Source organism: Clostridium mucosae (assembly GCF_024622765.1).
Classification (GTDB): domain Bacteria; phylum Bacillota; class Clostridia; order Clostridiales; family Clostridiaceae; genus Clostridium.
On record NZ_JANKAF010000009.1, the window covers coordinates 57,672 to 115,342 of the forward strand.

A 57,671-nucleotide genomic window follows, 5' to 3' on the forward strand; every position below is an offset into this window, starting at 1 on the left:
AAAAACATATTTATAGAATTAATTTAAATTAACTATTCTTTATATAAATAACTTTGCCTGATCTATCAATATGTGCTTTTAACTCATCATCATTTTAATGTGTATAATCTACTATATCAAATAAATATGGTAATGGACCTTGATCTTCTAATAAGGAATGTAATCTTGAAACAGTATCAAAATTAATATTTTCTCCTATAATAGCTAAATCTATATCTGATCCTGGCTTGTAATTTTCCTTAGCCCTAGAGCCAAAAATAATTGTTTTTTCAATTTCATTAAATTTACTAAGCTTTTCTCTTATATAATTTAAATCAAATTCTTTTAATCAAAACTCCATAATTATTCCTCTAACTTTTCTAATAATTCTTTTATTATAGGATAATATTCTGATTTTATTAATTCTTCTGCTTGCTTAGCAACTTCTTCATCATAAGTATGTGCCATTAAATTTCTTTTTTCTAATGCATCAATCCATATATGTCCTTCTATAATTAACTGTGTTTGAAAAGCTATTTGAATTGTTGATCGTGGACTTTTGACTTCATATCCTTCAAACTCTAGATAATCCTTCATTGTTTTCCATGCTAATTCAAAAGTATATTCAAAACATTGAATTAATCCTTGTACTTCAAATTTATTAAAGGTCACCTTTTTCTATAAATTCGCTTAATTGAGCTGCTGCCTTTTTAAAATTTGAAAATCTTTGTTTCCAGCCTATATCTTGATTCATATTTAACACCTACTTCCTTATGACTTTATTTTAAACTTCTTAATTTTTCTATCTCTTCTTTTTGCTCTTTTATTACTCTTAAATATTCCTCTTCTTTATTAAACCATTCTTTACTTAAATCATTTATCAAAGATGCCATTTCATCAGCGCTTCCTGCAATTCTATTAAATAAAAGAAGATTTGATTTTAGTATTTCTGGTATTTCTACATGGGAATATCTAAGTCTATGATCTATTTCACCATAACCTTCTTCAAATATTGTTCTAACTTGAATTTCAGCTATAACTTTTTCGTTAGTTGGATAAAACTCAACTAAGTAATGAACTGATCTATATCCTGATATTCTTGATCTAACCTCAATATCTAGTTCTTCAAACTTTTTAGTATTATCTCCTTCTCTAACATTTGCAGTAACTTCAATAACCTTCCAAGTCTTAGTGATAAATTCATGAATATCCTGCCACTGATCTTTAAATATATGTATAACTCTAATTCCAATTAAATCATTTATTTCATTTTTATAATTATCTAAAGTAAATTGAAAGTCTTCGCCATATTTTAATTTTCTATCTTCAGTTTTTCTTATGATTTTTTCAATTAATCTATCTGGATCTTTTATCCTTGATTTCACTGAATGAATCATTGGCTGAGAACGTAAAATATTAGATATAAAATCTGCTTGATTCTCATAAGAAACTTCATAATCTACGAAATCATTATAAATATCATTTAAAACTTCGATGTCTATATTATTTTCTTTTATTATCTCTTCTACTTGTGGATATTTTAATATGAATTCATCTATCCTAAAACTCTTTTTCATTTCCTTATTCCCCTTTGGCTATAGGATTATTGTAGTAGTTTAATTTTATCTACCTTTTCTACTATTACTCTTGCTATTTCTTGACTTTGATCCCTTACCTTTAAAATCTCCAAATTTTTCTTTTGCCGCACCTTTGTTATTTGTAGACTTTGAATTTGATTTACTATTCATTTTTGAAGATGACTTTGAAGAAGATTTTGACTTATAGCCTTGTTTACCTCTATTAGAACTTCCCCTTGCTATTGCTTCTTCCTTTTTCATCTTAGCCATATATCTATCAGCTTTTGATTTTATTAAGCATTTAGGACCATTTCCTATTAAGTCTTCTCTTCCTGCTTTGACTAAAGCATCATGAACTAAGTTATAGTTCTTAGGATTTTTAAATTGAAGAAGTGCTCTTTGCATAGCTTTTTCTTCTCTTGTCTTTGGAATATAAACCTCTACACCAGTTATAGGATCTACTCCTGTATAGAACATAGCAGTTGATAATGTTCCTGGTGTTGGATAGAAATCTTGAACTTGCTCTGGCTGATATTTTGTATCTCTTAAATATTCAGCTAATTCTATAGCTTCATTTAATCCACTACCTGGATGACTTGACATTAGGTATGGAATTAAATATTGTTCTTTACCTAATTGCTTGTTAATCTTAAAGAACTTTTCTCTAAATCTATCATAAGTATCACCGGAAGGCTTACCCATATATTTTAAAGTATTAGCTGCAACGTGTTCTGGAGCAACTTTTAATTGTCCACTAACATGGTGTTCAACAAGTTCTCTAAAGAAAGTATCATCTTTATCTGCCATTATGTAGTCATATCTTAATCCTGAACGAACAAATGCCTTCTTTACTTTAGGAAGTTTTCTTATCTTTCTAAGTAATCCTAAGAATTCACTATGATCTACTATTAAGTTTTTACATGGCTTTGGAGTTAAACATTGTTTACTCTTACATGCACCTATAGTAAGCTGTGTTTTACAAGCTGGTTTTCTAAAGTTTGCAGTTGGGCCTCCAACATCATGTATATATCCCTTAAAATCTTTAAGATTAGTTATTTCAACAGCTTCATCTAATATAGATGATTCACTTCTACTTTGAACTGCTCTTCCTTGATGGAAAGTAATTGCACAAAATGAACAGTTACCAAAACATCCTCTTGAGCTTACTATACTAAACTTAACTTCTTCTAAAGCTGCAATTCCACCAAATTCATCATATATAGGATGACATTCTTTAGTGTATGGAAGTGCATAAACTTTGTCTAATTCTTCTCTTGTAAGAGGCATTTCTGGAGTATTACAAACTACATATCTATCTCCATGCTTTTGTACAAGTACTTTCCCTCTTACAGGATCTTGTTCTTCATATTGTATTTTAAAAGCCTCTGCATATTTCATTTTATCTTTTGTAACTTCTTCTCTTGAAGGTAATAACTTATAATCACCATAAATTTCATCTAATGAATCTATAGTATATGTAGTTCCATTTATATGCCTTATGTATTTTGCTTCAAATCCATCATTTAAAGCATTTGCAACTTCTACAATTTGCTTTTCACTCATTCCATATGTTATAAGATCTGCTCCACTATCTATAAGTATTGAATTTCTTACATTATTATCCCAATAATCATAGTGAGCTAGTCTTCTTAAACTTGCTTCAAGTCCACCTATAACAATATTTATATTTTTATAAGCTTCTCTTATTTTATTACAATAAACTATTGTAGCTCTATCTGGTCTTGCTCCCATTTTCCCACCAGGAGTATAAAGATCTTTTTCCCTTCTTCTCTTGCTTACAGTATAATGGTTAACCATAGGATCCATATTCCCACCATTAACTAGGAAAGCAAGCCTTGGTCTTCCAAGCTTCATAAAATCGTCTGTACTATGCCAATCTGGCTGTGGGATTATACCAACTTTATATCCTGCATCTTCTAATACTCTTGAAATAATTGCTGTTCCAAAACTATGATGATCTATATAGGCATCCCCTGTTACTATAATGAAATCACATTGTTCCCATCCACGTTCTTGCATATCTTCTTTACTGATTGGTAAAAATCTGTTATTTGACATTTAAACACCCACTTTTTTAAAATTGACAATTGATACTTGAAATCTTCGTATTAATCCCCTACATATCAATATTAACGTTACGTCTAATGATTATAACATTTTAAATCAATTAAATCATTTATTTTTTGTAAATTGGAATTAAAATTAATGATATGTATTAACTTTCCGATTTTTATATAATTTCTAACATAATTCTAAATTTAAGATATATAAGATGACTAAATTTTTATAACTCACTTCACCCGCCCAATCAAAATTCTTAATGCTATATTACTATCTTAAATAATGGTTATATCTTCTAATTATAATAAAGTACATAATTTAATATATATCATTACTTAAATTAATTTTTTATTTAAAAATTTTAAAACTTATCGCTTTTTGCATATTTAAATAATAGATAAAAAAACTACTTAATAAGCCCTCAAAAGCAGTAAATTCAATACTTTAAAAGGATATAACAAAACGTGATACCCTTTAGAAATCAAAATATGGATAATATTAAATTTATTTCCTCTTACCTTAATGAACTAATAATTTTTATTAATCTCCTAATACTATAAAGGTAATATTATTTTAGGAGGGAAAATTTATGAAAAATGATAACAAAAGAACTCATTCAAAAGAAAATGTACTAAGAAATGGGACAAAAACTCAAAATCAACAAGCAAATAGTTCATATAATTTTACAGTTGAAGAACCTGCTCTTAATGAAAGTGGAGTTGAAGCAAAGAAAAGAGGATTTTAGGTGCTATCGCACAATTAAGAATTAAAAATGTATAATTGATAATTCATGTGAAAATAACTTAAAATAGTAAAAAGTAGTTATTTTTGTTTAAAACAAAAATAACTACTTTTCTATGCAATTTAAAAGTTTATGAATCTTAGGGTGCTTGTAGGTGCTTTATATCCCACTTACTATTTAAATTAATGATTTAATTTTCTTAACTCCTTAACTGTTTCAATATCTAATCCTGTCTTTTCTGAAATAATTTCATCATCTAATATATCAAGTAATTTTATAGCTAACTCTTTTCTTGCCTCTGCTCTTCCTTCTGCTCTTCCTTCTGCTTTTCCCTCTTCTTTTGCCTTGTCTTTCATATCTTCTAATATAAAAGCATTTCTTGCAACCATAAGCTCAACCTCCATTTTATCCGCTTCTAATATCTTTATAGCTGAATCTGCTAACTCTTTAACTACGGTATTCTTAATCCAATTCTTAATTGCTTTAATTTCAGTTTCTGAAAGTGAGTTAAAATATAACGCTATAACTTTTATTCTTTCCAAAAATTCTAAAGCATCTACCTTTTGATCTAATAAAAATATTGCAGATGTAACATTTTGACTTATTACAAGATTTTCCTTATTAAACTTTTCATCATTACTTATATCAAAAACATCATAAGTAAAATTCAAAATATTACTTCCAAAAAGTTCTTCATTGTAAATCATTTTTCTAAACTCTTTTGGAACTTCCCATTTTTCTTCTCCATTATATAAAACAATAGGGATTACAGCTGGTATTTTTATATTTTTATCATACTTTTTATGCTTTGCATTAACAGTATGTTCTCTTAATATTTCACACATATAAAAAAGTAGTCTAAGAGGCATTCTATAATCTACTGTTGATTGAAATTCTAAAAGTATATAAAAATATACTTCGGTATTATTAATATTAGCTTTATAAACAATATCAGACTCTAGTTCTTCATAATCTGCTGTTATATATGATTTATTTACTAAAGTTAGATTTTCAACAACTAAATACTTAGTCCACTCCTTATCTACTAAAGATTTAAATAAATCTACTGCTATCTCCTTTTTCGAATATAAATCTTTATAGCTCTTATCATGTATATGATGAATATCCTTTTTTATATTTTCACTCATTATCTTTTCTTCCTCGTTTATCTTTTGTTTAATTTATTACCTTTATTATATTAAATTATTCATTTCTCATCAACAATTACTGCACTTGTTAAGTATTATATCATATTTTATAATGCCAAACCTGCCCTTATTTTAATTAGTAAATTAACGCTAATTATCACTATTTTTAATATATTTATATAAAAATATATCAAAAAAAGTTGTAGTTTTCACTACAACCTTCAACAAACTAAAATTATCTTACATTTTTCTTCTTTTATCTATTGCTACAGCTAAATTTCAATAGATTTCATTTTTTTAAAATAATAAATTCCAAGTGGAATTGATGCTGAAAGCCATGCAACTGGGTCAGCTAAACATATTCCTGTATATCCTATAAAACTAGGTAATGCAAAAGCAACCACTGCTCTTGCTATAAGCTCGAAAGCCCCTGCCATCATTGGAACAAAGGATTCCCCCATACCTTGAAGTGCATTTCTATATATAAATATTAGCCCTAATGGTATAAAGAATATAGCAGAATAGTTAAGACATTCTTGAGCATATGCTAAAATACTTGCATCTGGATTTTCAATGAATAATCCTACGAAGAATTTACCTCCAAATACTAATATTATACCTGCAATAATACTTGTAATTACAGATATCTCAGTACATTTTTTTACACCTTGTTTTATACGTGCATAGTTCTTAGCACCTAGGTTTTGTCCACAATATGTTGCCATAGTAACACCAAAAGTTATAGCTGGTTGCATTACTATTTGTAATACCTTTGATGCTGCTGTATAAGCTGCAATAGCTGAAGAACCAAAGACATTTAAAGCTCCTTGAACTGTCATAATACCAATAGCTGTTATAGAAAATTGTAGAGCCATAGGAGTTCCAATTTTTAAATGTTTTTTATAAACCCTACTCTTAACTTTAAAATCTTCCTTTTTTAATCTTAAAATCTTATATTTTTTGTATGTATAAATTATACATAGTAATCCAGAAACTCCTTGAGAAATAATTGTTGCCCACGCTGCTCCAGCTACTCCCATTGAAAAGTTAACTATAAATACTATGTCTAGAACTATATTTAATATAGAAGCAACTATTAAAAAGTACAATGGAGTTTTACTATCTCCTAAAGCTCTTAATATACCTGCTATAATATTGTAAACTACTGTAGCTATAGTTCCTCCATAAATTATTATTATGTATGAATTTGCATCATCTATTATATTCTCTGGAGTATTCATTAAATGAAGCAAAGGTTTTGCTAGTACAACACTTACTAAAGTAATTATAATTGTTGCTATTACAGATAATACTAATGCACTTGCCACTGCTTTTTTCAAGCCTTCTTCATCTTTAGCTCCAAACTTTTGAGATACTAAAACAGCAAATCCACTTGTTAAGCCAACAACAAAACCGTTTATTAAAAATGACATAGAACCTGTAGATCCAACTGCTGCTAGTGCATCTACACCTATAAATCTACCAACTATGATAGTATCCACCATGCTATAAAACTGCTGAAATATATTTCCTATAAGTAGTGGTATTGAAAATAATAGTATTAATTTAACTGGATTTCCAGTCGTCATATCTTTTGTCATATTTCTTGCCATAACTCTACTAATCTCCTATAAATTTATTCTCGATTATATAGAATACCATCTTTCTTAAGAATTATAAAGTCTTTTAATTTTTCCATGTAAAATATTTCTTTTATAAACTTTTATATTATGTTAAGTAATTTAAAATAAGTATTAACTCAGTTGAGCTAATACTTACTTTAATGCTTAAATATTAAATTATCTTCTACTTCTATGGTGTTTACTATGTGAAGAACGTCTTCTACGATTATTTGAATTTAAATTAACATTATTATTCATACCGCCACCATTCATAGCATTAAAAAGCATAGCTAATGGATCCATTTGTTGGTTTCCATTATTATTCATATTATTAGCATTATTATTTGAAGTAGGATTATTTTGACTGCCTCCACCCATTAACATACTCATTAACTGGTTCATATCTACGCTACCATTACCTGAACTTCTTTGCTGATTTCCTGCTCCTGCAGAATTCATACCGCCTAATCCATTCATGAGCATTGATAAGGGATTATTTGCATTAGGATTTTGAGAACCAGCATTTCCTCTATTGTTAGTATTTCCTCCATTTTGATTTGGCATATTCATACCATTTCCGCCCATAAGCATACTTAACAATTGGTTCATACCATTTCCCTGACCATTCATTCCATTACCTGCTCCATTCATTCCTCCCATTCCATTCATTAACATAGATAAAGGATTATTATTTGCACCGTTCATTTGATTTTGTCCACCCATAGGTCCACCCATCATAGAACCTAATAGCATATTAATAAGTGGGTTTCCTCCTCCACCTAATCCGCCTAGTGGATTTCCGCCTCCACCCATATTAGGCATTCCGCCTCCCATAAGGCCCCTAAAAAGCATATCCATCATTTGCATATGGTTTTCTCCTATTAAATTATTGTTACTATATAAGTATTTCACTATAATTCATTTTGCTACAACTATTTTAAAGTTAATATACTATTTAATTAAAATATTCTATAAAAATAAACACCTTCTAATTAGCCTACTAATTATACAAGGTGTTTATTTCACTAATGTTTTTACTATATTACTACGAATCAAGAGTAATCTTGCTTCTTTTATTTGTGTTTATTTTCATTAATACTTTTACTACATCTACTGAAGCTTAAATCCATTAATTAGCTTATTATAATCAAGTTCATTCCCATTACTCATATTTATATAACAATCATATATATTATTTACAAACATTTTTCTATTTTCAAGAAACTCCTTGGCTCCTAGAAATTCCTTTTGGAACATAGTGATTTTCATTTTATCTTCTATAAATCCAGTTATTAAGTATAAGTTTCTTATACTATAATCACTATGAACTTTTGATAAATCTTCTATCATTTGCTTTATTATTGAATCATAGGTTTCAACTAAATATTTATTAGCATCTTTAATTTTATATGGAAGAATATATTTATCTGCAAATATTGTTAATACTGCTCCAACAATTACAAATATTATTCTATATAAAGCAAGCTTAATTGTACCGCCTGTAATAGCAGCAGATGCAATTGCAGATATAGTAACAAGAACAATAGTATTTCTATATCCATTTGCAAATGGGTTTAAATATCCTACTACTAGCAATATAGCTCCTCTTGCTGCCTGATTTTTTATTAAACTAAAAGCAATTAATACAATTACTACTCCAATTAAAGTACCTTCAACTCTTTCCTTAATTCTTGTTTTTGATATTTCTGAATAAGGTTGAATTAGCGAAAAAATTGTAAATGCCATCCATCGCCCTTCTGACAAATTAAAATATTGTGTTAAAAATACTGTTATTGAACCAATTATTCCAAGTCTTATTGAATATCTTACTTTTGCAGAATCTATATTAAAGTTCTTTTTGTGAATATATATATTATGAAAATGATGTGGAATTTCATAATCTCTTTTTATAGAATCCTTTTCTCTCCTATTTAAATCACTAATATGCTCAAATTCATCATTTAGACATCTAATTAAATTAGTGAACTCTTCTACATAATAATTATCTATTTCTTTATCATACATTTTATTTTTAAATATATTTATATTGCTTGAAGTAAAATCTCTATTTTTTATAATTTCAACTTCCCTATAAATATCATCTAATAGTGAACCGTATATTTCCTTATTAGTTAAATTATTTATTGAATCTAATAATATATTTATACGCTCTAAAGCCCACAAAATATCAGTTGATATACTGGCATCATTAGTTAAATAGTAATCCTGAACTCTCTTATCATATATTATTCTTTTTAAGGAATTTATAGATTCACCTATTTTAATATTTTCTTCTTGAAAATTTTTATTTTCTTTTATTAGTCTAATTTTAGATAAAGTCATTCCACTAATTCCATCTAATATTTTCCCACCAGTAGTAAATATTCTATCCCTATTTACTACAAACTGTACGATCATTACAAATACAGCACCAAAAATCAATGATAAAAATCTATTAAATAAAACTTCTCCGTAGGCTGGATAAAACAACATAAAGAAATATTGAAGTCCAAATGGAACAACAATAGATTTTTTTAAATTATAGCTAAATAAATATCCAATTATAAATAGTGCTATAAAATTTATAAATATTCCAATCCATATATTTTGAATTGCTAAAACTGAAAAAAGTAAACTAAATAAATTTACAAGTAATACTTTAATAAAATTTTTAAATGGTGCTATAGTTAAATCTCTTTCCATCAAAGTTAGTGCTGCAGTTATTACTGTAACTCCAACTAAAGTATTTTCTTGCCCAAACATAACCTTAAAAAGACTAATAAAGGAAATAATAAATATAAATATTATTGTATTTGATATTATCTTCTTTTTATCCATTATCCTCTCTCCTTTTTTACATACAAGAAAAAATACTATCATAACAAAATAGCAAATTCAATAACGTAAAAATTTTAAACTTTTCTTTAATATTATCAACAATATAAAAAAATATATTATTTTTTATTTGTAAAACTATTTAATTAATATATCTTAAAATAATAAAGATGACTTTCTAATTCTTTTATAGTTACTAGTAAAAAAATAAAGGATATATGATTTAAATACAAAAATCATATATCCTTTATAACTATATCTTCTTTCTATCGCTCTTTTTCTTAAGAAGAGCACTTGTATCTAACGATTCTTTCTTTGGAGCTTCTTTATCTAACTTTTTCTTTGATTTTTTATTATCTTTTTCTTTATCTTTTTTATCTTTACTTTCATTTTCCTTAGTTGAATCTTGCTCCAAAGCTTCAACATTCATTCTAACATTAACCTTATTTTTTGACTTACTATTTTCTGATGATATAGTATTTTCTTTAATAATTTTCTTTTCTTCTTTTATATTAATCTCATTATTTTTTATAGAATTAGTATTTTTAGCTACTTTTTCTTTTTTAACTTTATCTTTTCTCTTCTTAAAAAATCTAACTAAATCTATATTTAATCTTCTATAAGCTATATCAAGCATAAATAATAAAATACTTATTACTATTAATGGAGTTGTTAAATTTATCTTTTTATATTCTCTTTGAAGCTTTCCTTCAAAAACTTCTTCTGGCTTGTTTATAAAACTTCCCTTTGTTTCTTTAACTACTACATCTAACTTTTCTCCATTAGTATTAAATTTATATTCATCTGAATATTGAAGAGCAAATGCTCCTTTATAATTATTTTTTACCTCTCCACTTTCCTCTTCTCTTATACTAAAATTATAAAATCCTAATGAGTCTAGTGGAATATTAGCTTCAAATTTTCCTGGCTCAACTTGACTTAATTCGAATTCCCCTTCTTCGCCATTTTCACCATTGTATATCCCTTTAACCTTTGCATCTTTAGATATCTTATCATTATAAAATTCTACTTTTGCTTCATTTCCTTCTTGGCTAATATTAAGTTTTCCTTCTTCTCCATACTTTGGAATAGTAAAGTAAACCATATTTTTTATAAGCTGTGGACCATACTCCCAAGCTAAATAGTTTTTACTCCACTCACCACTAACGTCTGATGTAAAGCTTACTGTTTTTCCTATTCCATATTGCATAGCTGCAAGTATTGGCTCATCATGATTAGAGCTTAATATTTCAACTGCATTTTCTTTTATAGAGGTTCCTATATATCCAAGTAAACTTGGAATTCCATCTGATGTTTTAACTCCTGCTAATATTTCATGGTTACTTAATATCTTAGGGGTAAATTCTTCATTTATTATATATGTCCCTGCTGATAAAAGAACTTCCTTTGCAAATATTCTAGGAATATCAGTATATATATCTGTATAATAACTTCTTCCTTTTCCTATTGAAGCAAGCTGATTCAGAAGATCAGTATTAGCACCTTCACCAACTGCAACTGTTGATAAAGTAATATTATTATCATTAAAGTTTTGAAGAAGATTAGCATAATTATCAAATCCATATCCATCTTGCCCATCAGTTAATAATATTGTGTGCTTTATCTTTGCACTACTTTGCATTTGCATATTATAACCTTGTTCAAGTGCTGGATAAATTGATGTTCCTCCTCTTATTTGAATTCCAGATATAAGTTCCTTTATAGCTTCTTTATCGCCAACCTTTTGCAGAGGCACAACCTCATCATAAGTATCATCAAATGCTATTACTGATATCTCATCTACTTCTCTTAAGTTTTCTAATGCCTTCATTGCAGCTTCCTTAGCTAAAGTTAATTTACTAACTCCACCACCTTCAGCACTCATACTACCTGATTTATCTATTATTAAATTGATACTTATTGCAGGCACTTCATTTTTTCCTCTCTTATCCATATAAACAGGCAATACTTTTTCAAGTGAAGTATCTTTATATCCTCCAAGAGCATAAGAATCTTCACCACCAAAGGTTATTAATCCACCACCATAGTCTTTTACATAAGCTTCTATATTATCCATAAAGCCATTGCTCAAATCATCTCTATGAACATCATTTAAAACTATTGATTTGTATTCCAATAATTCATTTAAAGTACTTGGTGATCCACTTGGAGCTATTTTCTTAATATTAGCACCTGAATTTGATAATATTCCTTCTAAAGCTTCAGAATCACCTTTAACTCCATTAATAAGAAGAATATTAGGCTTATCCATTACGTTTGTAAAAGTACTAAATTCATTATTAACTTTGTTTGTGTCTCCATCTGCTTCTATTAAAACTCTATATCCTTTAAATCCACCAGAACTTTGCTTATCTTTAAATACAAAAGAATTCTTTCCTTTTTGTATTTGTACCTGCTGTTCTCCTACTTTATTTCTTCCTGAAAATAATGTTAGCTTAGCCTTTGTTGCATAATTTGATTTTATATCAATAGAAACTGAAAACTCCTCGCCTACTGATATATTATCTGGTACTTTAACATTATCAACGTAGATTTCTTCTCCCTTTTCTCCAGTAATCTTATAAATTTTAAAATCTATTTTTTGTTCATTAATTAACGGTATAGATTTTAATATATCGCCTTGATTTTCTTCTCCATCAGTTATTAAAACTATTCTTTTAGAGCCACCTCTTTCAAATAATCCTAAAGCACTTTCTACTGCTTCTTGAATATTTGTTGCTGTTACAACTGGCTTTTCGTCTATAGATTTATATTCTTTTTTCTTATTTAACACTTTATCAATTTTTGAATCATCTCCAAATAAAACTACTCCAGCTTTATTTCCTTTAGGCATTGACTCTATAGCTGTAGATATAAAATCCTTCCCTGATTCTTCAAAGTCACTTGTACTTTCTGATACATCTAGTAAAAATACAGTTGATATATTTCTTCCCTTTAAATTTATAGTTATATTTCCAAATGCAAATATTAAAAGTGTAAAAATCACTATTCTACTTATAAATATTGCAATTTCATTTTTACTCCATGGTTTATATTTTTTAAAGCTATAATACATAAAGGCAAAAATAATTGGAATCAATATTAAAAAGTACAAATTTCCTATTTCTATCTTCATCTCTTCTTTGCCTCCTAATATCCTCTCTTATACATAATCCACTCGAAAGCTACTACTGAAATAGCTAATATTATAAGTAATGGAGAAATATTTAAGCCTCGTTTTAAATCAGCTTTTGCATCACTTATATTTTCACTTTCACCAATATTATTTATATTAGTGTTACTTTCCTTTTCTGATGGAAAGTTAACTGAAAATAATTCTTTTTCTTCTAAGACATTTAGCTTATAAATCCCAAGTTCACTATCTTCTTTTATTTCATCACCTGATTTTATTTCTAATGTATTTCCACTTGGATATGTTAAAGTAATATTATTATCTAATGACACGCCTTTAGCTATTATCTTTTCTCCAGCTTTAAAGTTACTTTTATATACCATTCCACTTGATATTAAATTTTCTCCAAGCTCATACATTAATACAGGAAATTCCTTTTTAAGTGCAAAATCACTATTGTGAAGATCAAAAGATAAAGCAGCTATTTTTCTTCCATCAACTTCTCCTTTAAATCCTATATAACTTTCATCTATATTTAAGAAGCCTCTTCCGTAATAAGGAATTTCTATTGCATTATACTTAGCAGCAGTAAATGTTGTATCTTCTAAGTACTTTGAAAGTTCTCCTATAACAGCTTTAGCCTCTCCCCCTTCTCCCCCTGAAACAACATTAAAGAATTCATTTGAAGCTGGATTAATAAATAGTATGCTTCCTTTCGATGGCATTATATCAGGAGTAACATTATCAAATACATATAAATCATATGCATCTGCACTTGTTAAGTTTGATGCATCATTAGTCTTATATACTTCTGTATTTTCAATGCTGCCAAAGGCTCTTTCTAAAAATAGATTTTGTTCTGTAACTATAAGAACCTTATTTACTTTTTTCTTTCCTACAACATGGTTATAAGTGTTGTCACCAAGAATCATATCTTTTCTAGATAATTCTCCCTTTAAAACTTCACCATTTATTTTAGGCAAGTCAAAAGTTAATGTTTTATTTTCTCCTTCTTGTAATTGCAAGCTTTCAACAGCAGCAAGTTCTTCCCCATCATAAAGAGAAAAATCACCTTCATAAACCCCTGTACCCCTATTTGTTATAGTTGCTATAACTCTTACTTTATCTTCTAAAAACTTATGAGATACATTGTCTACAGATGCATTTACCCCTGAATTTGCTAATGATACAACCTTTCCATTTACATCACCTAACGAAAGTTCTTTATCTGTAAAAGCTATAACTTCATATTCTTCTTCAATTCCTTGGCCTATTGCCTTTATAAATGATAAAGTATCATTTATATCTCCAGTATTATAACTTTGAGGTATTGATTCAATTATTTCATTAGAAACTTCTTTATTAAAATCTCCATTTTGTAGTAAGTTACTACTTCCATCAAAGCTTATTATAAAAGTATTAGTATCATCCTTTGTTGATTGTAAAAACTCCTTAGCAAGGGCTTTACTTTCATCTAGCCTAGTATTATTACCATATTCAGCACTCATGCTTGCAGTATTATCTAGTACTAAAATAATATTTTTATAAGTCTTACCTCCAAAGTTTAAAAAAGGTTTCATTAAACTTAAAATAAATAAAAGTAATATTATTATTTGCAAAAGTAACATAATATTTTTTCTTAGCTTTTCCCATGGAGTGTTTGCTCTAGTATTTTTATAAACTTCATTCCACAAAAGTGTTGAAGATATAACCTCTTCTTTATACTTTCTTTTTAATATATAAAGCATTATTAAAAGAGGAATTGTTATTAATAAAAATAAGGGCCATAAATTTGTGAATCCCATAACATAATCCTCCTAATACAATACTCTTTTCTTGCTAAACTCACCTAATATTATTTCTTCTATTTCCATAGATGAATTTACACTTATAAATTTACCACCATATTTTCTTGTAATATCCTCAATAGACTTTTTATAAGACTTTAAAGTATTTTTATACTCTTTTATCAAACTTGGAGTTAAACTCATTTTTACATTTTCACCTGTCTCACTATCTATAAAGGTAATTTCATTATTAAACTCTGGATCAATTTCTTCATTTGATAATATTTGAACTAGTATTATATCTTGCTTTTTAAAAGCTAAATACTTAAGAGCATCTTCTAAATCTTTTAATCCATCATTATTTAAAAAATCAGATACCACTACAGATACACCTCTAGGAGTTAATGGTCTCTTTTTTATACTACTTGTAAGATCTGTTTTACCATCAAATTCAATATTTTCTAACTCTTTTAATATCCTTTGAAAGGCTTTGTTTCCAGCTGCTGATTTTATACTTTGTATATCACCATTATCCATAGTACTTATATTTACTCTATCTAAATTATTTAAGGCAATATAGCTTAAAGCAGCAACAACTTTTAATGCTGTATCTTTTTTGTTTTCATTTCCATAATCCATTGATTTACTTTTATCAACAAAGAAATTAAAAACACCTTCTCTTTCTTCCATAAAAACCTTTATAAAAAACTTATCAAATCTACCATATGCATTCCAATCTATTCGCCTAAAATCATCACCTGGAGCATATTCTCTATAATCAGAAAACTCTACAGAAACTCCTTTTGCTTTTGACTTTCTTCCTCCTTGTGTTCCTGAGGAAAGCTTAAAATTTATATGCATATTTATTTTATTTAGCTTTTTAAAAAAGTCCTCATTAAATATCCTTTCACTCATTTTTTACACAACCTTTAAATCTTCTAGTATCTTATCTATAATACTTTCTTCTGTTAAACCTTCTGTTATAGCATCAAAATTTAATATTATTCTGTGCCTTAAAACTGGATAAGCTAAAGCCTTAATATCCTCAAATGATACATTTAATCTACCTTCCATAACTGCTCTTACTTTTGCCCCACTAATAATACCTTGTGCAGCTCTTGGACTTGCCCCTGCTTCTACATATCTCTTAACAAACTCTGAAGCTTCTGGAATTTCTGGATGAGTTGCTAATATAAGCTTTAATGCAAATTCTTTAACTGCTTCTGCAAGTTTTATTTCTCTAATTGCTTCTCTTATCTTTAATATTTCATCGCCTTCAAGAACAGCATCAAATTCAACTTTGTTATTAGTTAATGTTAAATCCATAATAGCCTTAAGCTCTTCTAGATTTGGAAAATCTACATTTAACTTAAATAGAAATCTATCTAATTGTGCTTCTGGAAGTGGATATGTTCCTTCTTGTTCTATTGGGTTTTGAGTTGCAAGCACCATAAATGGTTTTGACATTTCATATGTTGTCTTACCAACTGTTACTGTTTTTTCTCCCATAGCTTCAAGTAATGCAGATTGAGTTTTAGGAGTTGCTCTATTTATTTCATCTGCTAACAGTAAATTTGTAAATACAGGTCCCTTTTCAAATTTAAATAAAGTTTTATCATTTTCTTTAACTACTATATTTGTTCCAACTACGTCTGCTGGCATTAAATCTGGTGTAAACTGTATTCTTGAAAAGCTTAAATTTAGTACCTTCCCAATTGTTTTTACTAACTGAGTTTTTCCCATTCCAGGCATACCCTCTAAAAGTACATTACCATCTGCAAAAATAGCAATTAAAACATTTCTAATTATATCCTTTTGTCCTATTATTCCTTTAGATATTTCTTCTTCACATCTTCTTATTTTCTCTGAAACTTCTATTATTTCTTTTTCACTTATTTCCATACTTTTCACCTCTTAGTTTAATCCTTCAAAATAATCCTTTATAAGATCTTTTAAACTTTCTGGAAGATTACTATTATTTGCACCTTCTAATGCACTGTTAGTATAATCTCCTATTACCTTATCGTAATTTATTTTATTTCCATCTAAATTAAATCCATTTTCAGTTTCTATAGTTTGGGAATTTCCATCTTGATTTTTATTTCCAGTTAGATTTTCATCATTTCCAACGTCTCTTCCTGGAATATATATTTGCTCTCCCTCTTTATTTTCTAAATCATTTTCTTTGCCTTCATCACTTCCTGTATTCCAACCTGTTCCACTTCCATTTCCACTTTCATTCCCGTTTCCACTTCCTGATCCACTACCTGATCCATTTCCTTCACCTTCGCCTTCGCCCTCTCCTTGACCTTCGCCTTCTCCTTCGCCTTCTTTATCTCCATGCTTCTTTCCACTACTATTACTTTGTGAATTTTGAATAGCATCCTTTAGACTTTCTGCATCAAGCTTTCCATCTAGAACTGAGTTTGAAGCTTCACTTAAGGCTTCTGAAAGATTTTCATCACTTACGCTATTAGAGGCATTTGCAAGAGCTTTTGATAAATTATTTAGCTCACTACTACTCATATTTCCCAGGGATTTTTTTAAGTTTCCTAAAGCCTTTTCTAATTTTTCCTTATCCTTAGACAATATTGCATCTGCAAGCTCTTTACCTTCCTTCTTTTTCATAAGCTCATTAGTCAATTTATTTAAGTCTTTCTTTGCGCCTTCTTCTTTATCTTTATTAAACTCATCTAATAAATTCTTTTGAGTCTTTTCTATAGCAGATTTACTTTTATCATTCTTTACTTCATTCTTTTTATCTTCTAGCTTCTTTTCCATTCTTTCTAAAGTTTTATTTACATCAAGCTTCTTTTCGCTTTCCTTTAACTCCTTCTTTGCATCTTCTAATATCTTTTTTATAGCCTCTTTTTCTTCTTCAGTTAATTCTTCTGATTTTTCAACTAACTTCTTTTCTTCTTCGATTTTTTTAATAAATTCCTGTTGATATTTATTAAATTCTCTAATTGAATTAGCTTCTTTTTTAGCTGAAGTATCTATAAATGAAGTCATAAAACACATTATTATTAATCCTAAAACTATAAGTATTTGCTTTTTATCTACAGTTATTTTCAAATTATCTTTTATGCTAAAACTTTTAATAAATGATACAGTATCTTTCTTTTGAGCAATTGAAATATTATCTTCTTCATTTATTAATTCTAAAGAAGTAGTAACTCTTTCATTTAATCCTTTTGAATCAACTATTAAAGAAACACTTTTTTTATCAGGTGATTTTATAAATCCATATATTATTATTGAAATTAATCCTAAAGCTAAACCACTAAGAGAAACTTCTTCTACATATGGAAATGTTATAAATAAAGATATTAATAATAAGCATAAGATTGAGCATAGTAGGTATTTTAAACCTACTATGCTCAAGTTTATTATGAAGTTCGCCCTAATTCTTTTTGATGCCTTTTTTATAAAGGTTAATATTTCATTATTTAAAGAATTCATAGCTTTACTCCTTTACTTTTTTCTTTGTCTTAATCTTTACCTTCTTATTTCTTTTTCTATTTAGTGGATTTAATCTTCTAGCTGCAAATCCTATAAATATGCAACTTAATACTATTTGAATTCCTACAGAAATATATTCAGTGTACTTAGCCATTCCAATTTGTCCTATGAAATAAAAAGAATTTCCTCCAAATCCTACTTGATTAGATAACATTACAAAAAATCCAGTAGCTGGGCTTAAATATGCAATTGGTGATATAGATGGAGGTGTTGTTACTCCACTATATATTCCTCTTGATGCATTAATCAACAAGATAATATATGCTATAACTACAGTTCCAACAAAAATGAATAATACTAATGCATAACATAAAGCTGTTGCTGCTTTAGATGTCTTTGAATAGGTTGAAATAAACACTCCAATAGAACCAACAAATATTGTATTAATAATAAAGGAGCCAATTAAAACCAATATATTACTTAATTTTATCCCTCCGACTAACCCACATATCGCATATAATGGTATTGTACAAATTATAAGCATTATTACCTTTAATGAAGATGCTGAAAGCTTTCCTAATATAATTTGAAGTGGTTTTAATCTTGTTGATAATAATATATCTAATGTTTGCTTTTCTCTTTCTGAACATATTGAAGTTGCTGTTAATGATGGCACAATAAACATCAATAATATTGCCTGAATTACTGCCATAATAATATAAAGAGAAACTGCATTTTGTGGATTTATTCCTGAAGCATAAACTTCACTACTATAGCTATTATAAAAAATCAATGTCCCTACAGATAATACAGCTATATATATTAATAACATTAGTGAAAATCTAGCTGTTCTAACAGATAGCTTGCTTTCATTTCTTAAAACTGGATTTAATCTCATCTTTTCATCCCCCTTCTAATTATCTTCCTCTGTTATTTGTATAAATACATCTTCTAAATTTCCTACAGCTTTAGCAAATCCGATTACAGATACCTCTTGTGTAACTAAAGCTTTTAATATTTCCTTAGCTTCCTTATCGCCTCCTGCGACATTTGCTGTAATTTTATTCCCGTCTAATGAAATTTCCTTAACATCTGGTATTTCTTTTAGAACCTTTATTGCTTTTTCAGGATCTTCAATTACAGTTATATTAATAGGCGCACTACCTGATGCTCGAAGCATAACATCCTCAACAGTTCCTCCACATACAATAGCTCCATTTTTAATTATTCCAATTCTAGTACATATTTCACCAAGTTCAGAAAGTATATGAGAGGATACTATAATTGTCTTTCCCATTTCTTTAAGATTTTTTAATATCCCCTTCATTTCAAATCTTGCTCTTGGATCCATACCTGAAGCTGGCTCATCTAATATTAATAACTCTGGATTATGAACTAAACACCTTGCTAAACATAACCTTTGCTTCATTCCCCTTGATAACCCATCTACATTTGCATCCCACTTATCTTGTAAGTTAACTAATTCTAACAAGTCCATAGATAATTTCCTTGCTTCTTCTCCAACAATTCCATAAATAGAAGCATAAAACTCTAGGTATTCTATTGCTCTTAAATTATCATAAACCCCAAAGAAATCTGGCATATATCCTATTTTATCTTTTAATGCTTTATTATTTTTTATTGCATCTATTCCATCTACATAAACTTCACCACTATCTGGGGAAAGTAAGCCTGATACAATTTTCATTGTAGTACTTTTCCCAGCTCCATTTGGACCTATAAATCCAAATATCTCGCCTTTCTCAATTTCTAAGTTTAATCCATTCAATGCCTTAAACTTACCATAAGATTTTTCAAGATTTTTTATAACTAGCATTATCTTTCCCTCCCCTTAACAGTAATTCTTGGAATCATTGATTGGCCTTTTGAATCATCAACTATAAACTTAATTTTTACTGTGTTGTCTTTTATATAGTTATCTAAGTCTTTAATCTTTTCGTAACCTTGAGACATTTTGATTTCATCGTAGCTTTCAGTCTTATAATTATAAATATATTTTTCTGAGTTATCTGGTATATTGTTTCCATATCTATCTACACCTTGTTTTACGATTAAATCTAATACTTCAAAGTTTTTATCTATTTCATAACTAAATTTAACTTCCCCTTGACCATAAATATATCCACCATATTCATCTATGTGTACATTAGCTGCAGATGACTCTATAACACCTTCAAAGTATCCATCAGGAAAATTATAATTTCCATCCTTATCTTTGAAATCTAATACTGCATCTTGAATTATTACAGTAGTGTCAAATTTAGAAACTGATTTCTTTCCAAAGTCTACATCATATTCTACTGGCATATCAGTTATTGCAACTAATTTAATATCTTTATTAATTGATATCTCACTAGAAACTGTTGAAATAATAGCTGAAGTTCTAAGTATTCCATTAAACTCTTCTGTTTTTATATTCTTATTTTTATCATACTTTGCATTGTAATACTTTTGATTTAATGTATCTCCATACGCTTCTAGTCCCCCTGAACTAGCAATCACTAATTTAGAAATTTCCTTTTCTTGCCCCTTTTCAAGTGAGCCCATATCCCAAATATTTCTTCCAGCTACCAATAACAATTTTTTTATATCATAATCTAAATTATTTTTTACTTTACCATTTAAATTTCCATCATCTAAATTAAATGAAGAGTCAATAGTTGTAATTACTTGTTCCTTACCAATAACTTCAAATGATTTCATATCTAATGCATTACTATCTTTAAAAGTAAAATAGGAGTTATTCCCACTATAAGTAGTTTTTACTCTAAGCATATCAGCTACATCTTGTTCTTGATTACCATAAAAATAATTGTCTTGAGTAGAATAATTCATAGTTAAATCTTCTGTTTTTTTTATAATTACATCATCTTTATATTTTGTTCCTATTCCTAAATATCCCTTTGCTATTCCCTTACCATCTTTATCTAATGAAATAATATTATTTTGATTTAATATAATATCATTTACTCTTGTTAAGCTTCCCATAAAATAAATAACTAAAGTAAATACTATTGATATAACTGGAACTGCTATCCAAGTTAAATCTCTCTTATTAATCTTCTTTAATATAATATAAAGTAATACTCCAACTACTAATGCATATAATCCAAGTACAACTGCTAAAGACTTAACCCCTACAATTTCATTTATAGGAATATTTCTAGTTAGCTCATGCATTCTATAATATCCTGGCATATATTTACCGTTCATTCCATTATTAAATAGGCTTGAATATGAATCTGATAATATAGTACTTAAAAACTTTCCAGCATCCTTTGATGATATTAATGGCTCTAATCCTAAATCAAAAGTTGATACTAATATTTCTCCCTTACCTCTTTCTACTGAATATATTAATGGATTCTCATCACTTCCATTATTAATCTTAGCATCTTTAATTTCTAAGTTAGAAAATATAAGTTTTAAATTATCATCTACTAATTTTATAGCTTTCTCTGAATTCCCATTAGATTTTATATTTAAAAAGTCTTTATCTATACTGCTGATAGTTTTACTTTCATTAGCTCCAGCACCAATTATTAATGTTCCGCCTTTATTTATCCAAGAGTTCAAAGATTGATACTGCTCTTTTTTCAAATTAGACATATTGTAATTATTAATAAGTATTACATCTAATCCCTCTATATTTAAGTTACTTTCACCTATAATATCTTTGTCTAATTGAACCCTTTCAATTACACCTTTAATCTCTTTAGATTCAAGAGAAATTGATCCTATATAATTTAAAGATGACGCATCATCAGTTAATATACCTATAAATAAATTAGAATCATTTACTCTACCATTTGATATTAAACTCTTTTTTTCAAATAATACTTTCCCATTTTCAATAAGGTTAACAGTTATTTTACTTGATCCTTCTAAAAGCTTAATTGGGATAACTACTTTAGTAGTTTCTCCTTTAGCTATTGAAACCTCTTTACTATAAGCATCATAAGTTGATGAATAAGAACCAGTTGTTCTAATTTCTACCTCACCATTGAAATCCTTTTCCAAACTAGTAAATTCTACTGTCACAGGTATATATTTTAAAGCCCTAAACTTTCCTTCAATACCTGATGTAATTTTCAATTCATATGGATCTGTTTTTGTATCTTCAGCCTTTGTTATTAAACTTATACTAGGTAACGCAATAATCATTAAAACTAAACTAATAATTACTGCAACCTTTCTAAAAAGCGACTTCATTATTCTTCCCCCTAAGTTACATATTTTTAATCATATATTTTAATTGTATCCTAATTACTATAATTTTCCCTTAACAAATTCTTAAAAATTTCTTATTTTTAACAAATTTAGCAATAATATAACTATAATATAGACTTATTATTTAAGATTTCAAAAATAACTGTAAATTGAAAAAGTAACTTCCGTTTTTTTACTTAAACAGAAGTTAGTCTTGCAAAGTATCTGATATAATTAATTTGATATTTATCCTTAGCATATTAGGAGGATTAATTATGTCAAACAATAATTTATGCAAGGGAAAACACCTTAGGATTGAAGATCGAATTATAATTGAATATGGATTAGATCAAAATTACCCATTAAAAGAAATTGCCGAAAGATTAAAAAAGGATCCAACTACTATATCTAAGGAAATTAAAAGAAATAGATTTCTTAAAGTAAGTAAGAAAAAGGAAAATGATATACAACCGTGCCAACATCGAAGAAGTTGCACTAAGACAAACTTATGTAATAGTAGTTGTGGTAAGCAATGTAAGAAATGTAGGTTTATAAATTGTTATAGATCTTGTAGTGAATATTCAACTAAGAAGTGTTCTAAACTTAATCGTTATCCTTATGTTTGCAACAGTTGCAGCAAAGTCACTACGTGTACCGGTGAAAAGAACTATTATAAAGCTAAAGTTGCGGATACAAAATATAAGGAACTATTAGTATCTTCTAGAGAAGGACTTAATATAACTTCAGATCAGCTAAAAAATATAGATGAAATAATCTCACCACTCGTTTTAAAAGGACAATCATTATCACATATTTTTACTCATCATAAAAATGAGATAAACTGTTGTGAAAGAACTTTATATTATTATTTTGATAAAAATGTTTTTACAGCTAGAAATATTGATTTACCTAGAAAAGTCAAATATAAGCCTAGAAAAAAATCTAAACTTCCTATAGTTAAAAAGTCTATTAATAGAATAGGAAGAACTTTTGATAACTTTGTTAAGTTTATTGAGGATAATCCTAATACCAACATAGTAGAGATGGATACTGTCCACGGCACACGAAGTGGCAAAGTACTTCTCACTTTTATGTTTAGAAATTGCTCATTAATGTTAGCTTTTATTATAGATAGCTGTAGCCAGATAGCAGTTAAAGATATTATAGATAAGTTATATGAAGTTTTAGGACATGAAGTTTTTAAGCGTAGCTTTCCTGTTATTCTAACAGATAACGGTTCAGAATTTAAAAATCCAGAAGATTTAGAATTAGATTCTATGGGAAATCAAAGAACTAAGATATTCTACTGTAATGCTATGGCTTCCTATCAGAAGCCTCACGTAGAAAAGAATCATGAATACATAAGGTATATAATGCCTAAAGGAAAATCCTTTAATGATAGGACTCAAGAAGATATTACTTTAATGATTAACCATATTAATAGTACAGCAAGAGCTAGTTTAAACGGAAATACACCATTCAAACTAGCCCAAATGTTGTTAGATGTTTCACTATTAGACAAGCTATCATTAAAACATATCCATTCAGATGAGGTACATCTAAAACCTGCACTTTTTAATAAATAATATATCAAAAATTTAGAGCAAGTATCAGCGGAACTTAATAATACAAAGTTGAAGCAAACGGAACTTAGTTTTGCAAGACGATTTCCGTAGGCTTATTAAGCCTGCTTATAAACCTTAAAAATTGATATATTATATAAATTATAACTTGTTTTATAGCTTTTTACTATTAGAATTATATTTAAAAACTGACTTTACTCTTGCAGTTACAATAGCTTACGCTAAAACGGAAGTTACTTTTTCATTCAACGTTTCAAAAATAACTAATATCTAACGACTTATACTATATATAATTTTTACAACACACTTCTTTACTTGAGATTATATTCAATAAAATACTTGATAAAAGTTTTATATTTTATTTTTAAAAGATAAAAATCCATATTTTAAATTAAAACAACTCAAAATATGGATAATTTTCTTTTTCATCTATAATATTTATTTTTAGTTATTATTCTTTAAATGTATGTTAATAATAACTTTATTAACATAATTTATTGTATCATTATCTATATATATACTCTCTAGTCATTGGTAAATTATTATTTATATCTTTTACAAAAACTATTTGATGTAGATCAATAACTCCATTGTTAAAAGATGCTGCACAGCAATATAAATACATTCTCCACATTCTTATAAATCTTTCATCAAATACTCTGCCATTACTATCATGCATTTTTCTAACCTTATCTATATTTTTATCAAAATTTTCTGCCCAATGTAATAATGTATTTTTATAATGTAATCTTAGACTTTCAACATCTATAGTATAAAATTTATACTCTGCTGATAATGATATTATTTCCCTAAGTGTTGGTATTACCCCACCTGGGAATATGTATTTCTTTATCCATGCATCTCCTTGTGATTCTTTTAAACCACTTATATAATGAAGCACAAAGACTCCACCTTTATTCAATACAGAATTTACATTTTCAAAAAATAAATTATAATTTTCACGTCCTACATGCTCAAGCATTCCAACACTAACAATTCTATCAAAGTTTAATTTTGATTTCTTTAGATCTCTATAATCCATTATTTTTACATCTAAATAATTTTCTAATCCTTCTTCTTTTATTCTCTTTTTAAACTCATCATGTTGTTCCTTACTTAAAGTTATTCCAAGACCTTTAACCTTATATAATTTAGCAGCTTCTATAAGAAGTCCACCCCATCCACATCCTATATCTAATAAAGTCAATCCTTCTTTTAGATTTAATTTTTTTAATAGATGATGAATCTTATTCATTTGAGCATCATATAAAGTATCTGTTGGATTTTTAAAATATCCGCAGGAATAACTCATAGTATCATCTAGCCATAATTTATAGAAATCATTTCCTATATCATAATGATATGATATTTCTTCTTTTTGATGTTTTTCAGATGTTGAACTTTTAAATATCTTTGGTAAGCCTTTAAAATCAGTAGAAAACTTATCTATACACTTTAACAACTCATCAAATACAGTGAATAAATTTCCATCTATTTCTATATCACCATCCATATAGGCTTCCCCAAAAGCTAATGAAGTACTAGTTAATAATGCTTTCTTTGGTATTGGCTTTTTTAAATATAGATTAAATAAAGGCTCCTCTTTTCCAACTTTAACAACCTCATCATCCCAAAACTTTACTTCAAATGATAAGTCTTCAAAATTCTTTAAAAATGTTTTAAAGAATATTTTTTCCATATCCATAAACTTCCTCCTAAATACATTAATCTTGTGAACTTGTTAACTCTTAATGTAGCAAAATATTATTTCATGAGTTTATATATCACCATAAATAAGATACAACTAATAACGTCTTAAATTTAGAAATAAATTTACTTTTGCTTTCACAAATTAAATCACTTTAACTAAACTAATCTAGTTGAGATTATAGACAATACAAAGGAAAAATATACTTATAAGCTTTCACATTAGCCTTTAAAAGTTATCCTATCGTACTTTTAAAATCTTTAATCTTATAATTTTCTAACAAAAAAACAAGGCTCTGTTACGCAACTAAAAATGTAAATTTATAATGTAAAATTAAGATGAAAACTACTGAAAGTAGTTTTAAAATAATGTAAATTTAAGTATTTCAGTATGAAATATCACTTTAAATTTTACATTCTACATTTTACTTAAATATCTTTATGCGATAGATCCTTGTTTTTTATTTTATTATATTATTATTTACTATATCTTTTTTCCAACTTGTTTATATCTTCTTTATTATCTACCCATTCTTCCATGTATCCACAATTGCAACATAAATATCTTGAAATATTTACAGTACCATTTAGAAACCCTGCTGGAATATTATTCCCCGTTCCATATATACCAGTTTCACCAGGTATTCTTAAGATTTTCTCACCGTTACATTTAGGACATATCTTTTTATTTTTCATAGCTTAAGACTCCTTTTAAATTTATTTATATAATTATTCTTTTAATAAACAAACATAAAAACCATTTATAATAGCTGATAAAATAAATCTATTTCTAATTAAACTTTTTTCTATAAAACTCATATAAAATTTCTAGATATTATTTAATATTAATTTAGTTAATTACTAATATTAAATAACTCATACATATCATTTTTTCTGTCTTCACCAAAATCTATTGTATAAATATCAAGATATGTCTTGTCTATATTTCTAATAATATCCTCTTGCAAAAGAATATCATTAATTTTAATTATCTCTTTAAAACTATACCGACTTAGCCATATATCCTTTGAAATATTAACTTTATATCCATCATTAAAATGAATATAATAATAGAAACTTGGGGATTTTCTATTTCTCCAATTTATACCTATGTCCCCTTCTTTTATATCAGAATAACTATATTCCTTTTCCAGAGGCTTTATAATATTATGTTTTATAATTTTATTTTCATAAAATATTGTATATTTATTTAAGCTATAGATAAAAACTAATATTAAAGAAAGTAAAATAGAATAGAAGATTATAGAACCTCTTTTATTTCTTTTCCTATAAATTATATCTCTTGTCATCCTTTTTATTTTAATTCTAAAGTAAATCATTGCTAATATTACTACTGGAATTAATAAACATACAATATTATCAAATATCTTCGTTGTTATTAATAAGTAGTTATAATTAAATGCTTTAATAAAACTATCAATTAAATAAGATACTCCAATAAAATGTAAAACAAATATTATTACTATTAAAATAAAAATCCCTAGTCTCTTAAAAAATTCTCCTATTGATTGTGCTTCAAAAAGCCAATTGTATTGATACATAAATAACTCCTATTTTAAATAAGTTTATTTTATTTTCCTTCAGTATATGCTTATTTTAAAGTAATATTTATTCATTGTAAATGATTTAAATAAATTCAATTATTTGGAATGAATCTTAAAGTTTCTATATTTATTTTTTATAATTAAAATAACCACCCTAAAAAGGTGGTTACTAAACTATATTCTTTATAAGATTTTCTTATTAGCTCTTCTTATGTATATTATTATTTTCCTTCATTAAAATATTATTTATCTAAATTCTATTTTCAAAACTTTTAAGTAATCTTATATAATGATTAGCTTCTCTTAAAACATGATCAGCCATAAGTGGAAGCATCATGGACTTTATTTTACACTCATCAATTCCTTCTGTACCTGACTTTTTAAAATCCCTGAAATTAATAGTTTCTGTTAATGTATTATCAGTAACACTCAGCATTGCTATATTGTCCATATTGATAGTCTTTTGAATTAAATCGTTATATTTTTTTATAAACTCATCTGCTGTTCTTATTAGAGTTCCTTCGGAAGGATCTAATAAACCTCTTATAAAGGAAGCATGTTCAAGCATAATATGGTCCCAAAATAACTCAGCATCCTTAATATTTTTCTCTTCGATATCTTGATCATTTTCCAAAGAGTAAACATATGAACGGTATAATTTTGCTTCATGTATTAAGTGATCTAAGAATGTAGGATAACTTGCAGTAAATAAATTACATGATAGTACTTCATTTAAAACTTTTGTTTTTAAGTCTATTAATCCATCAAGTAATTTTATAGCCCTACAATTAAGTTTTTTCACAGAATCCATTATTTTTTTATCATGTTCCTTATCACCTTTAGGCTGTAATTTTGTTTCCATAATTGTTATTTTAGAATTTATTTCTATACCAGTATAGTATTCTGTTTTTCTTTCTGTACTTAAAGTGTAATCTGTGTAAAGCTCCCCAGAATCTAATACTTCTTGCCTAACTCTTCCATTACTTATTTTTATAGTATCTAATAAAAGTTTTTCTAATTGTAATTTATATTCATCTGCTTCTTTAGCAAGCTTAGTATTTTTAGGCGTAAATCCTGCCTCCAAAAAAATAGCATGCTCTTTCATAATTCTTGCATAAAATAAATGTAACTCTAAAGATAAGAAAATATATCTTTTACGGCCTAGCATAGTTTTTCCTCCATAAGAATTTTATTATAGTATATTTATAAAATTCTTTTTATGTTCATCCTAAGCACTAATTTAATCAAATAATAAATTTTGTTTTTTTAATTTATTCTGCATGAAAGTTATATCCGCGTAAATATTTTACAAAGCAAAAATTATTCTCTAATACTACACATAAACTATTTCCTTAAACTAAACATACATGAACACCCTAAACTTCCTTCGCTTTTCATTATTTCACTGTATTCTATAAATTCAACTTCATAGCCTTTTTCTTTAAGCATTTCAGTTACAGATTTATTACTGCTTAATAACTTCTTATTTCCTAAATATACATAGTTAGTTCCTAAATCATCTGCATCCCTTTTTGATATTTCATATAAATTGTTTATGTATTTCTCTATTATCTTTTTATCATAAACATAAGGTGATATAACTGCACTTCCTTTATCTAAGGTATTGAAAACACAATCTAAATGTATTTTACTATTATCAAAATTTATTGGAATAACCTTTGCCTTATTCCCCATACTTATTAAAGCTTCTTGGAGTTCATTGACAGCCTGTATAGTTGTTCTGCTGCTCATTCCAACAAAAATAACATCTTGATACTTTATAACATCTCCACCTTCTATGTTATTCTTCATTGCATAATATTTAATATTATTACCCTTTATAAAATTCATAAAATTTTCAGTCTCAATTTTTCTATCTTCATTTCTCATTTTGCTAACAAACATTATATCATCTATTATAAATCCAATATCTTGGGTGAACACTTGCTGAGTTGCATTTTTATTTATATCTATAAAGTATAAATTAATATTATTTTTACTCATTGAATTTATAAAATTATTATATTGACTATAAAGCAAATCATAATTTACTTTATTATAATACTCACTACTTTTATCTATTATTTTAAAGTTTACTGGATAGCATAATATACAAGATTTTAAATTATCACTTTGGCAATAATTTTGTACCTTCATCTTTATCTCCTTATCTATTAAACATTATATATTTATAATTTCAAAATCACATCTATAATATTCACTTTTAAAATTACAATAAAAAACATTTTAAAACACATCTTATTTGAACATTTTAAATTATTAACATAAGCTGTAATTTTTGAATATATTATTAGAGATAAACTATATACGGGAGATCCTTATGAAATATTTTGTTAAAACAAGTGACAATACTCGAATTGCTATTGAAGATATAAATACTGAAGCTGAAAAAACTATATTATTTATACATGGATGGCCACTTAATCATGAAATATACGAATATCAACTAACGTTCTTCCCAGGTAAGGGCTATCGATGTGTTGGGATTGATTTAAGGGGATTTTTAGCCTCTGATAGACCATACAAAGGTTATGATTATAATACTATGGCTGCAGACATCAAAAAAATAATAGATGTTCTTAAATTAGATAATATAACTTTAGTAGGACACTCTATGGGTGCTGCAATATCAATAAGATACGTAGCTAATTATAATGCTCAAGGGGTATCTAAACTTTGTTTAATAGGAGCTGCTGCTCCTAGCTGGGTAAAAACAAAAGGTTTTCCTTATGGCTATACTGAAGAAGATGTTATTAGATTTATAAACAACTCTCTTAACGATCGACCTAATTTTATTAATAATATTTCTAATTTATTCTTCTATAGGTATATATCTCGAGATCTTTTAAAATGGTTTGATGATCTAGCATTATCCTCTTCACCATGGGCAACTACTCAATGTTTAATTAGCTTAAAAAATGAAAGACTATTTAATGATATACCTAAAATAAATATTCCAACATTAATTTTACACGGAACCCATGATGAAGTTTGTCCTTATGAATTTGCTAAGTATTTAAATGAAAATATTAAAAATTCTACATTAATTCCTTTAACAGAAAGTGGTCATGTACCATTTATTGAAGAAAAAATTAAAGTAAATGATAATATTCTAAAATTTATAGAAAATAATTAAGATAAATAGGATATCTCAAAACTATACTTAAAAACTAATTTAGAGATTTTAAATAAATAGCACCTAATAAGATATAAATATTTTTATTAGGTGCTTTTAGGTTGTAACTACATTCTATTTAATTTGCAGACTAAAAGCTATTTTAAGTCCTAACTATTTAGAGATAGTCCCGTTATAAATTCAAATATTACTATAATTAATTTCTTTCAACTTTTATTGAAACTTTAATAACAATATCCTCACCATTACTACTGGCTATTTCATCTATTAATACTTCTTCATAAGAATATCCACTAATTCTTAAATTATTTTCTTCTATGTATTTTATCATTTTTTCATATATCTTATAGACTTTATCGTAATATCCACGTGAATAACCTACTAAATAAAGACCTTTTGGCTTTATAACTAAATCCTTATATTTTTTCTTTCCTATTACCTTACTAAAATAATAACTATAATTATCAAATCTTTTATTAAGTAAATTTTCTTTACTTATCATAGATCCAACTGGATAACCATAATCCAAATCATTATCAATACAGTATTTTATAAGTTGTGTATATGTTTCTATATCATAATCATCTTCAGTTTCCTTTACTGGATTGCTTAATACTATATACTCTTCATCTTTTTCTTCTAAAGATAGTTCATTTGGAGCATTTATCCCAACATTTATTAATCTCAATTTAACTTCTAAAAGTTTTTGAATTCTTTTTAAATTTTTTATCTCCTTCTCAACTTCTTCTTTTTCATATTTAAATAATTCTAAAGTGCTTTCAGGAGTTCTTTTATCTAAAAACTTTTTAATTTCCTTTAATGGCATGCCAATTTCCTTTAATACTGATATAACATTAAAAACTTCTAATTGGTGCTTTGAATAATACCTATATCCATTATTCATAATTTTTTCAGGCTTAAATAAATCAATATTATCATAATGAAAAAGAGTTTTCTTTTTTATACCCCAAATCTCTGCAAATTCCCCTGTTGTATAATATTTTTTATATCTTTTTTCCATAAATAATAAACCTCCTATTGACTATTCCCTTACTGGATACTTTATTATAAGAAAAGGAAAAAATCAATTAATACTTAGGAGGGGGAGACATGAATAATTCACTTGGAAAGAAAATTACTTTTTTTAATCTTATAAAATTTACCTTGCCAACAATTATAATGATGGTATTTTTCTCACTATACACAATTATTGATGGTATATTTGTCTCTAGATATATTGGATCAACTGCTCTTTCTGCAATAAATATAGTATATCCAATTATTTGCATATTAATAGGAATAAGCGTTATGATGGCTACTGGTGGAAGTGCTATTGTTGCAAAGTTAATGGGAGAAGGAAAAAATAAAGAAGCAAAAGAAAGCTTTACTCTTATAACAATTTCTTCAATAGTATTTGGGCTAATAATAGCTATATTTTCTTTACTATTTATAAAACAAATTATTTACTTATTAGGCTCAACTGATAGTTTATATGAAAACTCCCATAAATACTTGTTTACGATGTTACTTTTTACTCCTGTAATTATACTTAAAATGCTTTTTGATTATTTTTTAATTACAGCAGGTAATCCAAACTTAGGTTTATTAAGTGCAATAATAGGAGGAATAACAAATATTATTTTAGATTATGTACTTATTGTACCTTTAAATATGGGAATTGTTGGTGCTGCATTAGCAACATGTATAGGTTATTTACTTCCATCAATAATTGGAATTGTGTATTTCTTTAATAAGAAAAACATCTTACATTTTGTTAAGCCTAAATTCAATTTTAAAACAATACTATATAGTTGTAGCAATGGTTCTTCAGAAATGGTAACTCAAATATCATCAGCTGTTACAACATTTTTATATAATATAATAATGTTAAAGCTTTTAGGTGAAAATGGTGTTGCTTCTATAACTATAGTTTTATATACTCAATTTTTATTAGTTTCTGCTTTAATAGGCTTTACTTCTGGGGTATCACCTCGTATAAGCTATAACTTTGGCAGTAAAGATAAAAAACAGCTTACTAAAATAATTAAATATAGTTATATATTCATAATGTTGTTTTCTATTTTCACTTTTATAATTTCAAAATACTTATCTCCATCATTAGTTTCTATATTTGCTGGGAAAGGAAATGAAATTTATGATATTACTTTAAATGGATTTAATTTATTCCAAATAAGCTTCTTATTATGTGGGGTAAATATATTTACATCTGGAATGTTTACTGCATTTTCTAATGGTAAAGTATCTGCTTTACTTTCACTTTTAAGAACATTTGTATTCTTATCAACTGGAATAATATTTTTACCATCATTAATAGGTGTAAATGGTGTTTGGCTTGCTGTTCCTCTTGCGGAAACCTTAACTTTAGTGTTTTCTTTATTTTATGTTTATAAACACAAAAATACCTATGGATATAGCTATAAAAACTTAGAACCCTATACTTAAACAAAAAAGTTAAATTAATCTACAGTATATTCCGTAATAAGAAAACACTATGGATTAATTTAACTTTTTCTTTTTATATTTCTTCTTTTAATATTTCTCTTAATAACTCTGGATAATCAGTAAATAATCCATCTGCTTTATTTTTAATAAGTAATCTCATATATATTGGATTATTAACAGTATATATATTAACCTTCAGATTATTTTCATGTGCTTCTTGAATTAACTCTCTTGATACAAGTCTTAAATCAGGATGAATTGCATCTACCTCTAACTCTTTAGCATATTTAATTACATCCTCTATTGGCTTATCATATAATATCCCTATCTTTATACTACTATCTAATCTTTTAGCAATTTTTATAGAATCATGATTAAAGCTTGATAAAATTATTTGTTTATTTAATTTATATTCATTTATTAAACTAATTACATCTGATTCAATTCCCCTATAATGAATCTCATCTGTCTTTAATTCTATATTTAATGTTATATCTTTACCTTTAATTAGTTCTAGTACTTCCTCTAATGTAGGTATATGACAATCTATATTATCTGTAAATAATTTTTTTCTATTTTTAAGTTTTATTAACTCATCAAGATTAAAATCCTTAACTAAACCCTTCCCTAAATAAGTACGCTCTACATCTTCATCATGAATTACAACAAGTTTATTATCTTTTGTCTTATGCACATCTATTTCTAGACCATTTGCCCCAGATTTGATTCCTTCCTTTAATGAAAGCATCGTATTTTCTGGATAATTAAAACTTGCTCCCCTATGTGCAAAATTTATCATCATTCTCCTCCTTATATATCATACCTAATATCAATCAAACTTAATTCTAAATATAAATTTATCTATTATTATTCCTATAAATATCCCAACAGTATAACAAATCAAATCAGAAAATAAAAATCCATGACCTAATATTAATGATCCTATTAGAGTATTTCTTATTTCATTAAGCCACACTCCTTGATATAGTTGTGAAATTTCTATTCCATAAGAGAATATTAAAGATAATATTGTAATTTTTCTTATATTAAACCTATTAAATAGAACGGCTAATCCTAAATAGACCATAGTTGCCCATAAGGTATCTCCTGCATACTTTCCTAAAAAACTAGGCAAATAATTAATATACTTTCTTGAGACTAATCCAAAGCACATTGTAGTTAAAGTTAATAATAAATAAATTGCTCTACTTCTACTAAAATTACTTTCTTTATTTTTAAAGAAAGTTCCAAGCTTTATCATTTTATATAATCCTCTATTTTTCTATAAACTATTTCTTCTGGATATAATGCCATAACTGAATCATCATCTATTAACTTGTAATATTTTGTTGAGTAAGTAACAATAAATTTACTATTTGGTAATTCAAATTTTAATATTTCACCATAACAGTTAGGTTTTCCTCCAGATGGTTCTCCTACTATCTTTGCATTAGTTTCATTTATAAATTCATAGGCATTTAAAAGGGCTGATGAGAAAGTTCTTCTACCAATTATGACTTTTAAATTTTCACGTTTATTTATATATTTATTTGTTTTTATAAAATCTATAAGTGTTCTAATTAATCTAGAATCGCCTCCAAGATTATCACTTAAATCCAATGTTAATTTTTCAATGGAATTTTTATTAATATATTCAACTACGTCATTTATCTTTTGACTTAATTTTATATCTCCATCTTCTCTACATGAATTATATTTTATATATATTTCTTTTGAATCTATCAAATGTTCATACCAAAAGTTTTCAAATTCATTTTTTGCATATATAGGTAATTTATATTCTTCTGTATATATCAATTCCTCTAAGGATAAAGTCTCTACTACAATACATTCAAAATTATTTGCTTTAATTTTAACTTTATCTACTGAATCTATTAATAATAATCCATATAGTACATCAGCTGCTTGAAGATATTTCATGCTTTGCTCTTTAAATAAAAACTCATTTTCATATGAGATTATTTCTTTTAGTTCTTCTATAATTTCATATATTGATATACCCTCAATTGAGCTTACCTTTTTATACAACAAACTTTTATATTTTTCATTAGTCTTTATTATATAAATTCCATCATTAAACCAATAAAACTTAAATGGTAAATACTTTTTAACTGGAAAAATAATAGAAGTATGTGCGTCCTTTACTGATGCAACAATTCTACTTAGCTCAACTTTCATATCATCGTAATCTAAATTATTTACTATTGATTTTAAATAATTTATTTTTTCTTGAAACTCATCTCTTGATATATGAAAAAATAAATTTTTATGTCTCTCTATTAAGTTTTCTTTTAAATACTCTATATCTTCAAACCACTTTTCTTCCCATGTATCACTCATTATAGCTCCTTTATGTTATTAAATTTATTATATTATTGTTATTATAAATTATTTTTTACTATCTTTTGTATAATAAATTCAATTTATATCCTTATTATTCACTATACCATTATTAAAGAATAAAGAGACGAATTTATTTGAACTAAACTTTTAATAGTTAGCTAAATAACCACGCCTCTTTCTTTTTAAGATTATCAACTTAGTAAACATTAATATTATTAATACTTTTAATACCTATCAAAATAAAATATTTTCTAATATGATTTTACTCTATTTTTATTTGCCCCATCATACCTTCTTCTTCATGTTCTAGTATGTGACAATGATACATATATGCTCCTACATTATTAAACCTTACGATAAGTTTTACTTCTTCATCAGGATTAATAAACACAGTATCTTTCCATCCCATTTCCTCTGGTAAAGGTTCTTTTCCATTCCTTGTTAAGATTTGAAATTGTGTTCCGTGTATATGGAATGGATGCCCCATAGAATGCATCATTGTAGCTGGATTAGTAATTGTCCAAATTTCAGTTTCTCCATATTTACCTACTTCATTTATTATATCCATATCAAATTTTTCATTATTTATTGATACCATATGCCCCATACCTCTAAGTTCAAAACTTCTTTCTTTAGTTACAGTATCCTTTGTCATTCTATCTATAGTAGTTAAGCTATTAGGTATTTCAGTTTTATCTTGCACTTTTTCATTAACATTAAAGGTTATTATACTTTTGTTATCGCTTTTTAATTCTATTTTGGTTCCAACTTCATACTTTGAAAAATCAACTATTATTTCGCCTCTTTCACCAGGTGATAGGAAAATGCTATTTTGTTTTACTGGCGCTTCTAAAAATCCTCCATCTGAAGCAATTTGATAGAATTCATCATTATTACTTAACTTCAAATCAAAATTACTTGAATTAGCTCCATTTACTATCCTAAATCTAACTTTTTCTGTTTTAACATCTAAAGTGGGATTAATTGAACCATTAATAATTATTGTGTCTCCTACTGCTCCATCCATCATATTTGGATCATATATAAAGCTTCCATCTTTATTAAAGCTTCTATCTTGAATAACTAATGGTATATCATTTATTCCATAGTCCTTAGGAATATTTAAACTTTTGGATACTTCATCTTCAATATAAAATAATCCTGCTAGACCTTTATAAACTTGTGTTGCTGTACTTCCAATAAAATGTGGATGATACCATAAAGTTGCTGCTGGCTGATTTATAGTAAAGCTTGGACTCCACGTCTCTCCTGATTGTATTCCTTGATGAGGACCTCCATCATTTTTACCCTCTACCTCTAATCCGTGCCAATGAATAGTTGTTGCTTCTTTCAACTTATTATTAACATGGATATTTACCTTTTCTCCTTTATTTACTCTTATTACTGGCCCTAGAAAACTTCCATTATACCCCATAGTATTTGTTTGCTTATTATCTATAAATGAAGTTTTTCCTTCTTGTGGCTCTAAAGTAAATTCAGCTATATTTTCATCTGGATTTGTATCCTCTAAAAGCTCAGGTATTGGCAATTTATTTTTAGACTCATCTATATTATTATCATTATTAGTATTATTAGTTATATTTGTCTTTTCTTCTCTATCTGTATTATTAATTAAAGATTCATTAAAAGGATTCATCAATAAAGCATATGCAATTATTATTGCTAATGCAATGACTCCTATTATTATATATTTACTATTTTTGCTCTTCATCTTACTCCTCCTAATTAAAATTAATTATTATTTAATATATACTATAAATTAGATTTGTGTAGAAAGTATGAAGATTTTTAATATCCACTTACTTTGAAGAATATGCTTTTTAACTTAAGGTTAATTAAAAGCACATCAAATTTAACTGCCCTTTTATATTAACAGCTTTATTATTATATCTGTTTACTATAAAAGGAAGCATATTAAATAATGATGTGCTTTTTTCTAATATTGTTTTGAATCTAATTCAAGTTTTTAAATGTTATGACAATCTTCATAAAGACCTTCAACTTTTTCCCAGTCTATTACATTCCAAATATTTTTAGCATAGTCTGCTCTTAAGTTTTTATATTTTAAGTAATAAGCATGTTCCCATACATCTATTGTTAAAATAGGAATAAGATTATCCATGACTGGTGAATTTTGATTAGCTCTCTTTACTACTGATAATTTTCCATCCTTATCTTTAACTAAGAATCCATAACCAGATCCAAACTGAGAAATAGCTGCATTTGTTAATTCTTCTTTTAGCTTTTCTACACTTCCAAAAGTTTTATTTATTTCTTCAAGTAATTTTCCTTCTGGTGCTTTCTTTGGAGTTGGAGAAAGTATTGAAAAATATAGGTTATGGTTTGATACTCCACCACCATTATTTACTACTGCTACTCTTATTTCTTCTGGTAAATCTTCTACATCTTTTATTAATTGATCTAAAGTTTTTCCTTTTGTATATTCTTCATAACCTTCTAAAGCTTTATTTAAATTAGTTTCATATGTTTGAAGGTGCTTTCCATAGTGTGTTTTAACTGTTTCTTCATCTATATATGGTTCTAATGCATCAAATGCATATGGTAAATTAATTTTGTTATACATAAGTCATTTCTCCTTTTCTATATTCCTACTATATTTTTTATTAGGTTAAAATAACAACTTATTTAAATTACTAAATATACTAATAAATTAAATAAATAGTTTATTACCCATTATATTAATCAATTTTAATTTACCCCTATTTCATAATTATTATGTATTTATAACTATATATTTTTCATACTCTTGTTTATGATTTTTCTATTTTACATAAATCAACTTCTAAATTTCATAAACAACCACAAATAAAGTCCACATCTTATATAATCAAATAAATTACCTATCTTCTTGGAGCTTCTTAATAATGATTATCTTCATAAAAATAACATAATTATTTCATATACTTTTTTTAACTAGTAATTAGGAGGATATCTATGGGTATTAAAAGAGAAAAAATTAAAGTTTATGAAATGACTTGTACATCATGCGAAAAAAGAATTGAAAACACTGTAAAAAAAATTAATGGCGTAATAAGTGCCAAAGCAAACTATACTAAGGAAACTCTAGACATTGAATATGATACTGACCTGTGCAATCTAGATGAAATAAAAAAAGCTATAAATAAAGCTGGATATTCCACTGAATCTTCAAGCAATTTGGGGACTATAGGAATACTTGTAATAATATTTATTATATTAATTCTTGGATTCAGAACTAGTGGTTTTGATATGGAATCAAAGCTTAATAATGCTTCGTATGCTTTTCTTTTTATAGTTGGTATATTTACTTCCATTCACTGTGTAGGAATGTGTGGAGGTATAATGCTTTCTCAAAGTTTATCTTTTGCTAAAGAAAGTAAATCCAAACTTGAATCAATTAAACCTTCACTATTATACAATATTGGAAGAGTTATCTCTTATACTATTTTAGGAGGAATAATCGGTGGAATAGGTTCAATATTTTCATTATCAATTACTGCTAAAGCTTTTATTCAAATCTTTGCAGGAATTTTTATGATTATAATGGGTTTAAACATATCAGGCTTTAAACTTTTTAGAAAGTTTAGCATAAAAATCCCGAGCTTTCTATCTCAATATAAAAGAAAATTTAATTCACCTTTTATTGTAGGGCTTTTAAATGGATTTATGCCTTGTGGTCCACTACAAACTATGCAACTCTTTGCTCTTGGTACTGGCAGTGCATTTAAAGGTGCTTTATCAATGTTCATATTTGCTTTAGGTACTGTTCCTCTAATGCTTACTTTTGGTGCAATTTCTGGCTTCTTAAGCAAAGGTTACACTAAGAAACTTCTTAAACTTAGTGGTGTTCTTATCATAGTTTTAGGAGTGATAATGGGTAATAGAGGCCTAGCTCTTTCTGGAGTTAATCTAAATCCATTAGGCTTTATGATGAAAGGTTCTTATGCATCAAATGCTAGTACAGATTCCACTATCGCTGTTATGGAAGATGGAGTTCAAGTTATAAATATGACTGCTAATAATAATGGTTATAGTCCTAATGTATTTTATGTTCAAAAAGGAGTACCTGTTAAATGGATAATTGAAGGTGAAAGTCTTAACTATTGTAATAATTCAATCGTGGCTAATTCATTAAATCTTCAACAAAAACTTAAAAGTGGAGAAAATGTAATAGAATTTACACCTGATGATAAAGATATAAATTTCAGCTGTTGGATGGGAATGATTAGAGGAGTAATTAAGGTAGTTGATGACTTAGCTTCAGTAGATACATCTAAGTATGATCCTTCACTTCCTAGTTCAAGTAATGGCCCTAGTTGTTGTGCTGTTCCACTAAATGATTCTCCGACTTATCCAGAAACTTTAATTACTACTTCAAAAGTAACTGAAGAGTTCCAAACAGCTATTATCAATGGTGTAGGCAACGAATTTCAACCACTAATATTAGTTTCAAAAAGTAATCTTAATTTTAATCTTACAATAGATTTAAGTAATTATACTAATTATGAAGGTGAATTTATAATATCTAGTGTTAAAGATGGGAGCACAGTAAGTTCCTTTATCGGACAGAAAGGAATATTTGAAATTCCATTAAACTTAACTTCTACTGGAGGATATGCAATAACAAAAAATGGAGAAATTCTTTGTATAATTGAATCAGTTAATGATATTGATAATGTAGATTATGATGGAATTGTAAATAAATATCTTCGTTTCAACTAAAGCCTTTTAAACTAATAATTATATATTCTCTCAGTATATAAAAATCAAGGGGGTCGCGTTTCGCGACCCCCTTGATTTATTAGTAACTCTACCAATTTATAATAACTTTCTACTATTAATATATGCAATATAAAAATATTTTTTAATATATTCTTCTAATAAATATAATTATTTATTATTTTTCTATTATTTAAATTTTAAAACTATCAAAAATAATCCTAAATGTTGTTCCTATACCATCATTGGATTTTACTTCTATATTAGCACAATGTAAACTTAGTATTCTCTTTACTATAGTTAGTCCTATACCATTACCTTCTATTTTTTGACGGCTCTTATCCCCTCTATATAATCTTTCAAATATGAATGGTAAATCATCTTCTTTTATTCCTATTCCTGTATCTGCAACTTCTACTATAATTTTATTATTATCTTTATATAAATTAATACTTACACTTCCTTCATTCTCTGTAAACTTAATTGCATTAGTTATTAAATTTATAAACACTTGTCTTAACTTATCTTTATCTCCAGGAATAATGTAAGTTTCATTTTTTTCTACACTATAATCAAAATTTATATTTTTACTCTTAGCTTCTAAATAAAAATCTTCAACTAATTCAATAATAAATTCGTCTAATAAAATATTTTCAAATTCTAAATTTATGCTTTCATCTTCAAACTCTTTTAATACATCTAAGTTATTTAATAACTTTCCAAATCTTATTACTTCATCATTTAAAGAAGATAATCTTTGATTTGATACTGGAAAAATTCCATCTATCATTGCTTCTAAATTATTTTGAAGAACATTAAGTGGCGTTCTTATTTCATGTGATATGTCTGATACAAGTCGCTTTCTTAACATATCTTGATTTTTTAGCTTCTCACCTAATATATTTATACTTTCTCTTAGTTCTTCAATTTCTTCTATATCACTTTTTGCATTAGACTTTGCCTCAAAATCTCCTCTTGAAAGTTTCTTTGATATACTTGCTATCTTTTTTATTGGAATTGATAATTGCTTTGAAATATATAAAATTATTATGCTTATAATTAATAATGTTACTATTCCACTTAATATAATACTTTTATTTATAGATGATTTAAATTCTAAATCCTCTTCTGTCAATAATACAGATGAATACTGACCGACTTCTACATTTCCCACAGCTTCTCCATCTACAACTATATCAAAATTTTTAGTAACATATACTCCACTATTTTCTGTATTCATATTATTGAAATGACTAATCTCTCTTATATCTGATGGATCCATTCCCCAAATTACATTTCCATTAGCATCTCTTAAAGTTAAGCAATAATTACTCATATAAGCTTCATGCATTACCTCAATAGCAGAATTTCCAGTCCATTTTTTATCCCTTTTATAAGCTTCTTCAAAATAAGAAACTATTCTCTCATTTCTTTTATCTTGAATATCTATCATATACTTATTAAACTTAGTATTAATAGTGATATTAACAAACAATATAATTAAAATAATTGCTGAAATAGATGATATTAAAAATGATATACTCAGCCTTTTTCTAATACTCTGCATTTATATATCACCACCAAATTTATATCCAACTTTTGTAACTGTTATTATATACTTTGGATTTTTAGTATCTTCCTCAATTTTCTTTCTTATATTTTTTATATGTACATCTATGGTTCTATCATATCCATCAAAATCTATTCCAAACACAATTTCAATTAATTGCTCTCTAGATAAAACTTTTCCTCTATTAATTAATAAAGTATATAAAATATCAAATTCACTTGGTGTAAATGGTACTTCTTCTCCTCTAAGTTCTACCATTCTTTTTTCATAATCTATCCTTAATATTCCATCATTATAAATATCACTTATTTTTTCACTTGTATTTATTCTTCTAAATAAAGCATTTACCCTTGCTGTAAGTTCTCTCGGGCTAAATGGTTTAACTAAATATTCATCTGCCCCAATATCCAAACCAGTAACTCTATCGTTTAAACTAGCTTTTGATGTTAACATAAATATATATACATCAGAAGTTCTTCTTATAGTTTTACATATTTCTTCTCCATCTATATCTGGTAACATTAAATCTAATATAATAAGCTGAAATTCTATTTTCTTAAAAATTTCTAATGCTTTAATTCCAGAGCTACATACTTTTACATTGTAATTATCTTTTTCTAAATATGCTTTTATTACATTAGCTACGCTTTCTTCATCTTCAATTATTAAAATATTATTCATGCAAGCCCTCCCTTTCTTAATATTAAGTCATGTATAATCATACAAACTTTATCAAATTATTTTGAAGGTATTATGAAGATAATTTATCATTATTTAATTTCGTGTCCGCAATATGGGCAATATTTATATTCTGAATCAACTACTTTGCCACAACTTTTACAAACACTATTTATTTTATAATCATATCCATAAGTGCTATTAACTTCATTTAAATCCCAATATGTTATATCTATATTTTCTCCTTTTTCTATCATCTTTCCCTTTTCCTTGGAAATAGAAAATATTTTCTTACAACTTTCACATTCTACATAGTACTTTTCATTCCACTTAAATATAGGTATAAAAAAGAAATGGAAAAATTCATATTGCTTTATAACTCTTGCCATACTTAATCTATTGCAACTTTTGCATGTCAAATTATTTATTATTTTAATTTCTTTTTCTTTGTTTTCTATACCAAAAATCCCTATAAAGAACATAGCTATTCTCCTTCATAAAATACTTAAATTATTATATTTATTTTATTAGTTTTATTATATTTGACTTATTATATTTATTTTATCATCTTTAAAATAAATAAGAAGTCAGAATTTATAATAACTCTAACTTCTTATCAAAAATAATATTCGCTTATATTCATATTCCCTCTTATGGCATTGTTTCTATTGTGATTCTTTTCACTTATTACTAAAATTCTAGCTTCTATAGGAGCTTCAATCACATAATATATCATTTAATAGTCTCCTCTTTGACTTTTATTATTATTTTAGTATAACTACAAATCTTATTTTCCATTAGTTTCAAGGCTATATCTTATCATTTTCCATGTATTGTAAATATCCTTTTCTATTTCTCTTGTTAAAACTTTCTTTTCCTCTTCAGTATAAAAAATTGAATTGTTTATATTTTGCTTTTTATAAAATAAGTTTCTTACTGACTTATTCAAGCTACAATGTTTATTTATGTCTATATTAGCAACCATAATCTCACCTCCTTAAATTATATTCTACTACTATCATAAAATGATTTATTGTCAATTTCGTTACAAAATATTCTAACTTTAGTATATTTAATGAAATCTTAAGAATTAAAATAAGAACTTACCGTTTCGTGAACCCATTATTTCAATTTTTAAGTTAAAAGGAGGAATCTTATAATTTTTACACTTTAAATTAATAATCATATAATTTCTATACTTTAAACTAAAGGAGCTGTTCACTGATTATTTAGTGAGACAGCCCCTTTATTTATATTTTTATTTATTTTCTTCTATTAGTGCTTCTATTTTACCTCTGCATCTACTTGCACCGCAAAATCCTGTTCCTGCACCTGTTGCTTCTTGAATTTTTTCAAATGTATCAGCACCATCTTTAATAGCTTGAACTATTACATCCTTTGATACACCCTTACAAAGACAAATTATATCCATATTATCCACCTCTTTATAACTATTATATTCTTCTATATGCTTCAATTAATAATTTAAATAATTAAACTTGATAGTATATTTAATTACAATATACTTATTAATTAAAACTAAAATTGAAATCATACATTATTTTTTCATATAAGCTATTAAAATAATAACTTTAGTTATATAATAACAATTATTTTTACATTATACAAACATTAATTTTATATTAGCTTATATATTATCATTAATATTATCTTCAAAAGTTGGACTTTTATTATAAAATCTAAGTCTTTGTAGTATTTACCATTATCTATGAATGCATCTTTGAACCCAATTCTATTGCTGATTTATTTAATTCATAATATTCTTTTTTCCCGTGTACTCTAATAGAGTTTAAAACATCTTCTATAGTAATAATTTTTAATTTTTCAATTAAAAAACCTAGTAGTATCATATTGGCATTTCTTTTATCTCCAAGCTTCTCTGCTTTCGATTCAGCATTTATCTTATATACTTCTATATCCTCAAAATCAGTTTCATCTTTTACCATATCTGAATCTATTATTAAAATTCCATTTTTCTTTATTGATTTACTAAACTTATCTAAAGATGGCTTATTCATAACAACAACTATATCTGCTTCTGCTATAACAGGAGATCCAACTTCTTCATCAGAAATTATAACTGAACAATTTGCTGTTCCACCTCTCATTTCAGGACCATAAGATGGTAACCATGAAACATTGAATCCCTTATCCATGGCTGCATAAGCTAAAAACTTTCCAACTGTTAGTATTCCTTGTCCACCAAAACCTGCAAATATAATTTCCTTTTTTGTCATTCTAATTATCCTCCTTCTTTAAATCTTTTTTAACACCTAAAGGATAATATGGAATCATATTTTCTCTAAGCCACTTTAAAGCATCAATTGGAGATAAGCCCCAATTAGTTGGGCATGTAGATAAAACCTCTATAAATGAATATCCGAGTCCTTTTATTGAATTATCAAAAGCCTTTTTAATTGCTTTTTTAGCTTTTGTTAAATTAGCTATATTATCTACACTCACTCTTTCAACATAACATGCACCATCTATAGTAGATATCATTTCTGATACTCTTATTGGATAACCTTGAACCTTAACATCTCTTCCATATGGAGATGTTTCTGTAATTTGCCCTTCCAAACTTGTAGGTGCCATTTGACCACCTGTCATACCATATATGCAATTGTTTACAAAAATAGTTACTATATTCTCACCTCTTGCTGCTGCATGAACAACTTCTCCAGTTCCTATTGCTATTAAGTCACCATCTCCTTGATAAGTAAAAACTACTTTATCTGGATTAGCTCTTTTAATACCTGTGGCAACTGCTGGAGCTCTTCCATGTGCTGCTTGAAACATATCACAGGCAAAGTAATCATATGCAAGTACAGAACATCCAACTGATGCAACTCCTATAGTTTTATCTAATATTTCCAACTCTTCTATTACTTCTCCTACTAACTTATGAATTATTCCATGAGTACATCCTGGACAATAATGCGTAGGCACATCTAAAAGTGCCTTTGTTGGCTGATAAACAATTCCCATCTTACATACCTCCAATAATAGATTTTATATATTCGTATATCTCATCTACTGTTGGTATCATTCCACCTGTCCTACCATGAAATCTAACTTCTTCTTTTCCATTTACAGAGAGTTTTACATCTTCAACCATTTGACCACAATTCATTTCAACAGATAAATATCCATGCTTACTTTTACCTAAGGTTTTAATAAAAGCTTCATTAGGAAATGGCCAAGTTGTTATAGGTCTTATTAACCCTAAGTTTATCCCTTCCTTTTTTGCAAGACTTATAACACTTTTGCATATTCTTTCTGTTATCCCATAAGAAACTAATATTAAATCACAAGATTCTTCACAATTATATAATTCATATTTAACTTCATTTTCTTTTATTATCTTATATTTTTCTTGAAGCTCCATATTAAGTTCTTCAAGTTTCTCTGGATTTAGCTCTAATGAATTTATTATATTATGTTTACTTTTCTTTCCTAAACCATTGGCTGCCCAAGTTTTTTCTGGTAATTCTCTTTTTATATTCTCTTTAAATTCAACGCCTTCCATCATTTGTCCAATCATTCCATCAGCCATTATCATTACAGGTGTTCTATATAAATCGCTTACATCAAATGCCTCGCAAATTAAATCTATCATTTCTTGAATAGATGCTGGAGCATAAACTGGTATATTAAAATCTCCATGCCCTAAACCTTTATTTACAAATAAATAATCTGATTGAGCAGGTTGTATTCCTCCAAGTCCTGGACCACATCTAACTACATCAACTATCACACAAGGTACCTGTGCTGCTGCTAAATATGAAATTCCTTCTGTCATTAAGCTTATTCCAGGACTAGATGATGAAGTCATACATCTAACTCCAGTTCCTCCACAGCCATATACCATATTTATAGCTGCAATTTCACTTTCTGCTTGTAAAAAAACTCTATTAACTTTTGGCATATTTTTTGCCATGTATGCTATTAATTCAGTTTGAGGAGTTATAGGATATCCAAAAAAACATTTACATCCAGCCCTAATAGCAGCTTCTGCTATAGCTTCATTACCTTTCATTAAAAACTTTTCTCCCATAGTTACCCTCCTACCTTTCAATTGTTATTACACAATCAGGACAAATTTTTCCACAAGATGCACAAGCTATACATTGTGTCATAAGATTTTCTTCTATTCCAGCTGGATGATATCCCTTACTATTAAAATTTTCTTTAAAACTTATAATCTTTTTAGGACATATATTTATGCAATGTCCACAGCCTTTACACCTTTCCTCTTTAAATATAACCTTAGCCATTTAAATCCTCCTTATTATTCCCAAGGCATGTCCATATATAACTCTATGGGTAATATTTCTCCATTAACTTTATCCTTTATTACCTTTTCAAATTTTTTGGTACACACAGTGTATTTGTAAGGAATGCTTAAAAACTTAGATAACTCCAAAGATTCAATATCTCCTTTCAATATATGTTTAGATTCTGTTTCCTTCATCATGTGAGTATTTGATATTATATCAGTAACTTTTAATCTACTTGCTGATTCTATGGATTTTAGATATTTACTTGCCATTCTACAACTTAAGGTTTCTGATCTTGAATTATTTAAAACATAATACATTGAATAGTCTTCATCTTCAAAATACTTATTATATACTCCCAGAACCTTTGCCCCTACATCATCTCCACCAATATCAAATATAACTTCGTATGATTTATCATTAAATACGGATAAAATTTCTCCTGATAGTACCATTAGCTCTGCATTAACTAAATCCTTTCTTGTGCTTATAACTCTTATTTTATAATTATTTTCTAAAGTTTCCTTAATATCTCTTACACAAAAATAAGGGTTTATTACATCCATATCAACCAATGATACATTTTTACCTTCCTTAGCCATTTTAATAGCATAATTAATTGCAATTTCTGTCTTACCACTACCAAAGTGTCCAGTAAATATCTTAATCCTACTCACACTAACACTCCTCATTAAACATTCTTACTAAAAGTATACTTTATATTCTATTTATTATGCAATGAAAAGTGCTATAACAAAATTGACATCTTCAAATTTGTTATAGCACTTTTTATAAACCTATTACTTTTACTATTATAGGAATGGTTACTATTGATAAAAGGGTTGTAACAAACACTACTATTGCTCCATATTCCTTTTCTTTATCAAAATCAGCCGCAAATATTGATGTCATAGCAGCAGCTGGCATAGCTTGAATAATTATCATGGTATCTATTACATTAGAATTATCTTTTATTATTAATTTAATCATATAAATAGCAAGTGGTATCACTATTAATTTTATTAAAGCTCCATAATAAACTGATACTTCTTTAAATATAGATTTAATTTTAACCTTTGCTAATATACTTCCAACTATAATCATTGATATAGGTGCAGTCATATCCCCTACTATCTTAGTTGTATCTAAAATAGCTATCGGTAATTTTATATTAAATATCATAATAGGTATTCCAATATATACTGCAATGATTGAAGGATTTAATAATACCTTTTTTATATTTTCTTTTGATAGCTTATCTGAAAATATCATTACTCCATATGTCCATAAGAAAATTGTAAAAACCATATTAAATATAGATGTATAAACTACTCCTTCTGCACCAAATATGCTATTTATAATTGGAAATCCAATAAATCCACAATTAGAAAAGAAATTTGCAAAATGTAATATTTTTTTCTTTTCACCCTTAAATGGCTTTAATAAAATGAAAGATATTATTCCTCCCAAAATCATAAATAAAACACTATATATAAATGCGCTAATTACGTTTCTTCCCATACCTTCATTAAAAGTAAAGCTAAAGGAATTTATAACTAGTAGTGGTAGTGTAATCTCTAATAATATTCTTCTTAAACCTCTATTAACCCCTTCATTTATTATATTTTTTTTGGTTCCATAAACTCCTATTAAAATAATCAAAAATAGTGCTATTATTTTATTAAAAACTATCATCCTATACTCCTAAACTATTATATTTCACTTTATTATATACAATTTATTTATCTAAGGACTAATTTATCTTTATAAAAGTTACAAATATGGTTTTATACTTTTCTATTAATAAAAGTATCTGTCCAATCTCTATTTAATCATAATTTAGCTATTATAAAATTAAAATCCTATTTACTTATCTATAAGATTTCAATGTTACTATTTTTATTTATTGCTTTCTAAAACTAAAAGGATAAAAATGAAAATTAATTATTGATATATTACTTATAATTTGGTAATATATAGGCTGAAATAAAGATATACTATTTAAATATGATATAGTTTTTATGTATAGGGGAGTAGTTAGCTCTATTTTAGAATGAGTTATTAAGTCAACATATTGAACTAACTTGGTTCTGGCTTAGTATTGAATAACGAGACTTATGCGTAGCTTTGCTACGTATAAGTCTTTTTTATTTATTTATTATTTTATGTGAGTATAATTTGTAAAAGGCAATAGAATCCTAAATACTAATTGGATTTTGCAATAAATTCTATAATAAAGGAGTTACATATCATGGGTTTCTTTTCAATTTTTATGACAGGAATAGGCTTATCTATGGATGCCTTTGCTGTTTCATTAGCTAAAGGTATTTGTTTAAAAGAGGATGAATTTAAATACTCTCTTAGAGTTGCATTATTTTTTGGTGGCTTCCAGGCATTAATGCCTCTACTCGGCTGGTGGTTTGGTAGATATTTTGAAGATTATATAAAATCTTTTGATCATTGGATAGCTTTTATACTACTTGGAATCATAGGTGGAAAAATGCTAATCGAATCTATTAAGGAAATGCGTTCTGAAGAAAATGATATTGCTTTAGAATGTGAAAGAGATGAATTTTCTTATAAAAAGCTAACTATATTAGCTATTGCAACTAGTATAGATGCCTTAGCAGTTGGAGTTAGTTTTGCATTTTTAAGTGTTAGCATTATTCCTTCAATAACTATAATAGGAATAACTACTTTTGTATTAAGCTTCTTAGCAGTTTTTCTTGGTAAAAAGCTTGGAGAGCATGTTCAAAATTATGCTGAAATAATTGGTGGAATTATTTTAATAGGTATCGGATTTAAAATATTATTCGAACATTTAATGTAAAATACAGCAGCATGGTAGAATTAAAAATGTGGAGTACTTATCTTTACAGCTTTTGTATTATGCTTATATTAATATCCTTAATATAAACGATAAACTTTTTCGATAAACTTCTTGATATTAAATTAGCTAAGAGTGTAATTTTTTATGCTAGATAATAAAAATTAATATGATTTTAAATTATATATAAAATATTCAAAGGGCGTCGTGTTTCGCGACGCCCTTGAGTTATAGAAGTTAAAATAAAAAATAAACATATAATTTTTTATATTTAAATTTATTAATTTCTAGATAAATCTAATTTCTTGTTTTTTCATACACTACATTTAACAATACCAATTTATTTTTGCTGGATTAATCTCATCTATTATAGCTACTTTACGTAGAGCATCCTCCATGTTCTTGCACTCTTTTGATGCAATTTCCTCATAAACATCAATTTCAGCATTAACACCAACAGATGAATATGCTATTGCTGCAGCACCATAAAAAGCAAGGCCTAAAGAACTCGTTACAGTATTAATTGTTGCAGTTGTTGCTCCAATTGCTCTAGCTGCAGCTTGTGCTGATGGATTTCCTTCTGCTTCTCTTGCTGCTATTTGAACTTCCTTAATAATTTTCTTTGCCTCTGTTAATTTCATATTTCCTTCTAACCATTCACCAACTGCATTCAATGCATTTTTTAAACGTGTATCCTCAGGATAAACTTTTTCATAAATAGGTAGAATATGCTCCCTTGCATATTCATTACACCATTTTACAATTGTATTTTTGCTTTGTGTTTCTATTAATCTCATAAGAGAAACAATATATGGTGAATCTGCTTTTCCAAGCATTTTTCGTACTTTAACCATAATAACCCCTTTTTCCTAAATAGTTTTAATTTAAAATCTAATCATATAAATCTTTATTTCTTAAATTATTATACCATCGAAATGGTCTACTTCATGCTGAATAATCTGTGCAGTAAATCCATTAAATATTTGTTTATGCTTTTTAAAGTCTCTATCAAGATATTCTACCTCAATTACTTCATATCTCATTGTTTTTCTGAAGCCACTTAAAGATAAGCAGCTCTCCTCAGTCTCATAGCCTTTATCTTTCTTTACTATAACTGGATTCACCATAGGAACTATGATATCACCTATACTAAATACCAGTATGCGTTTTTTAACTCCTATCATATTAGCAGCCATACCAACACAATTCTCTAAATTTGCCCTTAACGTATCCACTAAATCATCAATAACCTCTATATCAGCTTTAGTTGCAGGCTCTGATTTCTGTCCTAGGAATAATATATCCTTTACAATTGGTCTTATCATCTTTATCCTAACCTTTCTAGTTTCTTTATTTCATTAAATAACATACAACATTATATATTATTAAGACTAATTATTTGATTTTTTGAAAATTATATCTACGCAAGATAAAATTGTTATAACAAATATGCTAATTCCAAGTACTGTTATAAAAATATAATTAAACCATTCATATAAAACTCAGAACAGCAAATATTATAGTCAATATATACTATTTCAATCGGTGCAGTAATCTTTATAATAAAAAACCTCCTTAAATAAGATTTCTATTACAACAATATTAACAATTATTATACATATAATCAATTTACACAAAAAAATTTCAATTAATTTAAATTCATATTATAATACTATAATAACTTTTGTAAGGATTTTCTTTTTTCATATTCATAATTCTTTTTATAGTACATAAATTAGGTAACACTACTTTTAGCTACTAATATACTATTAATTATGAGTCTTACAGCAGTATCAATATAAAGGAGTATTATATGTATAATAATCAATTCTTCTCTTATCCCTATTCCATGAATCAATCTGCTTATCCCTCCTTCAATTCAATGTGGAGAAGCACAGTACAAAAGTTTGCAGCCTTTAGTGGCACTGTTACAATGATTGAAGATTTTTACACAGGTCAAGATAATCCATCATTAGGTTGCTATAAATTAATGTCGCTAGAAACTATGGACATGGGCCCTGTAAATTTTGTAATTTCACCAGAAACTTACTTTGTAGATCATACAGTAATTAAAGTAGGCGACAAGGTAACCGGCTTTTTCGATGCAAATGCACCAGTCCCGCTTATTTACCCTCCACAATATCGTGCAATTGTTATGGCTAAAAACACAGGAGCTGAAAATGTTACTGTAGACTATTTTAATAAACAACTTGTAAGCAGTGATGGAAATTTAAAACTCAACATTGGTCCATCTACAGAAATAATTTTAACAAATGATCAGATTTTTAATAGATACCCTGGAAATAGAAACCTAATAGTTGTTTATGGTCCTACAACATTTAGCATCCCCGCCCAAACTACTCCATATAAAATCATTGTTCTTTGTTAAATCAAAACGTGTTATATTGTGCATATATTTTATTTACATCATAACCTTTCTAAAAAAATAATATTACCTTTAAATTCTAAAAGTTTAAAAAAGTCTTCTCATTTTTTATTCTTATATTTAACAACACTATTCTTTAAATTTGTAAATATATTATTATTTATAAAAATTAAATTTTGCAACTTTCAAAGGGGCTCGCGTTTCACGACCCCCTTTAAATTTACATTAATTCTATCCAATCACTTAGTTTATTATAAACCTTAAATCCTCTTTTCTTATACATTTCATACGCAATACTATTCTTTTCTATTACTGTTAAACAAACTTCTTCTACTTGCTTTTCATTTAAAAATTGTATTGCTGTTTCTAATAATTTTTTACCATAGCCCTTTCCCCTATACTCTTTTTTTAATCCTATATCAAAGAAAGCTTTTTTATCTTTAATAATAGTATTTAAAAAGCCTATACTTTCACCCTTATCTAATACAATAAAATAATCTTCATTGTCATTTTTATTTGATAAATAATCTTTTGCCTCTTCTATTTCTATATAAGTTCCGTGAGGCATATCCATAAAAGACTTATTATATACATCAACATATTCCTCGATATTTTCCTTTGATAACCTAATCTTATCTAACACATCATTTACTTTTTCTCTATTGCTTAGAACCATATTAAAAGATGAGTAACTTTTTTTTAGTCCAATATCTTGTGCTAACTTAAGCAAATTATCACTTCTTATTCCAAGTAAAACTTTCTTGGCATTATATTTATTAGCAAACACTAATGAATTATTAATTAATTCTCTCAATATTTTTTTATTATAATTTGGACAAACTACTTTATTTATATAGATAGTTTCTAATTTATCTACAACCTCTAGTATAACCGACACCTTACCTACTACTTCATTCTCATCAAAATAAAATAATATACCTTCACCATAATTACATATTTTATCCGTAAGTTCTTTTTCAATTTGGGATAATGATAAATCAGTATTTTCATTTTCCTTTATAAATTCTAATGCTAAAATTTTTTCATCATTATTTAACTCTAAAAAATTCTTTATCATTATTCCTTCACCCAATATTCACTACAATCTTTAGACCTATCTAGGAATCCATATTGAATTAAAGCTCTTCTTATTGTTACATAGTCCTCATATATTCTTTTTAATACTCTATTTATTTCTTTTTCAGAATATTTCTTTCCAACATTAAAGTTTTTAGTTATTTCTTCTAATAATATAATCTTCTTCTTTTCTTTAGATGGATAGCTTTTTAATGCACCATTTTCATCTACATAAGTTTCTATTACCTTAATTTTTTCTTCCTTTGTTATATTAAATCTATCATCTAAAGTTGTTGCTCCCTTGTGTGCATCACAAATAACATCCTCTTCTAACATATTTATATCTTTATTTGTTTCTTTAACAAGTAAATTCATAGTTGCTAAAAATAGCTTAGCTTGTTTTTCTTTTTCTCTTAATTTATACCTATGGTTTCTAATAGTCGAATTTGCAATCCCTAATTTTGCTGCTATTTCTTTATCACTAAGGCCTAAAGCTATTAATTCAATTACTGACTTTTGAGATGATGATATTCCTGTATAAAGTGAATTCATATTTAATAGATAACTTAACATAGAATTATGCTTTTCTTTTATATGAAGCTGAGCAGCTTTTTTTGCATCATATAAATTACCACCTATTTCGTATATTCTTCCTTTAATAAATATTTCTTCACATACTATACATTTTATATATTCTTCTGTTTCTACAAATCCATTTTCTATTTCATCTATAGACGCTCTCCAAAAAAACTCATTATCCATAACTACCTCCATAATATTTCATTAATTAAATTCTATAACTAATTTTGCTTTTTGTCTATGTATACACAAACTTTATTTAATTTTGTTTATGATTAATTGCATAAAAAAGACAGGTTATAATTTAAAATTCACAACCTGTCATTTATTTTAATTTATATTCATATCTTTCTTTTTATAAATAATACTAGCAGCAACTAATGATATTATAATAAGTAAGAATCCGAGTAAAACAAATTTTAATTCAAATCCATCCTTTATTATATTTGATGGAATTACCCATTCATATGGAGAAACATATTTTATAAATGAAAACTCTTCTTTTAGCTTAGATATAATACCAATTATATATGTCATAAAAAATAAACTAACGCCTAAACTAGTTGCCATTTTCCCTTTTTTTAAAATTGTTGATATAGCTATACCAATTGCCATAAATATATATCCTAAAAAGGCCATTCCAATAAACACACTTTTTATATTCATCATAAGATCCATTGTATTTACTTCATTTGGCTTAACTGCAATAGATATACCTATTGTAGATGCTCCAATAACAATTATGAATATACAAAAGTACACAACCCTTGATGATATCTTACTCCAAAGAATTTTACTCCTTGATACTGGTTTAGAATATAAGAATTCTATTGTACCTTCGCTCTCCTCTTCTATTATAGAATTAACTCCAAGCATTGCACCATAAATTCCACAAGCCATTGCAATATATTGAAGACAATATCCAAGAAAATCATTTATATTGCTAAAATCAGTAGTACTTGAAAAATTAAAGGTTTCTAAAATGGCTGGTGTAAGTGAATCTAATTTTGCACCTACTAATTCTTGCATTCCCATATCCTTCATACTTGGGAATAATGCCATAAAAAAAACTATAATTGCAGAAGTTCCTATACTCCAATATATTAATGATTTTATATTTCTTTTAAATTCAAACTTAAATATATTCATTACTTATTCTCTCCTTCATAATAGTTTAAAAAGGCTTCTTCTAATTTAACTTCTTCAATTAATAACTTGTCCAAATTGTATTTAGCTAAAACACTTATTAACTCATTTATATTTCCTTTATATATAAACTCAATTTCTTCATCAATATATTTAAAGCTTTCTGATATCTTCTCAATTTCCTTTATATTTATGTCATTAGATCTTAAAATTATCCTTTTGCCTAAATCTCTATTCATTTTATTTAAATCTAATATGTCAATTATTTCTCCCTCTTTTATAACCGCAACTCTATCACAAAATTTCTCTATTTCAGAAAGATTATGTGATGATAAAAATATAGTCTTCCCTTTTGATTTTTCCTTCAATAATATATTAAATAGCTTTTGTTGAATTAATGGATCTAACCCATTTGTTGGCTCATCTAAAATAACTATCTTAGGATTACTTAAAAGTGCTTGAACTATAGCTACCTTCTTTTTATTTCCAAGGCTAAGTTCTTCAATTTTCTTATCTAGTTCAACTTCTAATTCATTACAAAGTTCATTTAAATACTGACCATCATAATAATCAAAAAATGAAGCTGCATAGTTTAATATATCTTTTACTTTAACATCTGAATAATATCTAACTTCACTTGGTACATAACTTGTAAATTCCTTAATAAGCTTGCTTTCACTTACAATATCTTTTCCTAATATCTTAGCACTACCTGATGTAGGGAAAATAAAATTAAGCAAAGTCTTTATTGTCGTTGACTTTCCTGCTCCATTTGGCCCTATAAAGCCATATATTTCTCCTTCTTTAATTTCTAAATTTACATTTTTTATTCCTCTGCTTTTTCCATAACTTTTGGTTAAATTAGTTATCTTTATAGCTTCCATTTTTACACCACCTATAAATTCTCTTTATATTTTAATAATTTGTCATTAAACCTTTCTCCTGTTATTTTTTTATAAACATAAAAATTCAAAGTTACAAGTATAAAGTATGCTGTATATATTATGAAAAATATCTTAAAAGATATTCCCCATAGTTCTATCCAATTAAAATATTTAATGAAGATACTTAAAACTCCTAAAAGTATTAAATAATGTGATATTGTTTTTGTTTTTATTGATATCTTCGATAAAAACTTTTCATTATATAAAATAAATTGAATTAATCCAACTATGATCGCTAATAAGATAGATTCCCATAATAACTCTAAAGGCATTATCTTATTTCCAATAAAAAAACTTACTACTCCATAGGTTAATATTATCATCATAAAGAATAATCCTATTAGAGCTTTTATTTCGTATCCTATATTATAAAAATTCTTCATTATATCCCAACCTTTTAATAATCTAATTTTGCTTTAAGTATAGGTACATACTGTCTAGAAACTATTAACTTTTCCTTATTTTCAAGCAAAACCTCTACTCTTCCCCCAATTACAGTGTTTATAACTGAAATTTTAGATATATTTATTATTGTTGATTTAGATGCTCTAAAAAAATGATATTCTGAAAATTTATCTTCAATTTCATAAAGTCTAAGATTACTTTCATATACCTCTTCCTTGGTATATATAAATGTCCTTTTATCAACAGATTCAAAATATAATACATTTTCTGGTTTTATAATATGAACTTTACTATCTTTAACACCAGTAATTATATTTTCCTCTTCCCTTAACTTTTCAATTATTTTCACTATATTATCATCAATAACCTTGCAATTTATCACTATTTCAACTTCATTATTATTCTCATCTTGATTAATTACTACCTTCATAATAGCTCCTCTTAAACCTTTATAATCTCATACTACTATTTTTAATTAATATATCAATATAATTTTACTAAGATGCATTATTTAAATACTAAGTTACACTTTAAATAAATTGCAAATTAAACTTAATGATATGTATTAACTTTCCGATTTTTTTATATAATATCTCCAATTTAATACATAGCATTAATGAGTCTAATTCTTAATTTAACTGTGTCAAGTGACAGAATATAAGTTGGCGAAGATAAATAGACTGTGGAATAAGCATATAGTGAGCAATTAGAAGTACTTGGCGTAGCTATTTAGCTTATGGAACATATCTAGTTATCGTAGCCCTTTTATTCGCAATTTATAACTTTTTAGTATTAATAATTAGTAAATTATATATACTAAACTATAGAAAATTTATTAATTGGAGGTATATTAATGCATAATAAATACAGTGATCTTTTTGATACTTTAGTAAGATCTTATTACGAAGGCAACTTTGATGAAACGCTTTCTAGAATTATGGTCTGTCATGAAATTTCACCTCAGGAGACATTTAAAATTATTACATCACTTTGTGGAGTTTCTATAGATTTTGATAACAACTATGTTTACAACATAAAAAAAGCAATTACAAATTATGCAGTTAATAAAAGATTCATAGAGAAATTAGATAGTTGCAATATTAGCTGTAAACAAGATGAAAATAAGAAGTTTAAATGTCAAGCAAGTTGTCCATTCGATGCAATATTATATGATGATGATAATAAATCTACATATATAAACTATGACTTATGTGTTGGTTGTGGATTATGTATAGATGCTTGCAAAGATGGTAAAATCCTAGATAAAATTGACTTTATTCCTATATTAGATTTAATTAAAAACAATAAGACTGTTATTGCTGCTGTTGCACCTGCAATTATGGGCCAATTTGGTGAAGATGTATCAATGGATCAATTACGTGCTGCTTTTATTAAAATGGGCTTTACTGATATGATTGAAGTTGCTTTTGCTGCTGATATGATTACTATTAAAGAAGCTGTTGAATTTAACCACCATGTTAATGGTCCTAATGATTTAATGATAACCTCATGTTGTTGTCCTATGTGGGTTGGAATGCTAAAAAAAGTATATAAAGAATTAGTTCCTGATTTATCTCCATCC

General features: G+C 26.9%; 54 protein-coding genes (1 of these 54 only partly in view). 8 read left to right on the forward strand and 46 right to left on the reverse strand.

The features are described 5' to 3' along the window. Positions 1–94: 94 nt before the first annotated feature. From NSA50_RS11220 to NSA50_RS11235, 4 genes are all read right to left on the reverse strand, one after another. Positions 95–304, reverse strand: coding sequence for a nucleotidyltransferase domain-containing protein (locus NSA50_RS11220; RefSeq protein WP_257445294.1), 210 nt, complete (start codon positions 302–304; stop codon positions 95–97). A 38-nt stretch (positions 305–342) separates the two neighbouring features. Beyond that, positions 343–651: a nucleotidyltransferase substrate binding protein gene (locus NSA50_RS11225; protein ID WP_257445173.1), complete on the reverse strand. Its 309-nt coding sequence runs from the start codon at positions 649–651 to the stop codon at positions 343–345. A 107-nt stretch (positions 652–758) separates the two neighbouring features. Next, positions 759–1,556, reverse strand: coding sequence for a RelA/SpoT domain-containing protein (locus NSA50_RS11230; protein ID WP_257445175.1), 798 nt, complete (start codon positions 1,554–1,556; stop codon positions 759–761). A gap of 45 nt (positions 1,557–1,601) precedes the next feature. Then, positions 1,602–3,635, reverse strand: a complete 2,034-nt coding sequence (locus NSA50_RS11235; protein ID WP_257445177.1) for a YgiQ family radical SAM protein — start codon at positions 3,633–3,635, stop codon at positions 1,602–1,604. A 592-nt stretch (positions 3,636–4,227) separates the two neighbouring features. Here NSA50_RS11235 and NSA50_RS11240 point away from each other — a divergent pair. Further along, the gene (locus NSA50_RS11240) at positions 4,228–4,383 is read left to right on the forward strand and encodes a hypothetical protein (RefSeq protein ID WP_008677115.1); all 156 of its coding nucleotides are present in this window, start codon (positions 4,228–4,230) and stop codon (positions 4,381–4,383) included. 179 nt (positions 4,384–4,562) lie between these two features. Here NSA50_RS11240 and NSA50_RS11245 read toward each other — a convergent pair whose 3' ends face one another. The 12 genes from NSA50_RS11245 to NSA50_RS11300 form a co-directional block, all read right to left on the reverse strand. After that, positions 4,563–5,528 (reverse strand): Rpn family recombination-promoting nuclease/putative transposase, encoded by a 966-nt coding sequence (locus tag NSA50_RS11245; protein ID WP_257445180.1) that lies wholly within the window; start codon positions 5,526–5,528, stop codon positions 4,563–4,565. A gap of 272 nt (positions 5,529–5,800) precedes the next feature. After that, entirely contained in the window at positions 5,801–7,129 is a 1,329-nt protein-coding gene (locus NSA50_RS11250) for an MATE family efflux transporter (RefSeq protein ID WP_257445296.1), read from the reverse strand. A 198-nt stretch (positions 7,130–7,327) separates the two neighbouring features. Next, positions 7,328–8,017, reverse strand: a complete 690-nt coding sequence (locus NSA50_RS11255; protein ID WP_257445182.1) for a hypothetical protein — start codon at positions 8,015–8,017, stop codon at positions 7,328–7,330. Between the two features lie 243 nt (positions 8,018–8,260). After that, entirely contained in the window at positions 8,261–9,988 is a 1,728-nt protein-coding gene (locus tag NSA50_RS11260) for an FUSC family protein (protein WP_257445184.1), read from the reverse strand. A 250-nt stretch (positions 9,989–10,238) separates the two neighbouring features. Continuing rightward, a complete protein-coding gene (locus tag NSA50_RS11265; protein ID WP_257445187.1) occupies positions 10,239–13,121 on the reverse strand; it encodes a VWA domain-containing protein in 2,883 nt (960 codons plus the stop codon). Positions 13,122–13,135: 14 nt separating this feature from the next. Further along, a complete protein-coding gene (locus NSA50_RS11270) occupies positions 13,136–14,923 on the reverse strand; it encodes a vWA domain-containing protein (protein WP_257445189.1) in 1,788 nt (595 codons plus the stop codon). Positions 14,924–14,935: 12 nt separating this feature from the next. Next, positions 14,936–15,820 carry a DUF58 domain-containing protein gene (locus NSA50_RS11275; RefSeq protein ID WP_216685048.1) on the reverse strand — a complete coding sequence of 295 codons (885 nt, stop codon included), beginning with the start codon at positions 15,818–15,820 and terminating at the stop codon, positions 14,936–14,938. A 3-nt stretch (positions 15,821–15,823) separates the two neighbouring features. Continuing rightward, positions 15,824–16,807, reverse strand: coding sequence for an AAA family ATPase (locus NSA50_RS11280; RefSeq protein ID WP_195262503.1), 984 nt, complete (start codon positions 16,805–16,807; stop codon positions 15,824–15,826). 12 nt (positions 16,808–16,819) lie between these two features. Continuing rightward, a complete protein-coding gene (locus tag NSA50_RS11285; protein ID WP_257445194.1) occupies positions 16,820–18,367 on the reverse strand; it encodes a pectinesterase in 1,548 nt (515 codons plus the stop codon). Positions 18,368–18,371: 4 nt separating this feature from the next. Then, entirely contained in the window at positions 18,372–19,265 is an 894-nt protein-coding gene (locus tag NSA50_RS11290) for an ABC transporter permease (RefSeq protein ID WP_257445196.1), read from the reverse strand. A gap of 15 nt (positions 19,266–19,280) precedes the next feature. Next, positions 19,281–20,204, reverse strand: coding sequence for an ABC transporter ATP-binding protein (locus NSA50_RS11295; RefSeq protein ID WP_257445198.1), 924 nt, complete (start codon positions 20,202–20,204; stop codon positions 19,281–19,283). Next, positions 20,204–22,600, reverse strand: coding sequence for a hypothetical protein (locus NSA50_RS11300; protein WP_257445200.1), 2,397 nt, complete (start codon positions 22,598–22,600; stop codon positions 20,204–20,206). Before NSA50_RS11300 ends, NSA50_RS11295 begins: the two co-directional genes overlap by 1 nt. 272 nt (positions 22,601–22,872) lie before the next feature. Between NSA50_RS11300 and NSA50_RS11305 the strand changes: the two genes are divergently transcribed. Then, complete coding sequence (locus tag NSA50_RS11305; protein WP_257445202.1) at positions 22,873–24,183, forward strand: IS30 family transposase; 1,311 nt, start codon at positions 22,873–22,875, stop codon at positions 24,181–24,183. Positions 24,184–24,685: 502 nt separating this feature from the next. Here NSA50_RS11305 and NSA50_RS11310 read toward each other — a convergent pair. The 5 genes from NSA50_RS11310 to NSA50_RS11330 form a co-directional block, all read right to left on the reverse strand. Beyond that, a complete protein-coding gene (locus tag NSA50_RS11310) occupies positions 24,686–25,885 on the reverse strand; it encodes an SAM-dependent methyltransferase (protein WP_257445204.1) in 1,200 nt (399 codons plus the stop codon). Between the two features lie 479 nt (positions 25,886–26,364). Next, complete coding sequence (locus tag NSA50_RS11315; protein ID WP_195262509.1) at positions 26,365–26,583, reverse strand: hypothetical protein; 219 nt, start codon at positions 26,581–26,583, stop codon at positions 26,365–26,367. Positions 26,584–26,741: 158 nt separating this feature from the next. Next, positions 26,742–27,449, reverse strand: a complete 708-nt coding sequence (locus NSA50_RS11320) for a hypothetical protein (protein ID WP_257445207.1) — start codon at positions 27,447–27,449, stop codon at positions 26,742–26,744. A 253-nt stretch (positions 27,450–27,702) separates the two neighbouring features. Further along, the gene (locus NSA50_RS11325) at positions 27,703–28,620 is read right to left on the reverse strand and encodes a DUF2935 domain-containing protein (RefSeq protein WP_257445209.1); all 918 of its coding nucleotides are present in this window, start codon (positions 28,618–28,620) and stop codon (positions 27,703–27,705) included. A gap of 176 nt (positions 28,621–28,796) precedes the next feature. Then, a complete protein-coding gene (locus NSA50_RS11330; protein WP_257445211.1) occupies positions 28,797–29,609 on the reverse strand; it encodes a dimethylarginine dimethylaminohydrolase family protein in 813 nt (270 codons plus the stop codon). 184 nt (positions 29,610–29,793) lie between these two features. Between NSA50_RS11330 and NSA50_RS11335 the strand changes: the two genes are divergently transcribed. Then, a complete protein-coding gene (locus NSA50_RS11335; RefSeq protein ID WP_257445213.1) occupies positions 29,794–30,609 on the forward strand; it encodes an alpha/beta fold hydrolase in 816 nt (271 codons plus the stop codon). A 196-nt stretch (positions 30,610–30,805) separates the two neighbouring features. On the opposite strand, the gene NSA50_RS11340 is transcribed toward NSA50_RS11335, so the two are convergent. Then, positions 30,806–31,630, reverse strand: coding sequence for a MerR family transcriptional regulator (locus NSA50_RS11340; RefSeq protein WP_195262514.1), 825 nt, complete (start codon positions 31,628–31,630; stop codon positions 30,806–30,808). An 89-nt stretch (positions 31,631–31,719) separates the two neighbouring features. Here NSA50_RS11340 and NSA50_RS11345 point away from each other — a divergent pair, with 89 nt between their 5' ends. Next, positions 31,720–33,072: an MATE family efflux transporter gene (locus NSA50_RS11345; RefSeq protein ID WP_257445215.1), complete on the forward strand. Its 1,353-nt coding sequence runs from the start codon at positions 31,720–31,722 to the stop codon at positions 33,070–33,072. 73 nt (positions 33,073–33,145) lie between these two features. Here NSA50_RS11345 and NSA50_RS11350 read toward each other — a convergent pair whose 3' ends face one another. The 5 genes from NSA50_RS11350 to NSA50_RS11370 form a co-directional block, all read right to left on the reverse strand. Next, a complete protein-coding gene (locus tag NSA50_RS11350) occupies positions 33,146–33,871 on the reverse strand; it encodes a glycerophosphodiester phosphodiesterase (protein ID WP_257445217.1) in 726 nt (241 codons plus the stop codon). Between the two features lie 30 nt (positions 33,872–33,901). Further along, positions 33,902–34,333 (reverse strand): ribosomal maturation YjgA family protein, encoded by a 432-nt coding sequence (locus tag NSA50_RS11355; protein ID WP_257445219.1) that lies wholly within the window; start codon positions 34,331–34,333, stop codon positions 33,902–33,904. Then, on the reverse strand, positions 34,330–35,433 hold the full coding sequence (locus NSA50_RS11360) for a S41 family peptidase (protein WP_257445221.1): 1,104 nt from the start codon (positions 35,431–35,433) through the stop codon (positions 34,330–34,332). Before NSA50_RS11360 ends, NSA50_RS11355 begins: the two co-directional genes overlap by 4 nt. A 265-nt stretch (positions 35,434–35,698) precedes the next feature. Continuing rightward, on the reverse strand, positions 35,699–37,168 hold the full coding sequence (locus tag NSA50_RS11365; RefSeq protein WP_257445223.1) for a multicopper oxidase family protein: 1,470 nt from the start codon (positions 37,166–37,168) through the stop codon (positions 35,699–35,701). Positions 37,169–37,423: 255 nt separating this feature from the next. Further along, a complete protein-coding gene (locus NSA50_RS11370; protein WP_195262520.1) occupies positions 37,424–38,041 on the reverse strand; it encodes a superoxide dismutase in 618 nt (205 codons plus the stop codon). Positions 38,042–38,412: 371 nt separating this feature from the next. On the opposite strand from NSA50_RS11370, the gene NSA50_RS11375 reads away from it, so the two are divergent. Beyond that, the gene (locus NSA50_RS11375) at positions 38,413–40,179 is read left to right on the forward strand and encodes an urease accessory protein UreH domain-containing protein (protein WP_257445225.1); all 1,767 of its coding nucleotides are present in this window, start codon (positions 38,413–38,415) and stop codon (positions 40,177–40,179) included. Positions 40,180–40,369: 190 nt separating this feature from the next. Here the strand turns inward: NSA50_RS11375 and NSA50_RS11380 are convergent, their stop codons facing one another. The 11 genes from NSA50_RS11380 to NSA50_RS11430 form a co-directional block, all read right to left on the reverse strand. Further along, positions 40,370–41,743, reverse strand: coding sequence for a HAMP domain-containing sensor histidine kinase (locus NSA50_RS11380; RefSeq protein WP_257445226.1), 1,374 nt, complete (start codon positions 41,741–41,743; stop codon positions 40,370–40,372). Further along, entirely contained in the window at positions 41,744–42,427 is a 684-nt protein-coding gene (locus NSA50_RS11385; RefSeq protein ID WP_195428748.1) for a response regulator transcription factor, read from the reverse strand. Between the two features lie 89 nt (positions 42,428–42,516). Continuing rightward, on the reverse strand, positions 42,517–42,906 hold the full coding sequence (locus tag NSA50_RS11390; RefSeq protein ID WP_257445229.1) for a zinc ribbon domain-containing protein: 390 nt from the start codon (positions 42,904–42,906) through the stop codon (positions 42,517–42,519). A 305-nt stretch (positions 42,907–43,211) separates the two neighbouring features. Next, complete coding sequence (locus tag NSA50_RS11395) at positions 43,212–43,409, reverse strand: hypothetical protein (RefSeq protein ID WP_195428750.1); 198 nt, start codon at positions 43,407–43,409, stop codon at positions 43,212–43,214. 273 nt (positions 43,410–43,682) lie between these two features. Further along, a complete protein-coding gene (locus NSA50_RS11400) occupies positions 43,683–43,856 on the reverse strand; it encodes a (2Fe-2S)-binding protein (RefSeq protein WP_008677056.1) in 174 nt (57 codons plus the stop codon). 295 nt (positions 43,857–44,151) lie between these two features. Next, positions 44,152–44,682, reverse strand: coding sequence for a 2-oxoacid:acceptor oxidoreductase family protein (locus NSA50_RS11405; protein ID WP_195262526.1), 531 nt, complete (start codon positions 44,680–44,682; stop codon positions 44,152–44,154). Between the two features lies 1 nt (position 44,683). Then, a complete protein-coding gene (locus NSA50_RS11410; protein WP_257445232.1) occupies positions 44,684–45,433 on the reverse strand; it encodes a thiamine pyrophosphate-dependent enzyme in 750 nt (249 codons plus the stop codon). Position 45,434: 1 nt separating this feature from the next. Beyond that, positions 45,435–46,502 (reverse strand): 3-methyl-2-oxobutanoate dehydrogenase subunit VorB, encoded by a 1,068-nt coding sequence (vorB, locus tag NSA50_RS11415; protein ID WP_257445234.1) that lies wholly within the window; start codon positions 46,500–46,502, stop codon positions 45,435–45,437. Between the two features lie 10 nt (positions 46,503–46,512). Next, complete coding sequence (locus NSA50_RS11420) at positions 46,513–46,722, reverse strand: 4Fe-4S dicluster domain-containing protein (RefSeq protein WP_195262529.1); 210 nt, start codon at positions 46,720–46,722, stop codon at positions 46,513–46,515. A gap of 14 nt (positions 46,723–46,736) precedes the next feature. After that, positions 46,737–47,402 (reverse strand): ATP-binding protein, encoded by a 666-nt coding sequence (locus tag NSA50_RS11425; protein ID WP_257445237.1) that lies wholly within the window; start codon positions 47,400–47,402, stop codon positions 46,737–46,739. 112 nt (positions 47,403–47,514) lie between these two features. Further along, positions 47,515–48,420: an AEC family transporter gene (locus NSA50_RS11430; protein WP_195262531.1), complete on the reverse strand. Its 906-nt coding sequence runs from the start codon at positions 48,418–48,420 to the stop codon at positions 47,515–47,517. 556 nt (positions 48,421–48,976) lie between these two features. On the opposite strand from NSA50_RS11430, the gene NSA50_RS11435 reads away from it, so the two are divergent. After that, complete coding sequence (locus NSA50_RS11435; protein WP_195428755.1) at positions 48,977–49,555, forward strand: manganese efflux pump MntP; 579 nt, start codon at positions 48,977–48,979, stop codon at positions 49,553–49,555. Positions 49,556–49,878: 323 nt separating this feature from the next. On the opposite strand, the gene NSA50_RS11440 is transcribed toward NSA50_RS11435, so the two are convergent. Both NSA50_RS11440 and NSA50_RS11445 read right to left on the reverse strand, forming a co-directional pair. Next, a complete protein-coding gene (locus NSA50_RS11440) occupies positions 49,879–50,406 on the reverse strand; it encodes a putative immunity protein (RefSeq protein WP_195262533.1) in 528 nt (175 codons plus the stop codon). A gap of 60 nt (positions 50,407–50,466) precedes the next feature. Next, positions 50,467–50,877: a peptide deformylase gene (locus tag NSA50_RS11445; protein WP_257445240.1), complete on the reverse strand. Its 411-nt coding sequence runs from the start codon at positions 50,875–50,877 to the stop codon at positions 50,467–50,469. Between the two features lie 488 nt (positions 50,878–51,365). Between NSA50_RS11445 and NSA50_RS11450 the strand changes: the two genes are divergently transcribed. After that, complete coding sequence (locus tag NSA50_RS11450) at positions 51,366–51,941, forward strand: hypothetical protein (RefSeq protein ID WP_257445242.1); 576 nt, start codon at positions 51,366–51,368, stop codon at positions 51,939–51,941. A gap of 217 nt (positions 51,942–52,158) precedes the next feature. Here NSA50_RS11450 and NSA50_RS11455 read toward each other — a convergent pair whose 3' ends face one another. The 6 genes from NSA50_RS11455 to NSA50_RS11480 all read right to left on the reverse strand — a co-directional run bounded on the left by NSA50_RS11455 (position 52,159) and on the right by NSA50_RS11480 (position 56,519). After that, positions 52,159–53,016, reverse strand: coding sequence for a GNAT family N-acetyltransferase (locus NSA50_RS11455; protein WP_257445244.1), 858 nt, complete (start codon positions 53,014–53,016; stop codon positions 52,159–52,161). After that, entirely contained in the window at positions 53,016–53,777 is a 762-nt protein-coding gene (locus NSA50_RS11460; RefSeq protein ID WP_257445246.1) for a DUF2087 domain-containing protein, read from the reverse strand. The genes NSA50_RS11455 and NSA50_RS11460 overlap by 1 nt, the downstream gene beginning before the upstream one ends. 147 nt (positions 53,778–53,924) lie before the next feature. After that, positions 53,925–54,743, reverse strand: a complete 819-nt coding sequence (locus NSA50_RS11465; protein ID WP_257445248.1) for an ABC transporter permease — start codon at positions 54,741–54,743, stop codon at positions 53,925–53,927. After that, the gene (locus tag NSA50_RS11470; protein ID WP_257445250.1) at positions 54,743–55,624 is read right to left on the reverse strand and encodes an ABC transporter ATP-binding protein; all 882 of its coding nucleotides are present in this window, start codon (positions 55,622–55,624) and stop codon (positions 54,743–54,745) included. The genes NSA50_RS11465 and NSA50_RS11470 overlap by 1 nt, the downstream gene beginning before the upstream one ends. A gap of 11 nt (positions 55,625–55,635) precedes the next feature. Beyond that, the gene (locus tag NSA50_RS11475) at positions 55,636–56,067 is read right to left on the reverse strand and encodes a DUF3021 family protein (RefSeq protein ID WP_257445252.1); all 432 of its coding nucleotides are present in this window, start codon (positions 56,065–56,067) and stop codon (positions 55,636–55,638) included. Between the two features lie 14 nt (positions 56,068–56,081). Then, entirely contained in the window at positions 56,082–56,519 is a 438-nt protein-coding gene (locus NSA50_RS11480; protein WP_111931737.1) for a LytTR family DNA-binding domain-containing protein, read from the reverse strand. Between the two features lie 423 nt (positions 56,520–56,942). Here NSA50_RS11480 and NSA50_RS11485 point away from each other — a divergent pair, with 423 nt between their 5' ends. Then, positions 56,943–57,671: the 5' portion of a [Fe-Fe] hydrogenase large subunit C-terminal domain-containing protein gene (locus NSA50_RS11485; protein ID WP_257445255.1), read on the forward strand. Its footprint extends 624 nt past the window's final position; 729 of the gene's 1,353 nt are visible here — the first part of the coding sequence; it begins with the start codon at positions 56,943–56,945; its stop codon lies beyond the right edge, outside the window.

What these genes read in the sequence shown, in the direction of transcription:
- NSA50_RS11230 (WP_257445175.1), bottom strand. Translation starts at nt 1,556, where the DNA reads ATGAAAAAGAGTTTTAGGATAGATGAATTCATATTAAAATATCCACAA.
- NSA50_RS11235 (WP_257445177.1), bottom strand. Translation starts at nt 3,635, where the DNA reads ATGTCAAATAACAGATTTTTACCAATCAGTAAAGAAGATATGCAAGAA.
- NSA50_RS11240 (WP_008677115.1), top strand. Translation starts at nt 4,228, where the DNA reads ATGAAAAATGATAACAAAAGAACTCATTCAAAAGAAAATGTACTAAGA.
- NSA50_RS11245 (WP_257445180.1), bottom strand. Translation starts at nt 5,528, where the DNA reads ATGAGTGAAAATATAAAAAAGGATATTCATCATATACATGATAAGAGC.
- NSA50_RS11250 (WP_257445296.1), bottom strand. Translation starts at nt 7,129, where the DNA reads ATGACAAAAGATATGACGACTGGAAATCCAGTTAAATTAATACTATTA.
- NSA50_RS11255 (WP_257445182.1), bottom strand. Translation starts at nt 8,017, where the DNA reads ATGCAAATGATGGATATGCTTTTTAGGGGCCTTATGGGAGGCGGAATG.
- NSA50_RS11260 (WP_257445184.1), bottom strand. Translation starts at nt 9,988, where the DNA reads ATGGATAAAAAGAAGATAATATCAAATACAATAATATTTATATTTATT.
- NSA50_RS11265 (WP_257445187.1), bottom strand. Translation starts at nt 13,121, where the DNA reads ATGAAGATAGAAATAGGAAATTTGTACTTTTTAATATTGATTCCAATT.
- NSA50_RS11270 (WP_257445189.1), bottom strand. Translation starts at nt 14,923, where the DNA reads ATGGGATTCACAAATTTATGGCCCTTATTTTTATTAATAACAATTCCT.
- NSA50_RS11275 (WP_216685048.1), bottom strand. Translation starts at nt 15,820, where the DNA reads ATGAGTGAAAGGATATTTAATGAGGACTTTTTTAAAAAGCTAAATAAA.
- NSA50_RS11280 (WP_195262503.1), bottom strand. Translation starts at nt 16,807, where the DNA reads ATGGAAATAAGTGAAAAAGAAATAATAGAAGTTTCAGAGAAAATAAGA.
- NSA50_RS11285 (WP_257445194.1), bottom strand. Translation starts at nt 18,367, where the DNA reads ATGAATTCTTTAAATAATGAAATATTAACCTTTATAAAAAAGGCATCA.
- NSA50_RS11290 (WP_257445196.1), bottom strand. Translation starts at nt 19,265, where the DNA reads ATGAGATTAAATCCAGTTTTAAGAAATGAAAGCAAGCTATCTGTTAGA.
- NSA50_RS11295 (WP_257445198.1), bottom strand. Translation starts at nt 20,204, where the DNA reads ATGCTAGTTATAAAAAATCTTGAAAAATCTTATGGTAAGTTTAAGGCA.
- NSA50_RS11300 (WP_257445200.1), bottom strand. Translation starts at nt 22,600, where the DNA reads ATGAAGTCGCTTTTTAGAAAGGTTGCAGTAATTATTAGTTTAGTTTTA.
- NSA50_RS11305 (WP_257445202.1), top strand. Translation starts at nt 22,873, where the DNA reads ATGTCAAACAATAATTTATGCAAGGGAAAACACCTTAGGATTGAAGAT.
- NSA50_RS11310 (WP_257445204.1), bottom strand. Translation starts at nt 25,885, where the DNA reads ATGGATATGGAAAAAATATTCTTTAAAACATTTTTAAAGAATTTTGAA.
- NSA50_RS11315 (WP_195262509.1), bottom strand. Translation starts at nt 26,583, where the DNA reads ATGAAAAATAAAAAGATATGTCCTAAATGTAACGGTGAGAAAATCTTA.
- NSA50_RS11320 (WP_257445207.1), bottom strand. Translation starts at nt 27,449, where the DNA reads ATGTATCAATACAATTGGCTTTTTGAAGCACAATCAATAGGAGAATTT.
- NSA50_RS11325 (WP_257445209.1), bottom strand. Translation starts at nt 28,620, where the DNA reads ATGCTAGGCCGTAAAAGATATATTTTCTTATCTTTAGAGTTACATTTA.
- NSA50_RS11330 (WP_257445211.1), bottom strand. Translation starts at nt 29,609, where the DNA reads ATGAAGGTACAAAATTATTGCCAAAGTGATAATTTAAAATCTTGTATA.
- NSA50_RS11335 (WP_257445213.1), top strand. Translation starts at nt 29,794, where the DNA reads ATGAAATATTTTGTTAAAACAAGTGACAATACTCGAATTGCTATTGAA.
- NSA50_RS11340 (WP_195262514.1), bottom strand. Translation starts at nt 31,630, where the DNA reads ATGGAAAAAAGATATAAAAAATATTATACAACAGGGGAATTTGCAGAG.
- NSA50_RS11345 (WP_257445215.1), top strand. Translation starts at nt 31,720, where the DNA reads ATGAATAATTCACTTGGAAAGAAAATTACTTTTTTTAATCTTATAAAA.
- NSA50_RS11350 (WP_257445217.1), bottom strand. Translation starts at nt 33,871, where the DNA reads ATGATAAATTTTGCACATAGGGGAGCAAGTTTTAATTATCCAGAAAAT.
- NSA50_RS11355 (WP_257445219.1), bottom strand. Translation starts at nt 34,333, where the DNA reads ATGATAAAGCTTGGAACTTTCTTTAAAAATAAAGAAAGTAATTTTAGT.
- NSA50_RS11360 (WP_257445221.1), bottom strand. Translation starts at nt 35,433, where the DNA reads ATGAGTGATACATGGGAAGAAAAGTGGTTTGAAGATATAGAGTATTTA.
- NSA50_RS11365 (WP_257445223.1), bottom strand. Translation starts at nt 37,168, where the DNA reads ATGAAGAGCAAAAATAGTAAATATATAATAATAGGAGTCATTGCATTA.
- NSA50_RS11370 (WP_195262520.1), bottom strand. Translation starts at nt 38,041, where the DNA reads ATGTATAACAAAATTAATTTACCATATGCATTTGATGCATTAGAACCA.
- NSA50_RS11375 (WP_257445225.1), top strand. Translation starts at nt 38,413, where the DNA reads ATGGGTATTAAAAGAGAAAAAATTAAAGTTTATGAAATGACTTGTACA.
- NSA50_RS11380 (WP_257445226.1), bottom strand. Translation starts at nt 41,743, where the DNA reads ATGCAGAGTATTAGAAAAAGGCTGAGTATATCATTTTTAATATCATCT.
- NSA50_RS11385 (WP_195428748.1), bottom strand. Translation starts at nt 42,427, where the DNA reads ATGAATAATATTTTAATAATTGAAGATGAAGAAAGCGTAGCTAATGTA.
- NSA50_RS11390 (WP_257445229.1), bottom strand. Translation starts at nt 42,906, where the DNA reads ATGTTCTTTATAGGGATTTTTGGTATAGAAAACAAAGAAAAAGAAATT.
- NSA50_RS11395 (WP_195428750.1), bottom strand. Translation starts at nt 43,409, where the DNA reads ATGGTTGCTAATATAGACATAAATAAACATTGTAGCTTGAATAAGTCA.
- NSA50_RS11400 (WP_008677056.1), bottom strand. Translation starts at nt 43,856, where the DNA reads ATGGATATAATTTGTCTTTGTAAGGGTGTATCAAAGGATGTAATAGTT.
- NSA50_RS11405 (WP_195262526.1), bottom strand. Translation starts at nt 44,682, where the DNA reads ATGACAAAAAAGGAAATTATATTTGCAGGTTTTGGTGGACAAGGAATA.
- NSA50_RS11410 (WP_257445232.1), bottom strand. Translation starts at nt 45,433, where the DNA reads ATGGGAATTGTTTATCAGCCAACAAAGGCACTTTTAGATGTGCCTACG.
- vorB (WP_257445234.1), bottom strand. Translation starts at nt 46,502, where the DNA reads ATGGGAGAAAAGTTTTTAATGAAAGGTAATGAAGCTATAGCAGAAGCT.
- NSA50_RS11420 (WP_195262529.1), bottom strand. Translation starts at nt 46,722, where the DNA reads ATGGCTAAGGTTATATTTAAAGAGGAAAGGTGTAAAGGCTGTGGACAT.
- NSA50_RS11430 (WP_195262531.1), bottom strand. Translation starts at nt 48,420, where the DNA reads ATGATAGTTTTTAATAAAATAATAGCACTATTTTTGATTATTTTAATA.
- NSA50_RS11435 (WP_195428755.1), top strand. Translation starts at nt 48,977, where the DNA reads ATGGGTTTCTTTTCAATTTTTATGACAGGAATAGGCTTATCTATGGAT.
- NSA50_RS11440 (WP_195262533.1), bottom strand. Translation starts at nt 50,406, where the DNA reads ATGGTTAAAGTACGAAAAATGCTTGGAAAAGCAGATTCACCATATATT.
- NSA50_RS11445 (WP_257445240.1), bottom strand. Translation starts at nt 50,877, where the DNA reads ATGATAAGACCAATTGTAAAGGATATATTATTCCTAGGACAGAAATCA.
- NSA50_RS11450 (WP_257445242.1), top strand. Translation starts at nt 51,366, where the DNA reads ATGTATAATAATCAATTCTTCTCTTATCCCTATTCCATGAATCAATCT.
- NSA50_RS11455 (WP_257445244.1), bottom strand. Translation starts at nt 53,016, where the DNA reads ATGATAAAGAATTTTTTAGAGTTAAATAATGATGAAAAAATTTTAGCA.
- NSA50_RS11460 (WP_257445246.1), bottom strand. Translation starts at nt 53,777, where the DNA reads ATGGATAATGAGTTTTTTTGGAGAGCGTCTATAGATGAAATAGAAAAT.
- NSA50_RS11465 (WP_257445248.1), bottom strand. Translation starts at nt 54,743, where the DNA reads ATGAATATATTTAAGTTTGAATTTAAAAGAAATATAAAATCATTAATA.
- NSA50_RS11470 (WP_257445250.1), bottom strand. Translation starts at nt 55,624, where the DNA reads ATGGAAGCTATAAAGATAACTAATTTAACCAAAAGTTATGGAAAAAGC.
- NSA50_RS11475 (WP_257445252.1), bottom strand. Translation starts at nt 56,067, where the DNA reads ATGAAGAATTTTTATAATATAGGATACGAAATAAAAGCTCTAATAGGA.
- NSA50_RS11480 (WP_111931737.1), bottom strand. Translation starts at nt 56,519, where the DNA reads ATGAAGGTAGTAATTAATCAAGATGAGAATAATAATGAAGTTGAAATA.